Below are 45737 nucleotides of genomic sequence, written 5' to 3' on the forward strand. Positions count from 1 at the left end.
TCGAGCCATAACTGCCATGAAAATCGCTCTGACAATGCAAGACTGGTTAACTTAAAACTATTGACCTTAAGCATTTCATCAAGCTGCTTGAAAGCTCCCCAAGCTTCAAACTCACTGCCCTCAGGGCCATAAAGTTGTGGCAGCTCGTCACTGAGCTTCGCACTGCTAGCTTGAAACACTTCACCGCTTTGGTTAAGTAATAAATCACTGTTCCACACTGCGACGGCCTGATGCTCTACTACATACACTTGTAATGTATCTGGCCACTGCTTGCGTACCGATACAGTAGCCACCCATGGCAGCTCTTGAACCAAATGTTGAACATGTTTAACATCTAAATCAAAAAAACTCGATAAGTCAGCTTTTTTAATCGCGCCAATAATCGCTTTTTCGTCCGTATATTGAGGTTTCCCCAACACCGCTAAATGCTTTATCTGCGCATCTTTATTTTCCACCAACCACTGTCTAACGCCGCTGGTTATTTGTACTAAGCTAAAAACTACAATAAGGAAAAAGCTCACACCAAAGATTAACGACCAATTGAGTTGCTGTTTTAATTGTTGCGCTTTTTCCAAAAAGGGATGCATATTAAAGCGTTTGCTCCAAAATGCGAACAACTAATTGCTCAAAGCTTGCACCATTTGCTTTAGCAGCCATTGGCACTAACGATTTTTCAGTCATTCCTGGTACTGTGTTTACTTCTAACAAATAAAAGTTACCGTCTGCATCTTGCATTGCATCAACACGACCCCAACCACTGGCACCCACCAGATCAAATGCCGCTAAAGCCATTGCTTGTAAATGCGTGGTATCGCCAGCTGATAAGTCTGCTGGGCAATGATATTGCGTGGTATTTGACTGATACTTTGCTTGGTAATCATAAAAACCATTCGGGGTGGTCATTTCAATTACTGGCTGTACCTCATCGCCTAGTACAGTGATTGTAAATTCGCGCCCTGTTATCCACTGCTCAACCAGTACTTGGCTGTCAAACTTAAACGCTTCGGCTAAAGCAGCTTCAAGCTCTTGCGCATTATTTGCTTGCGCCATACCAATGCTAGAACCTTCGTGCGACGGTTTTACCATCACTTTTTTCAGTTCATTCATTATCGCTGTAGCATCAAAACCACGTTTGCTATCCACCACCGCATAAGGCGCAGTGCTCAAGCCCGCAGATTTAAATAAATGCTTACAACGTATTTTATCCATCGCCAATGCTGAGCCTAATACGTTACTGCCAGTGTATGGCAACCCCATAAACTCAAGTGCACCTTGAATAGTACCGTCTTCACCACCGCGACCATGCAGGGCGATAAATACTCGTTCAATGCCGAGTTCTTTTAATTGCCATAACGGTTGCTCTTTTGGATCAAAGCCAATGGCATCAACGCCCGCATTTTGTAATGCGTTCAATACCGCTTGGCCTGATTTTAGTGATACTTCGCGCTCAGCTGAGTGTCCACCAAACAACACTGCCACTTTGCCAAACTGTGTGTTTAATTGCGTCATACCTTTACCTGCTTAAGTTGCTCAATCGACAGCGATGTCGCCGCGAGTGTTTTTACTAATTGACCAATATTACCAGCACCTTGGGTTATAACTAAATCATTATCTTGTAACGTATCAGCTAATACTCCAGCTAGTTCAGAGCTACTTGCAACATGCAGTGGTTCTTTACCGCGTTGACGTAAGCTACGACATAAACTTTTACTGTCTGCGCCAATAATTGGCTCTTCACCAGCGCCGTATACATCAAGCAATAATAACTGATCAACATCGGCTAACACTTTTACAAAGTCTTCATATAAATCACGAGTACGAGTAAAGCGATGTGGTTGGTAAATCATTACTAAGCGTTTATCAGGCCAGCCTTGGCGAATTGCCGCTATAGTCGCTGCAACTTCTGAAGGGTGATGACCATAATCATCCACCAGCATTACTTTGCCACGTTCGTTTTCAAAATCGCCATAATGCTGAAAACGACGTCCGATACCTTCAAACTGTTGCAATGCTTCTAAAATCGCGTGATCAGCTATTTGTTGATCTTTTGCAACAGCAATCGCTGCAGTGGCGTTCAATGCATTATGTTTACCTGGCATATTTAAATGCACAGTTAATTCATCACCTTGCTTAGTGCGCACTTTAAACTGACTGGTATTTGCCGTTTGGCTAAAATCAGTCATGCGGTAATCGGCGTCGCTCGATTCACCATAAGTGATCACAGGACGGCCAAATCGCGGAATAAGCTCAGCTGCCACTTCTGAATCGATACACACCACAGCAAGGCCATAAAAAGGCAGGTTATGAATGAAATCCACATAAGTGTCTTTCATTTTTTCTAAGCTACCGCCGTAGGTATCCATGTGATCTTCTTCAATATTAGTGATCACCGATACCATAGGTTGCAAATGCAAGAATGACGCATCACTCTCATCAGCTTCAGCAATTAAAAAATCACTTTTACCGACTTTTGCGTTACTACCCGCACTATTAAGTAAGCCACCAATAATAAAGGTTGGATCCAGCCCAGCTTGAGCATAAATACTCGCGATCAAACTAGTGGTGGTGGTTTTACCATGAGTGCCAGCGATAGCAATACCGTGGCGAAAGCGCATTAGCTCGGCCAACATTTCTGCACGGCGCACAACCGGAATACGTGCCGCCTTAGCTGCAATAATCTCAGGGTTAGTTTCATCAATTGCACTTGAAACCACCACTACATTGGCATCTTTAACATTACTTTGATGATGGCCAATAAACACTTCAGCGCCAGCTTGGATCAAACGTTCGGTCATTGCACTATGGGCAATATCAGAGCCAGTAATACGATATCCTTCAAATGCGAGTACTTCGGCAATACCGCCCATTCCTGCGCCACCAATACCAATAAAGTGGATAGTGCTAATTCGGCGCATTGCCGGGCGAGTGCTCTTGTGTGTTGACATTTGTTTCACTTAATTATCTCTTTTTTCTGTTACTTGCAGCGCTGACAAGGGGACACCTGCGGCATCCATACAATGCCATGCGACATTGGCAGTAGCTTCTAGTGTCGCCAATTGCTTAGCATTGCCTGCAAGTTCACTGATTAATGCTGGTTTGGCTAAATACGGGCGTAATAGTTCAACAATACTGTGTTGATTGAACTGCCCCTGTGGCATTAATAATGCCGCATTGCCATCAACTAAAAATTTTGCATTCGCAGTTTGATGATCGTCAACCGCGTGCGGAAACGGCACAAACACGGCCATTTTTCCTGCAGCAGCAATCTCACTTACGGTTAACGCCCCCGCGCGGCAAATTACAATATCTGCCCAGCTATAAGCGGTATCCATATCATCAATAAACTCAGCCACCTTAGCTTGTTCAGCACTAAAACCTTGCTGCTGATATGACTGTGTTACTGAGCCTAAATGACCTTTACCGGTTTGATGCCATGTATTGATCTGAAACTCTTCACTGAGCTGTTTAAATGCTGCTGGCAAAGTTTGGTTTAGCACCTGCGCACCTAACGAGCCACCAACGACCAATACGTTAACCGGGCTTGATACTTCCCGCATTGCCACATTTGCTACGCTGGCTCGTACCGGATTACCAACCACGTCACTGTATCCAGAAGCAAATGCTTGCGGAAATGCAGCCAACACTTTATTGGCAAACTTGGCTAGGTACTTATTACTCATACCCGCAACCGCATTTTGCTCATGGATCACCAGTGGTATACCTAAGCTTTTTGCGGCAATGCCAGTCGGCCCAGTAACATAGCCGCCCATTGCTAGCACAACATCAGGTTGTTGTTTTTTCAATACTTTGCGTGCTTGTAATATGGCATTAATCACCATAAAAGGGGCTTTTACTAAACGTGCAAGGCCATTGCCACGTACACCTTTAACATTAATAAAATCAATCTCAATATTATGCTTTGGTACAACCTGCGCTTCCATTCGATCAGCAGTGCCAATCCAACTCACTTGCCAACCTTGTTGCCTTAAGTGATCAGCCACAGCTATGCCGGGAAAAATATGCCCGCCAGTACCACCAGCAACAACGACTAATTTTTTATTCATCGCTTACCTCCACCGGATGTTGCTTGTTTAGTGGCCATTTTGGTTTCAAAATCCACGCGTAATAAAATACCTGCCGCAATAGTCATGATAAGTAAACTTGAGCCACCATAAGATACAAACGGCAAGGTTAAACCTTTGGTTGGCAAAATACCGGCACTCGCCCCCACATTAACCATGGTTTGAAATGCAAACCAAATACCTATTGCGAATGCAAAGTAACCTTCATATTCTTTGCCACATTTAAGTGCTTGCTGACCAATTAACAGTGCTCTAAACACCAAAGTACCAAACACCATTAAAATACTGACGATACCGATAAAACCTAACTCTTCGCCAATCACCGCAAAAATAAAGTCATTATGGGCTTCAGGTAAATATTGCAATTTTTGCACACTATTACCTAAACCTTGGCCAAACCAACCACCTTGGCTATATGCCATCAGCGATTGTACTAACTGGTAGCCTTTACCAAATGGGTCATCCCATGGCTCTAGAAAACCGACCACCCGCGCCATCCGATATGGCTCAACAATAATGAGCAATACGACTAAGCCTACGCCTGTTAATATCAAGGCAAAAAACTGCCATAACTTAGCCCCAGCTAAGAACAATAAGCCTACGGTAGTTACAAACATCACCACCACAGTGCCTAAATCGGGCTGTAATAAAATCAACAATGCGTAAACTGCAAACACCGCGATTGGCTTAGCAAAGCCTTTGATGTTTTCTTGAACTTCCTCGCGTTTACGCACTAAGTAACCGGCGATATAACTGAAAAAGAATAATTTAGCCGCTTCAGCAACCTGAAAGCCCACCGGACCTACTGGGATCCAACGTTTTGCGCCATTCACTTCACGCCCAACGATTAACACCACTATCAGTAGCGCCATGCCAAACAGTAATAAGTAAGGATTCGAGCGTTTCCACCAAGTCATTGGTACACAGCAGGTGATCCAAAACAGCACAAAGCCCATCGCCAAAAACATGCTGTGGCGAATAATAATATGATAGGGATTGTTAAATAAGCGATCAGCGGTCGGCATCGACGCACTCGTCACCATCACAAACCCCAAGCCAATTAGCATGATCACACAATATAACAGTGGCACATCGTATAACTGCGCCGAAGGCTTAGGAGTCAGGGTGTCACGAATATTAGCTAAAGCAATCATACTGCCTCCGCTAATACGCATTGACTAAAGTGCTCACCACGTTGCATATAATTGTTATACATATCTATACTGGCACATGCAGGTGCAAGCAACACAATATCGCCCGCAGTGGCAAGTTGCTTGGCAAGCATCACCGCTTGCTGCATATTTTCTGTTAAGTGGCCTTTGTCAGTCAACGCAACCAGTGCTTTGGCATCTTTACCAAAACAAATAAGCGCTTTAACTTGCTGTTGTAAATACGGCTTTAAGCTATCGAGATCGGCGCCTTTGGCATCGCCTCCGGCAATCACCACTAGTTGCTTGGCCTGATCGGCTAAACTTTCTATCGCCGCAATGGTGGCCCCGACATTCGTAGCTTTAGAGTCATTAAAATATTTAACCCCCGCTTGCTCGGCAACAAACTGACAACGATGCGCCAAGCCAGTAAATTGGCTAAAAGCTTGTGCAAACTGACTAGCACTTATATCAAATGGGCTCAATAATGCCATAACCGCTAACGCATTTAGCTGATTATGACGACCAACTACGGCCAAGCTACTAACAGGCAATAGAGCTTTGCCTTGATAACTAAAGTAACTGTCACCTTGATACGTCATTAAACAATAATCCGCATTTTCTAAGCCAAAGCTTAATTGCGGCATTGTTTGTGTATACGTTGCTGGGTCAGTCTTATTTACTACAGCCAGCGCGGCATTAGCATAAATCGTTTGTTTTGAATCAATATAGGCTTGGTAGCTCGGGTAACGGTCTAAATGATCTTCCGACACATTAAGTACCGTAGCGCTAACCGGTTTTAAGCTGTGCATCGTATCGAGCTGAAAACTCGATAGCTCTAATACGTAAACATCAAAATCATCAGCTAATAAATCCAGTGCGGCAGTACCAATATTTCCGCCAAGTCCGACTTTATAGCCAGCCGTTTTCAATACTTCATAAGCCAACGTAACGACAGTCGATTTACCGTTAGAGCCTGTTACAGCCACCACCGGCTTGTCTGTTAAACGAGCAAATAACTCAATATCACCAATCACTTCAACACCCGCTTGCATTGCTTGTGCAACTGCTGGAAGTGTTAAACTTAAACCGGGGCTGATGATGATCATATCAGCGCTTTCAAGCTGTGCAGTTGCCAAATTACCAAACTGCGTCGTTAAATTTAGCGCATGTTGTTGTAACCAATCACAACCGGGCGGTGATTGGCGACTATCAACTACATTAGGCGTTAAACCTTGAGATAATAAAAAACGCACAATGCCCAGACCGGTTACACCGAGTCCGAGCACTGTAATATGTTTGTTTTTCATCTCGTTTAAATACGTCATTTACCTGATCTTTAATGTTACTAGGCCAGCTAACACTAGCACGATAGAAATTATCCAAAAACGCACGATAACTCGTGGCTCAGGCCAGCCTTTTAATTCGTAATGATGATGGATTGGTGCCATTCTAAAAATCCGTTGGCCACGTAATTTATAAGAGCCAACTTGCAAGATAACCGACAGTGCTTCCATCACAAATACACCGCCCATAATGATTAAAATTAACTCTTGGCGAACTAATACAGCAATAATACCCAATGCTCCACCAAGCGCTAATGAACCAACATCACCCATAAATACTTGTGCTGGGTAAGTGTTAAACCATAAAAAGCCTAATCCGGCACCAACAATGGCGGTACATACCACAACCAACTCACTGGCCAATGGTAAATGTGGAATATGCAAGTAAGCTGAGAAATTCACGTTACCTGTTAAGTAAGCGATAATAGCCAATGCTGCTGCCACTAAAATAGTCGGTACAATGGCCAGACCATCCAAGCCATCGGTCAGATTCACAGCATTTGACGTACCCACCACTACAAAGTAAGTCATAACTATGTAAAACAAACCTAGTTGCGGTAATACATCTTTAAAAAACGGCACTACTAATGATGTTTCGTTGGCATGATTAGCAGTAAAAAATAATGCGCAGGCAACCACTAAGGCAATCACTGACTGCCAAAAATACTTCCATTTAGCAATTAACCCTTTTGGATCTTTGCGGATCACTTTACGGTAATCATCAACAAAGCCAACAATTCCCAATGAGCCGATCACAAACAAGGTAGCCCATACATATTTATTCGCTAAATCAGCCCACAGTAAAGTACTGGTAAAAATAGACGCTAAAATTAACAAGCCTCCCATGGTTGGGGTGCCCTTTTTCGATAAATGCGACTCCGGGCCATCGTTACGAACTACTTGACCAATTTGCATTCTTTGCAAAGCACGGATCAACTTAGGCCCAAAATACAATGAAATTAATAATGCCGTTAAAATACCAAATACAGCGCGAACGGTTAAATACGAGAACACATTAAATGCACTGTAATATTGTGTTAAATACTCAGCCAGCCAAACTAACATTGAGATACTCCATTGCGGCCAGTTTGCTGGCTGTTAACTAAATCTTGTACTAATAATTCCATGCGAGAACTGCGTGATCCCTTCACGACTATGGTGGTTTTTTGTGCTGAGTCAGTTAACTGTGCTTGTAATTGTTGTAACAGTTCCTCGCGGCTTGAAAAATGCCGCTGTGGTTTAGCAAATTCATCACTGGCGTATTGACTCAATACACCTAAGCTATACAACTCATCAATACCTTGTTGTTTGGCATAGGCGCCAACTTGTTGGTGATAAAGCGCAGCTTCTTCACCAAGTTCTCCCATATCACCTAACGCTAAAATACGCTGACCTTGTATATCACTAAGTAAATCAATCGCGGCTTTAACCGATTGCACATTGGCATTATAAGTGTCATCAATCACGGTTAGTGTTTCATTGACTTGAATAATGTTTACTCGGCCTTTTACTTCAGCCATGGTTGCTAGTGCCGTTGCCACCGCCTCAAGACTAACGCCAAATTCACAGGTTAATGCAGCTGCTATAAGGGCGTTTGTAACATTGTGACGACCTGGTAATGCAAGCTTAACGGGTACTCGCTGCTGCTTGGTACAAATATAAAAAGACGCCTGAGCTTGTTCATCGAGACTGACTTCTTCTGCCCAAATATCTAGTTGTTCAGTGCTTGAAAAACGTTTTACACTGCGCCCTTGTAACTTAGTAAGCCAACCATCACTGAATTCGCTGTCACAGTTAACTAGCGCAATGCCATGCTCTTTCAAACCATCGTAAATTTCACTTTTAGCCGTTGCTACACCCGCAAGAGAGCCAAAACCCTCAATATGTGCAGCTGCCACATTACAAACAACGGCAACATCGGGCTTAGTCATCGCCGTGGTATAGGCAATTTCACCAATATGGTTAGCGCCAAGCTCAATGACCGCATATTTGTGCTGCGGTTCTAGGCGTAACAAGGTTAATGGCACGCCAATATCATTATTAAAATTACCTTTGGTAGACAGTACTTCACCGTGAGGAGCTAAAATAGCTGCGCACATTTCTTTTACTGTGGTTTTACCGACACTACCTGTAATTGCGATAGTTTTTGGTGCCACACTGGCCATTACCGCAGCACCAATTTCACCTAGCGCAATACGCGTATCAGTAACTAAAAACTGTGGAATATCAACGGCAACTTTTTGACTAACAATAGCGGCTATTGCGCCTTTGTCTTTCGCTTGTTGTAAAAACTGATGGCCATCAAAATTAGGGCCTTGTAGGGCTAAAAATACTTCTCCTTCGCATACGGTGCGAGTATCGGTATTAATATTTTTTACTGTTTGATTATCACCTTGATAATCAGTTGCTAACACATTTGCTAGCCAATCAAAATCCATTGGGATCATAACTGCGATCCTCTTATTTGTTGTTCTTGTGGGTCTAGCTTTTGCTTTTGTTGTAAGTGCTGCAGGACAAATTTACGATCGCAAAAATCTATCCGTTGCGTACCAATTATTTGATAATCTTCATGGCCTTTACCTGCAATAAGCACTACGTCATTGGCATTTGCGTTATCTATTGCAAAGGCAATAGCATGAGCACGGTCAGCTTCTAAGTGCGCACGGTCAGGCTGGCTTAAACCAGCAGCAACATCTTTAATGATCTGCCATGGATCTTCGCTACGCGGGTTATCACTGGTAATAATTACTTTATCAGCATTTTGCTCAGCCGCTTGGGCCATCATTGGTCGCTTGCCTTTATCACGGTCTCCGCCGCAACCAAATACACAACTTACGCCACCGGGCACATGTTGTTGCAATGCTTGCAATGCTAAAGCTAACGCATCTGGCGTGTGAGCATAATCAACAATACAGGTTGGTTGGTTTGGCGCGCTAAATGCTTGCATGCGTCCAGCAACTGGTTGCAAGCTTGCACAACCCGCTGCCAGTTGATCTAATGGGTAACCTAAACCAAGTAAAGTTGCGATTGCAGCCGCTAAATTATATAAATTAAATTCGCCAAACAGCGGACAGGTAATAGCAATATCACCCCAACTTGTAGCCAACTGTGCCGATATACCGGTTTTATGGTAAGAAACATCAGTGAAGTACACAAACTTAGCACCTTGTGGCTGCAAGTTTTTATGGCCATAACACACTAAGTTATTAAAATCGTATTGTTCTAACCATTGCTCTACTTGGTTATCATCTTGATTTAGTACCACCAGCTGCGCGTCAAAATCTCGCATTAGCATTAACTTTGCATCGGCATAACTGGCCATATCACCGTGGTAATCTAAATGATCGCGCGATAAATTGGTAAACACAGCAGCTTTAAAGTGCGTTTTCGCAACACGCTGCTGTACCAAACCATGTGATGACACTTCCATCGCCACCAGTTTGTTATTGTCAGTGGCAAGTTGCGCTAATATTCTTTGTAAATCAACACAAGACGGTGTGGTATTGATTAACTCAGTTAAACTTTCTGGTTGCCCATATCCAAGCGTACCGATAATCGCTGATTGGGTGTCGCAAAACTTAGCTAAATGAGCAATCATCGCAGTGGTAGTTGATTTACCATTGGTGCCAGTAACACCCACCACATCTAATTGTTTACTTGGTTGCTGATAAAAATGACTCGCTAATGCGGGCAATTTCTTATTCAAATCGGAAATTAAATAAAGCGGCTCAAAATCACATTCAAACTCACATAAACGATCAGCAATTACTGCGACAGCACCATTTGCAATCGCTTTATCTATAAATTGTCCGCCATCTAATTGATGACCTTTAATTGCTACAAAGACATCCCCAGGGGTTACATCTCGACTATCTAAACGTAAGTGCCTTACTAATAAGCTTGTTGCTGCTACTTCTATTTGTTGTAAAATTATTTTTAAATCACGCATCATCATCTATGCCCTTCACGTAGGCAACCGAGCCTTTGTCTGGTGCCACGTTTAAAATTCTTAACGCATTGGAGATTATTTCTGCAAACACTGGTCCTGCAGTTGCACCGCCATAATAAACATCTCCACCGGGCTCATTGATCATTACAACAACAGCTAAACGTGGATTACTCGCAGGTGCTATACCAGTAAAGTAACCTACATACTCATCACCATAACCACCTGCGGCAGCTTTTTTAGAGGTACCCGTTTTACCCGCAGCACGATAACCATCAACTTTTACGCGGCTCGCTGTACCACCTTCTTCAAAAACGCTTTCCATCATATGCACAACCGCTTCAACATCTTTTTGTTGAAAAACACGCTCGCCTTCAGGGATTGAATCTTGCTTGAGGATGGTCAATGGTCTATTGATCCCGCCGGCACCTAACATGGCATAAAAACGCGCCATTTGTGCGGTGCTTACAGCAACGTTATAACCAAAAGAAAGTGCTGCAATTTCATGGTCAGACCAACGTCGATTCGGATAAAACAAGCCACTACTTTCACCAACCATGCCGGTGCCTGTATCTGAACCAAAGCCAACCTTTTGGAACAAGCCAACAAAGTAATCCTTCGGTACATCTTGCGTTATTTTTGTCACCCCCATGTTACTGGAGTACTTTAAAATCTCACGTAAGGTCATTTCACCATGGTTACGCGAGTCTGTAACTAACGTACCACCAATGCGCATCCAGCCTGGGTAAGTATCAATTTTATCATCCGGTTGGATTGAGCCGTAGTCTAACCCAGCTAATATGGCTAGAGGCTTAACGGTTGAACCTGGTTCGAACAAATCCGTGATCGCTCGATTTCGGCGTTTATGCGGGGCTGCATCATTTAAATTATTTGGATTAAAAGACGGGCTGTTAACCATCGCTAACACTTCACCAGTTTTCACATCGACCACCATCGCAGAGCCAGACGTTGCTTTGTAGGTTAGAACTGCTGATTTTACTGCTTTATAAGCAATCGCTTGAATGCGTTGATCAATACTTAAATGAATACTTTCAGGCTCGATCCGTTCACGTTCATCAAGCACTTCAACTTCACGACCCTGTGCATCTTTGCGAATTGTGCGACGACCTTCAACGCCAGTTAATGCGTTTTCGTAAAGCTTCTCTATGCCTTCGATACCTTTGCCATCAATATTAGTAAAACCAAGCACATGTGCGGTAACTTCTCCGGCAGGATAATAGCGTTTTGATTCATCTAATAGATGAATACCAGGCAGACGTAAGTCGCCAATATAATTGGCAACGGCAGGGGTTACTTGGCGTTTTAAATAAACAAAGCGGCGACTGGCATCATCCCGCAAGCGACCATTGATTGTTTTCGGTTCAATACGCAGTACGTCGGCAAGTTCACGCCAACGCAAATCATTTTTGTAGTACAACGCAATACGCTGTTCAAGTAGCGCGGTATTTTCTGCAAGAGCATTCTCATCTTCGCCATTTTTACGCGCTTGCTTGAGCACTTTAGCACGCAATGATTTATGCAATGCTTTAGGATCCGCATACACGCTTACCACAGGCACACTAACTGCAAGTTCTTTACCATGACGGTCAAAAATCATCCCGCGTTGCACATGCAACTTTTCCACGCGCACAGTACGTTTATTACTTTCTGAACGGGCTTTATCAGGCTCGATAACTTGTAAATAAGCAGCACGAGAAACTAAAGTAACAAAAACCAGCAGCACCACAGAGCACACCAGCATAAAACGCCATGTGATCAAACTATTAACTGGTTTTTTCCCTCTACTTCTCATGGTAGTACTATCACCTGTTCGTCTTGGCTTGTGGACCGTTTCATCTGAAGTTGCTCGATAGCAATTTCTTCAATGCGTGCATGTTGCGAATAAAACTCTTCTTCAACTAATAGGTAACGCCATTCTAAATCGAGTTCATCTCGCTGTTGTAACAACTGATCTTGCTCAATCAGCTCTTGGCGAGCAAAGTGAGTGACCTGCACCACACTCAAACTTGATGCGAATATCACAACCAACAAGGCCGAGGTTAGCTTATTAGCTCCTAGGCCTTTGATTATTTCTAAAAATAAATTGGGTTGTCGATGATTCGCTTTAGGCTTCATCCCAACCTCTGTGCCACCCTAAGTACTGAACTGCGTGAACGTGGGTTGCGGTCAACTTCAGCTTGGCTTGGCTTAATAGCTTTACCCACTGCCTTTAACGTCAGATTTTTATTTATTTGTGCATCAGTTAAAGGCAGACCTCTGGGTAATGCCACTCCCTTACTCTGTTTTCTAATAAACTGTTTAACAATACGATCTTCTAGTGAATGAAACGAAATCACCACTAACCGACCACCGGGCTTTAGTACACCCAGCGCAGCTTGTAATGCCGTTTGAATCTCTTCCAATTCACTGTTGATATAAATACGAATAGCTTGGAAAGTACGCGTCGCAGGATGTTTGAATTTGTCTTTTACTGGCACTGCTTCGTCAACTAAATCAGCTAGTTGCTTAGTTGTTGTAATCGGCGTATGTGCTCGCACTTCAAGCACTTTATGTGCAATACGACGACCAAATTTTTCTTCGCCATAAGTTTTGATCACATGAACAATCTCCTCCAGCTCGGCTTCAGCTAACCACTGCGCAGCACTGCGGCCGCTGGTAGGATCCATGCGCATATCAAGCGGGCCATCTTTCATAAAGCTAAAACCACGCCCGGCATCATCTAGTTGTGGTGATGACACACCGATATCTAATAAAATGCCATCTACTTTTCCTAATAGATCGTTTTGCTCTGCCACTTCGTATAGATTAGAAAAGCGAGTATGGGCAATGGCAAAACGACTATCATCGGCAAACTTTTCGGCAGACTTGATCGCTTGTGGATCTTGGTCAATAGCTTGTAATCGACCATGTTCACCAAGGCGCGCCAAGATTTGTCCAGAATGTCCGCCTCGGCCAAATGTACCATCCATATAAATACCGTCTGGCTTAATTGCTAGACCTTCGATGGTTTCGTCCATTAGTACGGAAATATGTTCAAATTGCGCTGTCATTAGCTATTGTTTGCCTTTTTATTGTGTGATCAGAGCGAAAAATTATCTAAGTCTGGGGTCGATTCAAACTCACCGAGTCGTTCAATTTCGGTGTCTTGGCGCATTTGTTCATGCCAACGCTCTTCATCCCAGATCTCAAATTTATTCATCAAACCGACCAACATGATTTTTTTGCCTAAATCAGCATGAGACCGTAACGACGGTGCCAGCAATATTCGACCATTTTTATCTAATTGGTATTCTGTTGCATTACCTAACAACATCCTTTGCATGCGTCGAGCGCGTGGATTCATATTGGAAATTTTAGCTAAGCGATCTTCTATATCCTGCCATTGCGCCAATGGATATAACCACAAGCAAGGCTCGTTCAGTGCGACAGTACAGATCACCGTCCCCTGATCTTCAGACAACAACGAGTCTCGGTACTTAGTAGGTACCGCAAATCGTCCTTTATCATCCAAACTCAGTGAACTCGCACCACGGAACATAAAAAGCCTACTCTAAAAGTTTGTAATTAATCTGTTTTGATTAATTTGATCCAATTTGATCCACTAAATACCACTTTTTACCACAGTGCTCCAGTTTAGGGCTTGACAAGCTATTTTGTCAAGTCAGCAAAAACCTATAATGGCGTGTTAAAGCCAGAAAAAATAAGGCCTAGCGCAAAGCTACTGAATTACGTGGGAAAAAGTGGATAACTACAAAAAAAATATTTTATTCTGAGATAAAACAAAATAAACAGACTTAAATGATTAATGAATAATCAATGAACAGTTACAAAATATTAGTAGCGAATGACTGCTTAATAGATCTTGTAAAATTTACGCGATCTTTTTGCAATAGTTACTTAAAACGCTGTTATTTCAAACAAACCAATTCGGAAAATTAAAAGTAAAACATTGATTTATAAGTAATTAAATAAGATTGTAGAAGTGGTACGAAGGCTGCAACAAGTATTACACAATTTAGTTTTAATATTTAAGGAACGATTACTATGACTACTTCAACATCGAGTTCTAATTCAGCTGCAAAAACCAGTAAAAAAGTTGATGACATCGCTGCTCACACTGAATCGCCATTAACAGATAAAGCAACCTCAGCGGCTCATCTTGCTGTTGATTCGCTGTCTTCTAAGGCTGCAACAGCAGAGCAAAATATTCGTCATGGTGCTTCAAGCTCAGCTGAAACTCTGACTGAAAAGCAAAAAATTGCGCGTGAAAAACTGTCTGAATACAGTGGTAAAACTCGTCAATTAGCCGCTGAAAATCCGCTTGCTACAGCTGGTATTGCGTTTGCAGCCGGTATGCTAGTAACTGCACTATTTCGCCGTAGCAAGTAAGCGATTATGCAACCACATACCGATCCTAAAGATAAACAGCATCAAGCCGCTGATCCTGCACCGCAAAGTGCTGATCAGTGGCAAGATCATCTTGCTAAATTGTCTCAATACGGTGAACAGCTTTATCAGGACTATCGCCAACAGGCCGGTATTTGTAAAGAATTAGCGAGTGCCGAGTGGCGACTATCAACCCGCTCTTTGGCATTGACTATTATTTTACTGGTAAGTTTTGCCGGTGGCTTAGTATTGTTGTGGGCCGGTTTGCTGATCACACTTGGCTTTGCGATTTTTGCCTTTAGTCAATCAATATGGCTCAGTGCTGTGTGTCTAATTGGCTTACAATTGCTTTGTTTGATGTGGCTGTGGAAAAATATTGGTTATATCAGCAGTAAAATTGGCTTTGATAAAACTGCGCACAGCATTAAACAATTACTCAATATAAATAGGGGTGAATAATGCTAATTGATTATTTTATTAAGAAACCAAATCATAAAGTTCGTCACTTAAGTCAAAAAATGAATAGCATCAATGCGTTAAAACAGCAACATCATCAAGCTTTCAATTACCGACTTAAACGCTTTGCAGTATCGAATGTCGGTATTGCCAGTGCCTTTACGGCAGGTGCAGGCTTTCAAGCGCTAAATAGTCATAACCAAAATTCATCCAAAAAAATAAAGCTAAGTCAATTTAGCTGGTTATTACGTTTACTATAATAATGAGGTTTACGTAGCGCAATCATACTCTTTTGCGTAGTTGCTCTATTATTTATTAGAGAAAGTATAAATAACCTTTTATTATATATGGTTATTTTCAACTTAATTGGCTACAATTTTATGCCAAAGCCCAGTATGAAGAGTATTGTTATTTTTTCCTCATCGTTACAACACCGACTTTATCGTTTATTTATCTTACTGAGCTTACCAGGTATTTTGGTGATCTTATTTAGCCTTTGGCATGCCAAAGAAACGGCGCGCCAAGAGAGTCGGCTACAGGCTTTAACGGTTGCCGAACAGCTTATGGATCAGCAAACTGAGCTACTCAAAAAAATTAAAACATTTACTATTCAGCTTGCGGATTTAAAAGACTTTGCCGCGCCACTACAAACCGGCTGCCCTTATTACCTAGCTAAAATACAAGAACTTCAACCTGAAATTGCGAATATTGGCATCGTCAATATGCAAGGCGACGCAGTGTGTATATTACAAGGACGCAAAGAAAATATTAATATTGCCGATCGTGAATACTTTAAAAATGCTGTGGCAACTAAAAGTTTTGCCATTGGCTATTTTCAAAAAGATCGCAGTATCAATACCTTCAGTTTCAATTTTGCTTATCCACTTATTGATCAACAGCAACAAGTATATGGGGCGGTAGTAACGGTTGTCACATTAGATTGGTGGAGCCAGATACTTGCCAACTCTCATTTACCCGAAGATGCCATTGCTGTTATAACCGACAACAACGGTCGCATTATTGCAAATTACCCTAACGATCCATCGCTGTTTGGCGAAAATATTAACGCCTATGGATTTAGCTCTGAACTACCTATGCTCAATAGCACAATTGAATTGCAAGGTATTAATCACATTTTACACAGTAAAACCATGTATACCGATGAAACTAAAAATAGCCTAAACGTCTATGTTGTAATGCCATTTAATAACGCAATTCAAGCTGCCAACCAACTATTTTTTATCACATTAGCTGCATTCACATTGATGATTATTGGCCTGTCTATATTTGCTCATAACCAATTAAAGCGCAACGTATTAACGCCCATAGCGCAACTCACACTGACGATTAAAGAGCTTGCGCAAGGGTTATTACCAAAACAGTTTTCTTTAAATAGCCCAGAGCTGAATACTCTCTATCAACATTTTAAAGCGATGGCGCAAACACGTCTGACGGCAGAAGCGAGTGTCAAACGCCAACATGACGAACTAAGTAGTTTATTAAACGCCTTGCCTGATACCTATATTCGGATCAATGTTCACGGTGATGTACTGAACTTAGGCGGACAAATTTCACAGTTAAATTTACCTGTGTGTACGCGTTCAAAGTTACATCTTCGCGAGCTACTTGGTGAAGAAAAAAGTAAACAGTTACTTAGGAATTTACCCTGTAAAAATAAAACTAGTCAATTTGAGTTAATAATCAATAACAGCGAAGTCGAGCAAGTATTTGAAGCGCGGATCAGTGCCAAGCTTAATAGCAACGAGTACACCATCGTATTGCAAGATATTAGCCAGCGAAAGAACGCTGAAAAAGCCTCTCATCTGGCCTCATTGGTCTACTCAAATAGCAGTGAAGGAATGGCTATTACCGATCCAAACGGCGTTATCTTAGATGTTAACCCAGCTTTTTGTGAAGTAACTCAATACAGTAAAAAAGAAATACTGGGCAATACCACCGCTATCTTAGCTTCAGGCAAACACAGCAAAGCGTTTTATCATGAAATGTGGCTACAGTTACAAAAAACGGGTCGTTGGCAAGGTGAAATAATTAACCGTCGTAAAGATGGCGAGTTATTCACTGAATGGCTTACTATCGATACTGTATACAATGAACATTCTGAAGCGCAGCGCAGAGTCGCGATCTTTACCGATATTACTGCTAAAAAAGCAGCAGAAGATCTGATATGGCATCAAACTCACTATGATCATTTAACCAATCTACCTAATCGAATTGAGCTTAAAGAACGCTTAAATCAGCGCCTCAACAACAGCTTAAATCCTAATGAGCCACTGGTGATCATGCTACTTGATCTTGATCATTTCAAAGACATAAATGACACCTTAGGCCATTTTTATGGTGACGAATTACTTAAGTTGATCGCAATTCGTTTGCAACAAGAAATTGTTGATATTGAGTTTATTGCACGTATTGGTGGCGACGAATTTGTCATTGTGCATGCCAAGCTAGTCACTGAAGAACACATTAAAAAAGTAGCCAACGATATCCTCAATGCCATGACAAAAGCATTTATACTCGAAGGCGAAGAACTACACATAGCAACCAGCATCGGCATCGCTATTGCACCAATCGATGGCGATAGCTCAGAGCTGTTATTAAAAGCCGCCGACCAAGCCATGTATAAAGCCAAACAAAATGGTCGTAACTGTTTTGAGTTTTTCAATCACAACTTACGTGAGCAAGCACAAGCGCGTATGGATTTACTCAAAAACATGCGCTATGGCATTGAACAAAAACAATTTGATCTTTATTACCAAGCAATCGTTAACCTAGATTCTGGGCACATTCATAAAGCAGAAGCACTATTGCGCTGGCGCCACCCGACACGCGGCGTAATTAGTCCCGCAGAGTTTATACCTCTGGCCGAAGAGTCTAGATATATCAATCCATTAGGACAATTTGTATTTACTCGCGCATTACAAACGCTAACGATTTTACGAGCGCAGGTTGATGCCAACTTTCAACTTAGTATTAATGTCTCGCCGGTACAATTTAGCTGCCTTGATAGCGGTATTGATCTGTGGCCAGCCTTACTAAAAGCCGCCAATTTACCACCGAGTGCAATTGTTAGCGAGATCACCGAAGGGCTAATGATCGCACCAGAGCAACTCACTCAACAACGTCTGAAAGCGCTGGTAAAATCCGGTATGGAACTCGCTTTAGATGACTTTGGCACCGGCTATTCATCGCTTGCCTACTTGCAACAAATGGACGCAGATTATTTAAAAATTGATAAATGTTTTGTTGATAACATTCAAGCCGACAATCAAGATCTCGCGTTATGCAAAGCAATTATCACTATGGCACATCAATTTGGTTTAAAAGTGATTGCCGAAGGCATTGAAACACCAGAGCAGCAGCAATTATTGCTTGGTATAGGGTGTGATTATGGCCAAGGCTATTTGTTTGCAAAGCCATTACCCGAACAGGAATTTTTAGCACTGGTAAGCAACCAATCCATAACAGCTACCTAAATATTGCTGATCCAGCACAAACTATGCACTGAAAACTTAGCTAGCTATTGTTTAATAAATAACGAACTGATAGGTTACCAAACAGATTTTATTAAATTAACTGTTAGCCGTGATTTCAAAATTGCCTCGTTGGGTAGAATATGGATCGTTTTTACTTGCGCTTGTTGCTGGGCTTGTTAATTCGATAGGGTTACTAGGCTTCAAACATCAATCAATTTCACATCTATCAGGCACTGCAACACTCCTTGGCACAAGCCTTGTTACCTCCCACGTTACTGATGTATTACACCTAGCTCTTATCCTACTGAGTTTTTTAGCTGGTGCGGCGATCTCCGGCGCTTTTTTGCAAAGTGGTGCATTAAAACTTGGCCATAACTACAGCAGCTTGCTGTTATTTGAAGCCATTCTGTTAGCAAGCTCAGTGTATTTTTTATCGAATGACTCTGTAAACGGGCACTATTTAGCATCTGCAGCCTGCGGCTTACAAAATGCGTTAGCCACCACTTACAGCGGCGCAGTTATTCGCACCACCCATGTTACCGGTATCTTTACTGATCTAGGGCTAATGCTTGGCGCTAAATTAAGAGGCGAACCCTTTGATAAACGCAAAGCACTGTTGTTTTTACTGATCATCTCAGGATTCATTTGCGGTGGTACATTAGGTGCTTATGCATTCCAGTTTTATAAATTTAATGCACTCTTTATCCCCGCCACCATCTGTCTAGTATTAGCCGTTAGCTACTCAGTGTTTAAAGCGATTAATAGTAACAAGACTTAGCCCTTTGCACGGTTCACACCTCTTTTGCAGTACATCATTGCTACAAACCTACATTAACGTTCATCTTAAGAATCGACAGGTAATTTCACTAGGAATAATTCTTAGACATAGTAAATTGATTTAGATGTATAATTCCTGAAAATGGAGGGATTTATGCGGATTGGTATCATTGAAGATCATCAGTTAGTTCGAGATAGTTTTAAAAAACTACTTGAGCTCGAGTTAAACTGGCAAGTAACAATTGAAGCTTGCTCAGTGAACGAAGCAAAGTTAGCAGTAAATATTGACCAGCCAGATGTCTTTATCGTTGATATTTCAATGCACGAAGGTGAGACTGGCCTGACTTTTCTATCATACTTAAATGAGCATTACCCAGAAATAAAAACCATTGTAGCTTCTATGCACGACCATGAACCGTACGTCAGCAATGCAATACAACTTGGGGCGCTTGGTTATGTGTCAAAGCGCTCAGCTTCAGACGCTATGATTGATGCGGTAAAAACAGTAATGCGCGGCCATCGCTACATCAGTGAAGACGTTAACTTCAACTACACCTGTGTTTCTGATAAAAAAGACCTTTTAACAAATAGAGAAATAGAGGCTCTACCACTTTTTGCCAAAGGCTTAAATGCCAAACAGGTTGCTCAACAGCTCGGCATGATGCCGAAAACCGCTCACGTACATAAAACAAATATTTGTAATAAACTAAACGCAACAACTTCATTTGAACTATTAAAAGTTGCCATTGATATCGGGGTTATTCAACTTAATGAGTTGGCCTAGGCTTATCACTGCCACACCTTCCACTACAAACATAGTACTAGGGGCAGCTAAGCAATGCGCGGTTTGCGTTGCTTACTTAATCGCGCTGTGTGCCTCTACATGGGTTAGTAACCATCTAGAAACCGTCCCACAAAGTAGTGCTATATTTCTCCCTGCAGGTATTAAACTGGCTTTTGTTATTATGTTCCCAACACGCTATTGGCCAATAATATGGTTAGCATCACGACTCTATGCAGCGTATTTAGGTTCTTTTTATACCCAGCAATGGCATTTAAATTTATTGCATGGTGCGTGGCAAGAGGCTATCTATTTAGCCATTGTCTTCGCTTTTAAGCATAGCCGTTGGCCACCAACGATAAAAGATAGTAAAGGTGTGCTTTCGCTTATTTTACTAGCAAGCTTAGCGGCAGCATCAAAATGGTTTTTGTTTGCCAGCTCTTTTGAGTTCACAACTTGGTTAGAAGGTAAACAACTACTGCAATATCAGTTAAATATGACTTTAGGTGATTTAACTGGCAGCTTGTTTATCACACCTTTTATTATTTTGTGTGCTAACAGTTATCACCGAGCCTTTAGCCTAGAGGGCGGAGTTAAACTAATTATCACAGTCACTGTTTTTACCCTATTAATGCTGTCGATTTATCTGCTGCGCCCTGATATCTACTCACTATTACGCTTGGCTTCCCTACTACCAATTATTTGGTTTTCATATCACTTTGGTATTACAGGCGCTATATTTGGCGCAGCAGCAGCAAATGGCTTAATAATATTAGAAGCAAGCATCACACAAGATGCAACTAATACTTATATTAGCCAATTGTTTATTCTGACCAATGCCGCAACGAGTTTATTACTCGGTGCGGCAGCAGCAGAGCTGCGACAAAAAAATAATATGCTAACACTGACAAACATTGAACTTAGGGCGCAATTAGAAAAAAACCAACAACTGGCTATCAAAATGGTGAATGTACAAGAAAGTGAGAGGAAGCATTTATCACAAGAGCTTCATGATGAATTAGGGCAAAACCTGACTGCATTTAAAACCGATCTTGCCGTTTTAACCAGTATGACGGATCAAAGCGTCAGCGCGATTGTGACTACGTTAAAACAAAATGCTAATTCAATGTATGATTCAGTCTATCACCTGATGCATTATCTGCGTCCGCGTGAGCTTGATGAATTAGGCTTAGCAAAAGCACTTTCACAAGGGAAGTTTAAAAGCTTGATGCATAAAGAAAAAGTTAGGTATATAACACATTTATGCATAAACGAAGCAATTAGAGATGAACATCAAATTGCGATCTATCGAATTTGCCAAGAAGCAATCACCAATTGCATCAAGCACAGCTGTGCATCTGAGTTGGTAATTAGTTTAGATTCCAACTCGGATCTGATCACGTTAATTATTCAGGATAATGGCAATGTCGCGACAACCGCCTCACACTCGGGTGGTTATGGTCTCGCTTTCATTGATGAACGCGTGACTGCTCTTGGCGGCCAATGCTCATTCTCAAACGAGCAAGGCTTCACCATTAATGCAACATTCCCCATATCAGCTGATGAACAAGTCCGCTAGCGAATATAAACTTGCTTGGAATAAAACTTTTTCCTTACCTGTATCGCCTCATTATCGTTAGCAGGTACTTGCACTTCAGCTTGATTACCGACTAACTGTAATAGCAATCCTTGAGCAATTTCCTTATCCCCGACTTTTGATTTTATAACCACTTTTTTGCCAATAGCACCTTGCAGCCGAGGCTTAGGAAAAGTGACTTTATTGATTGGCTTTAAGCCTTCATAATTAGTGAAAAGATTAACGCAGTGCTGTTTTGCTGCAAGTATCAAATCGTCTTTAGACTTCACAATATCGACATTATTCAAAAAGTGAATAAGTGCACTATTACGCCGATCAAACTCACTGGACACATCCTGTATATTAAGCGCTGATGCCCATTTACGGAGCACTAAATATTTTCCTAGTTTGATCCGCGTCAAGCTGGTTGATGCCCCAGTCATCTTGCTATACCACTCGATGCGGTAGCATGATGAACCTAAGCTATGTAATAGCACCGTTGTATTGCCAAACTCCCTTGTACTGCCCTCGATCACGCTCATTCTAATTCCCTAAACTAGCAATAAAGCAATAGGTTAGGCGCTAATGAAAGAGGTTAATATCATCGTTTTTCTTATTACGACTAAGAAAATGGCTTATAGCATTTGTGAAATGCTTTGAACGCTTTTTAATAGTGAAATAACAACTGTTCCTACCAAATTGCTTAATCAAATTCAGTGTTCTAGTACGACTACCTTTCTCTTTGCATAACCACTAACTTATCAGCCATTAAAGCAGATAGTACTGCATTACGAATATTGATAATTGAAGCTGGTATAGTAAATTGACCTAATGTAACTTTTCAGTTCTAAGTGACTTACCTTTTAAGCTTGGTTCTATATGCGAGAGCTTGAGTACATTAAACTTTTCGAGTTCATGCTGCTCAATTAAATTCATTAAAAAATGGTCTTAGCTATGGCTCTAATGACTGAAAGGTAAGTTGAATGATTATGGCTGATTTATTATTGAGTACTAAGCTTTGTTTAAGCGTAGAAAGTTACTCAAAGCTTAGCTTGTGAAGTGGTAATGCAACTAGCTTCTCACTCAATAATAAAATGTTTTTAACACTTTTAAGCAGTGAAACAACAGCCTTTCGGCCTGTTGGTGCTAAGTTATTTAAGTAGCATTTTGTAGGTGTGTAATTAGACATAATAGATACCTTTTATATGTAAACATATAATCGATGTACATGACTAACTACTTAACACCAGTGCTGTTTTTGACTGATAAGACATAGTTACCTTCGCATTTTACGACTAAAAAAGTTCCTGACTATAGCACTAGGTAATTAGCGCTTCACATTTAACAAAGCACTTTGTATTATCTATTAAATTGTAAGGAATAATAAATGGAATTTATGGACAGTATCTATCATGTAATTTTTAGAGGGAAATTGGTCGAGGGTACTAACAAAAATAAAGCTTCAATAACCTTATCAAAAATTTTGAAAATTCCGCAAAGCCAAGATAATGAATTTTTATCCGGTAAAACATTCGTAATAAAAAAGAATATTACTAATGAACAGGTTCTAATCATATCTAAAAAATTTTTAACGTATGGAATTGTTGTTGAGTTTATTAAATCAAAAGAACAAGTTCGCAAAAGTAATGAAACCACAGCCCATGAAACTGATGTTCAGCCATCAGAATCTGAAAAGAAATCTACTGTTGACATTTGGTATGCAATAAAATCAACCGTATACCCCCACTTTTATTTATCTGTGATACTTTGGTTTTTTCCAGCAATTCTGGCGGGGGCTGGTTTACAATGGCTATTTATTGTTAATATTTTGACTCTCGGTTATTCCATCCCTGTTTGGCTCGCCACCTCTCAAGGCTATATTATCGATATCGATAATAACGAATTTACTTTTCCTGCCAGTGATGTTGAAAATAATTTCATCGAAATTATCACACTAAAAAAATTAAGAAATATGATGCATCGACATAGTATCAAAATCACTGAAATAAGAGCATTAAATAATGAAAAAGGACGTCGGCAAAGTAGAGTAAACTTTGATGCAAAACGTAAAACACCGCCCATGAGAGATCAATGGCTATTGAATGTATCAGGTGAATTTGGCTCTCAACAATTTGAGTTTGATTCGAAACAAAAGCGAGATGAATGTCGTTCTATGATCTTTACTGCATGCTCAAGAAAAGGTAATAGACTAAGAGGGGCTAGTGATTTCAACTTAGATTTATAGTTAGCTTTACAAACAGGTTCTGAGACTCTTTTAGACCCGCTGAGACTGAATGATTAAAAGTAAAAAACGACAATTTTTCAAAATATTAAAAAATAAAATAGAACTCTGCTACGATAAAAATGATAGGGACAAAGTATATGGTAAAGTGTGATGTTATCTACAGAGGTATAAGCAATAAAAATAATATTGCTAATCTTGCAGGGATAATTAAGCGTTGTTTTCCCAAAGCGTCTAAAGGAGATATCGTAGTTTATTTAAAACAAAACGATCTAATTCTTTTTAGTGATTTGGACGAAGAAAAAGCAAATAAGATTAAACAAGCAATTATCAAAAATGGGGGAAAAGTTGAGCTTCAATTTAAGAGTAATAATGAAGACCTTTTCAATCTTGAGGAAGTTGAAGAAGTAGATGAAATAGCCGCAGACGAGGATATTGAAACTGTTGCAGTAGTTGAAGATATTTCTACAATAAACACCGATACTGTTCATGAATCAATAAATCAGAGCCAAACTATAGAAGTAGATAGCTTTTTAATAGCAAAACCATGGAAAAGAGTAGCAGCACTTTGTATTGACCAACTTATAACAATAGCATTTACTTTTATAATTACGTATTTAATCATGACTTTCTTATCACCCCCTCTTGAGAGCTTAAAGTATCTTGGGTTTGTATTAAGCCTCATTTATTTTACAGTTATGACTGGAAATATTTCAAAAGGAAAAACAGTAGGGGCAAGACTTTTAAAGATCAAAGTAATAGATGAGAACTCTACGCCTTTAAGTTTACTTAACTCATTCATAAGATCATTTTCATTCTTAGTTGGCCTAGCACTATTCTTTATATCGGCCATAAGTATTTTCTTTAACCCTAAACGTAGAGGACTCCATGATTTAATGTCAGGGGCTTATGTCGTCGAAGAGGAAGCGAGTAGCTTTCTGAACTCTAATGCATTTACTATAAAAGCACAAAAAGTAGCATTTGAGCAACTAAAACGAGCCCAGACAATTGGAATGATAAAGTTACAAGAATCAGTAATACAAATAAATTCATCAATACCCTACCTTGAAAATGCAGGATACGTTATTGCAGATCTTGAAATGGAAGTCGGTGTATCGCCAAAGGTAATTGTTATTATTAAAATGAACAACGAAACGACGCTATCAATGGAAGAACTTGAAGACAAAGTTAAAGATAAACCTGTAGTTACAATGCTCGTGCGTGCAATCAAAATGAGCGCTGACTTGCAGAAAAAAGTTAACATCAGGAGTATGAAAAGCGTAGGTATGGAGATTAGTCTAGCTGTCACACCATCGGTAAAACTGTTATTTACGAGGTAGAACCATGGCTAATTCATATAGACTCATTTTTAAAGGTGATATTGTGCCTGATAAAAACCTAGAAGAAGCTATCAGTGAGTTTGCATTACTCTTTAACATATCAAAAGTTAATGCAGAAAAATATTTTAATGGTAGAAGCTACATATTAAAAAAAAACCTCAGCAAAGAAAAGTCTAAATACATGTATGACAAGGTTTTAGAGGCTGGTGTTATCTGCTACGTAATAAATAATGAGAGTGCTAGTAGTAGCCCTTTAGCAAAAGGAAATGTAACAACAAATCATACTTCAATCCAAAGCCGATCGACATTGAGTCAGCATGTGACATCATTTGCAGGAACTAAAGATTTAGCCGATTTTAATATAAAGCTACTTTTCTCTGATGTTTTTAAGAAAAGGAATGATGAAGAGCTTGAAGAGTATTACTCAGTAGGAACAACTACAACTACACCTGATATCAAAGAAATAACATCTGAGTTTCCAAGGCCTTGGTTATTTATTCGGCTTTTTGGTCTGATGATCTTGACTTATATAGGGTTCATCTACTCTTTTGAATATTGGAATAATATTAAACTTTTACCCGGCTTAATCTTTGTTGGTACTTTTGCAATGCCTTTAAGTGTACTCGTTTTCTTTTTCGAGACAAATGTACCTAGAAATGTATCGTTGATAAAAGTATTTAAACTAGTTCTTCAAGGCGGAATTCTCTCATTAATTTTTTCATTATTAATGTTTGAATTAACTTCTACCTTAAACTGGTTGGGCCCACCTGTTGCTGGCTTAGCTGAAGAGCCAGGAAAATTAATCGCGCTTTTATTAGTAGCTAATGCAATCAGGTACCCATATATTTTAAACGGATTACTATTCGGGGCGGCTGTTGGTTGTGGGTTTGGCTCATTTGAAAGTGCAGGGTATGCTTTTGAAATTCTTTTAAATCAAAACTATACCTCCATGATAGATAATATAAATTTAAGAGGTGTTTTATCACCATTTGGGCATATAATTTGGACAGGCATGATTGGCGCTGCATTATGGAAGGTTAAACAAGGCAGGCCGTTTATGATAAGCATGCTGCTCGAGTATACTTTTATAAGAGCTTTCTTAATAGCAACACTCTCACATATGCTATGGAATAGCGGGGACTGGCTCCTACCTTGGATCATTAAAGCCCCTTTTATTTCAGTAGTTGGCTGGATAGTTATTTTTTCTTACATTAACGAAGGTATATTAGAACTTAAACAATTAAAAAATAATATTCCAGCAGAGCCCCCCCTATAACTATAGGGATCCCCACTCAACAGAGATGACTCGACAACTGAAGAGGTTTATTTTTTATAGTATCTATAGACCCACTCTAGATACGACAGCAACAAATATTGAACCAACTAACGTTAATATGTATTAACGTTAGTTGGTTATGCAAGCTTCTATAGCCACTCTAAAGGTATTAGCTTTACCCCATTCCTCCACTCTTCAGCTAAGTGACCATTTTCTAAATCAGTAGCAAGCGATGAAGGTGCGTGATCTAAAACTATAATTTGTAGATTGTTCTTTGTTTTCTCGATTGCACGACTGAATACCTTAAATACTTTTTGAACTTGTTCAAGATCTTCATCTTCATCATAGAAAGACAACCCCTCTGACTCAGGGTTACTTTTTATAGAGCTGATTTTACTAGGAAAATAAACCTGACTAGGTTGATCATAAATAATATAGTTTGGGACAATAGAATTCTCAAGCTTAGAGAAATGTTGATGTAAGCCTAAAGTGATTGCCACATGATATGATAACCAATTAGCCCCACTCCCAATTTCCCAAAGATAATCTTCTCGACCGTTGTTGATGACTTTTAGCGTTAATTCCTTTTCTGATAACTCCACTGGTAAGTCAGGGTGCTCAGTATCTAAGTAAGGAAGCCAATCTGTAGCAAATTTATTAACTTTCTTTAATTCTAGCCCCACTTTATACGCCATATCCCTAACATCTACTAAAGATTTCAGCTTAGTGAGCTTTAATTTTAGTTCTTTATATTCTTTGTATAAATCAGCCTCTTCATCTGTTGCTTTCATTAATTTCAAAGCGGATTGAACTTCCCCCACAAAAAGACCTATTGAAAAAGCATCATACCCAAGATTTCGCTTATCAGTTTGCAAGATTCTAAGGTGCTCTTGGGACGTTTTTAAATCATTAGCTAAACGAGTTAATTCGCTTTCTAAAAAAACTTTTTCTCGACCTATCACATCGTTAAACTTTAAAGGTACTGTTAACTCAGACTCAAGATCATGGAAAGACTTTGATAACGGCTCTAATACTTTTTGATATATCTCATTTGGTTCATTAAACAATGACTCATACTTACCACTTTGATCTAAAAGCCAATTACTTAATGATAAACGATTCCGCTTTATAAGCGCATTTTCTGATTGGCTCTCTGCTAACTCTCTAAAAGATGATATGTTTTTTAATCTATTCTTGACCTTTCCTAACTCATTCGATAATTCTTTCACCCTAATACTAGCCAACTTTTCTTGAGTAGAAGCAAACTTAATATTTGCCGCAGAGGCAGATGAATCAACATTTTTTTCAGCTAAATTCTTTAATAGATTCAGTAATTCTTCAGGTTTGAGAGAATCGATATTGCTTTCAATACTTATTAATCCTAGCTCCATACCTTTGATAACATAAGCTCTTGCAGTCGATATCCAATCTTCATTTTGCTTTTTTATTTTATTATATTTTCTCTGGACTTTATTGAATTGCTCTTCCGCAATTTTGAAATTGTGTTGATTTTCTAAATCCTTATTACTCAGAGCACCGAGTACATATGGAAAAATCGTTATTAGTTTTGATTTATGTTCGAAAGAATCCGCCTTAAAAAATAGTGCATTAGGGTTTGCAACTATATTTTGTGGCTGATAATTGAAAGCAACTAAATCTCTAATGCTTGTTCGTTTTTTATTCATCGCACCAGTGTTATGCATATCAAAACTAATATTTGATACACCACTAATCTCATTTAGCCTATCTTTAACGTCATTTATATTTATATTGTGCTTATGAATAAATTCAGGAATTTCAATTTCATCTGACTCGATGAAAAAAGCATTAGTCGTTGACTGTTGACCACCGGGATCTTTTCTTACAATGAGAAGTCGTGAGTTTTCTGTTTTAACTTGAATACCATACCATTCAGTAGAATCCCTTATAGTATTAACAGGAATAGCGCACTTTGAAGAACCTAAACAATAATCAATTATTGGTATTAGTGATGACTTACCCGTTTTAGATGCACCTGTAATAAGGTTCACTTTATTAAGTTCAAACTTAATTATTCGTGGTTTATGTTCGGCTTTTTTAGACCATAAAATAACTTTTTCTATCTGGAAAAACATATTAAAAAACCACCTTTAAAACTCTAGCTAAATCTCTATTAGAAAGTACAGAAAACCAACCCCCTAACTTTTTGGCACATTTTTCAAGCTCTTTAATCGAGTCATTTGAACTACTTTGAGAGATTGGTTTAACTTGTAAATTAGGAGTAATCAATCCTGTTTCTGAGTCAAGAATAAGAATTCCAGAATCAAAAGCCAAAATTAATGCATCTAATGTTTTTGCTTTTTGCATAGTGATGCGATTATGAATTGATAGCGGTATATCTGATTTGCAAACTTGCGAGGATGAAAACTTTGATAGATAAGATTGTAGTCCACTTCTAGTTTTGGCTAAACTGACTCTTGTATCTGCATAATAAAGGAAGGGAAATATACAGAATAATTTACTTGGGTGAATTGGTCCATGAGACTTTTTAAACCCATCTACTGTAGCTAACCATAGTAGATAGCTACTAAGTGCAGGATTATTTATTTCCCAAGCTTCTCTTTCTAAACTACTTTTTGGCTGTATCATCATCATCTCCAAGTACTTCCTTGTATTCTGGGTGCCACCCTATACTTAATTCGTTAGCCATTACCTGAAGCGTCCCCGAGGTAAAAATATCTTCAACCTTTTTACCATCTAGCTCGACCGTTAGCAGATTAGTTAAACATTCTAGATATAAACTTGCCCCCTGTTCTTTACTGCAATGAGTGCTTTTTTTAAGTAATGATTTGTGTTTTTCAATCTTCCATTTTCTACTTAGTGATTCCTGATATTTTAGATAACTACTTTCTTGAACATCCCCGCTTAGTGTCCATGTAACAACTGCATCACTGGCTTCAAGCTTAGCGATTACGGCTTCTTCTATAAAGGCATCTAACTCAATTATCTCGAGCTGTTTTATATAAAGGGGTTTAGAATTGAGATCTGCTATCACATCATCACTTGAAGCGGTTCTATTTATAATAAAACTCAGGATCGATTTTTGACGATACTGACTTTCAATACTGGCTAACCTATTACCAAAAGCCTTTGTTGGTATGATAGTTAGCTCTTTTTTCTCTGCTGAAGTAGTTAGAAGCTCACTAACCCAGCCTAAAGTTTGATGTAGAATCTCATTAGCATACTCATCTAAAGCTCCTAAATGCTTCGTTAAGTATATATGTTTTAAATCCTCACAAGCAGAACCACTTCCATATATGTAATTAAAATTTTTAATTACTAGACTTGCGTGATCCTTTGACTTAAAAAAGTTGTCAACATAAACACTTATAGAATCCGATGGCTTCTTCATCTTTTTTAGAAGATCGTCATATACACTTTCAGCATCACTAAGCTCAACAGCTGCAATTAATGATTCCAATATTTCACTTGTGTATTTTTTATGGGTATAAAGTAGAAATGTTGTTTGAGAAGGTTCTATTTTACCTTGAGAAATAAGATCGACCCAATTACTCAAAGTTTTCCACAAATCTTTACTATTAGCACTTACTATATTTTTTTTAGTTGTAGTTATTTTATCTTGTTCTAAAACAACATTGGAGCCATTATGTTCTTCAATATCATCAAGTAATTCGAAGCCTAAATAACTCCCGTTGTCAGACTCAAATAACCTTTGTAATAGACGATATTCTTGAGTTTTATAACCCAACCAAGATGCTATAGCACTTGTATTTTTATTTGGCATTCAATCCCTTATTGCACAAGTTGTAAAAACAAACTATTAGATTAGCTAAAAGCAGTATAACAATTTACCACATCAGCCAACCTTTTCAAGCTAGCGCCACCATGTGTGTACTTATCAGTTACTCCACCTTTAGAAAGTTCATGACCAACAACTTGTTGTATCAATGAAAGATCAAACGAGTGGTTATTGCGTATGTTACTTATGAACGTATGTCTAAAGCTGTGATAACTTCGTAGTTCATCTAACTCATTCACACTTGGTATTTCAAGCTCCACAACCAAACGACCGAACCAATTAGTAATACTCTCAGCCGATGCTATGTTTACACTATCAAAGAAACTAAGACTTTATCAGAGGCAGATCATATTTCAGATATCTAATTTCTGATAACTAATTCCTGATTTCTATATCTCAACGCGCGGCTCTAAACTCGACGCCCGTAGCCCAAAAACACAGACACAAAAAAGCCCGCAGCGTTAACTGCGGGCTTTTTTATTGAATGAGTGAGTCAGCCGTATAAGCCGGGTTCTGTCCTTTCCGAAGAAAGTGATAATCATTCGTCTAGGCCATAAATCGCTCTATGGCTCAAGCAACCTACCCGGTTCCAACGTGGGCCACGCCATAAGGAACCCTATTTGGTCTTGCTCCGGGTGGAGTTTACCTTGCAACCAACTATTGCTAGTGGCCCGGTGCGCTCTTACCGCACCCTTTCACCCTTACCAATCCGAAGATTGGCGGTCTCCTCTCTGCTGCACTTGTCGTAGGCTCACGCCCCCCAGCCGTTAGCTGGCACCCTGCCCTATGGAGCCCGGACTTTCCTCCCCCTGCGCATTTTCGTTGCAGGCAGCGATCATCTTGGCTGACTCGGCGCGCAGTATACCTGAGCTGGATTGTATGTGCAGTAAAGATTTAGCCTTTTTCGTCAATAATTGTTTTATAAAGGGCATTTTTCTTCATGCCAAAATAATCGGCCACTATACCGCAGGCTTTTTTCATTGGCATTTCATTCTCAAGTAACGCCAACATTTTACGTGCTTCTGGCGGAATATCATCAACCTGCTTTGGATTACCAGGCAACATTAGCACTATTTCGCCGCGCTGTTTGGTTGGATCGTCGGTTAAAAACTGTTTAAGTTCACTTACTGTGCCATTAAAAAATGTTTCAAAAGTTTTGGTTAGCTCTTTGGCAAACACCACTTGTTGCTCACTACCAAGCGCTATCTCAAGATCATCTAAACTTGCCATGATGCGATGAGTACTTTCGTACATAATGCTGGTTATATTGGAATTAACCGCTTCAATAAAAAAGTCTTGGCGAGCTTTGCTTTTTGCAGGGGTAAAACCAATAAACTGAAAACGATCTGTTGGTAAACCTGAACAACATACCGCAGTAATTGCGGCGCAAGCCCCCGGTATAGGCGTGACATGTGCGCCTTGCTCTCGGCATAAATTAACAACCGCATAACCAGGGTCACTAATTAGCGGCGTGCCTGCATCCGAAACTAGTGCTATATTTAAACCTTGATTAAGTTGATCAATAATTTGTTGCGCTTTTTGCTTTTCATTATGGTCGTGCAAAGCAAAGGTTTTTGCCTTAATGCCAAAGTGACTTAGCAACTTACCGGTATGGCGCGTGTCTTCAGCAGCGATTAAGTCAACTTGCGATAAAGTCGCGATTGCACGCTGACTTAAGTCGTCATAATTGCCGATTGGGGTGGCTACAATGTAAAGAGTGCCGATTTTCTGTGAATTCTCCTCATTTAACATTGAGGTCTCCTGCGTCAGTCAGTAATATAAGCAAATCGCGTTAACGTATTGGGAAATCATTGTGCGACTTAAACTTGTTAGTCTATTAATCATATTGTCAGGGTTATCGGCCTGTAGTACAACCGAAAAACCGACTAAAACCAGTGAAAACCTCAGTTCAGCTAATAGCGCATCACAAATTCAAGCGACTGACGCACAATCTATGTACCAACTAGCCTTAAATCGCCTAGGCGCTGACAAAATCCAACTTCTTTATAGTGCGCGTGATGCTGCGATTGTAGAGCAACAATGGCCACTGTTAGAGCAAATTAGTACTGAATTAGAACGCACACCTAGCGTAGACCAAGTGCAAAATAAACTCTATACCGCTTTTGCGCAAATGCAACAAAACAAGAATACCCTCGCACTTGAGATGCTAGCCAGTTTAGACAGCCAATTGACTCAACCGGAGCATTTTGCTTGGCATCAATATTTAACCGCCAGCATTTACGCATCACAAAATTTACCAAAACAAGCGATGCCATATTTTTTTCGCGCTTCTGAAACCGCAAGTAAAAAGAACTTAACGATCCCACAATTAAATAGTGCGTTATGGCAGAACCTTCAGCAGCTTTCATCTTATGCCCTTGAACGCTTTAACCGCGGCTCAGTGATACAGCAAGGTTGGGTAAATTTAGCTTTATATCATAAAGTTTACTTAGGTGCCCCTGTAGAACTTGACCAAGCAATTAATAATTGGCAGCGCCGTTATTCAGGCCATCCGGCAATCGCGGTATTACCAAAAAAGGCTGCGGATCTAATTACTGCTGAGCCACTGAATATTGAACGTTTAGTTGTTTTATTACCCCAATCAGGTGCTAATGAACGCCTAGGTGATGCCTTAAAAGCTGGCGTGTTAGCAGCACTAGATAACTCATCTATTGATGAAACCATTTTTATTGATGAAATGCTTAGCTCTGCTGAGCTTTCTGCAAAATTACTCGAAATTAAACCAAACTTTATAATTGGGCCGTTACTCAAAGCGAACATTGATAAGCTAGTTGCAAGCAAAGCATTACAAGATTACCCAGTTTTGCACTTAAATACCTTTGATGGTGAGCGCCAGTCTCCACAGCATTACTTCTTTGCGCTTAATCCTGAACACGAAATACAGCAAGCACTTGAGCACTTTTTAACGGTTGGTTATCAAAAACCTATGCTGCTTGCGCCAAATAATAGTTCAGGCCAGCGCTTAGTGGATTTATTCAACCGACAATGGCAACGCTATAGTGAAACCACACCAGAAGTTGGTCTTTATAATGATAAAAAAGATATGCCAACCACCATTATTAACCTGTTAGAAGTTGATAAATCAAAAGAACGTATTGCGACCGTTAAGTCATTATTTAAACAAGAAGTAGAAAGCGAAACCCGCTCTCGTCGTGATATTGATGTTATTTATATTCTCGGTGATGCTATCGAAACTCGCTTGATTAAACCTTATTTAGATGTAAATGTGAGTACCTTTGCTGATCGCATTCCTCTGTATGCCAGCTCAAAAAGTCATAGCAAGCAAATCGATAGCACCGATAAAGGCGATCTCGATGGTTTGTATTTTACCGAGTTACCATGGATGCTCAGTGGACAAGTCAAAGATCATGCCTTGCGTCAGCAATATAACTCGCTGTGGCCAGAACAGGCTGATATAAGTCAGCGTTTATTTGCGATGGCCTATGATTCGGTTGCTATGTTAAGTAGTATCACACAATTGAGTATGCTTCCCGGTAAGCGGTTTAATGGCTTAACCGGTCAATTAAGCATTACCAGTGATGGGCAAATAAATCGCCAACTTAATTGGGCGCAATACAAAAATAGACAAATCCAGGCGGTGCAGCTAGCAACATCAGCACCGTTACCATTATTTATGCAATCAGCTACCAGCCGGTCAAACAGTGAGTAGCTAAAAGCAATATAAAACAAGGATGTTGTGATGTCGTGGTTTAAACAACTGTGGCAAAATAGCCGAGAGAAAGGCCAGTATTACGAGCTACAAGCGCAAAAATACTTAGTAACGCAAGGGCTGATCCCGTTAGAGCGAAACTATAACTGCCCCTACGGGGAGCTAGATGTAATAATGCGCGATGGCAACACGCTAGTGTTTGTGGAAGTGAAATTTCGCAGTAGCTATGTTAAGGGTGGAGCAATCCACGCTTTAGGTAAACAAAAGCAAGAACGTTTAAAGCGCTCTATTTACCATTATTTAGCAACCAAAAAGCTTAGTGATCAAGCAATAAGAATCGACTTTGTCGCAATAACAGGCGGCACATCGCAACAACTTAATTGGATAAAAAACGTATTTTAATATGCAAGATACTATAAAAGAGATTTTTACTGAAAGCATTCAGGTGCAAATAGCCGCCGGCGAAGTACTCCCAAGCGCCCTAGAAGCCGCTGCATTTACCATAGCGCAAAGCCTAATCAATGGTAATAAATTGATTTGTTGCGGTACTGCGAGCTGTCATATGCTTGCTCAGCATATGGCCGGTATATTGATCAACTACTACGAAACAGAACGTCCTTGTTTACCGGCAATCGCGCTGTCACAAGAACATATCAATCTTGGTCAAAGCACCCAAAGTGACGACCAAGAAACTTTTGCGCGGCAAATACGAGCGTTTGCTCAACAAGGCGATTTACTATTGGTCTTAGCAATTAATGGCAACGAAAAAAACATCATATCGGCAGTCGAAGCCGCACTCACCAAAGATATGAAAGTTATTGTTATGGTTGGTGATGATGGCGGTGAGCTAGTAGGTTTACTCGGCGCCAATGATGTCGAAATTCGTGTTCCGTCAAAACGTCCTAGCCGCATCATAGAATCTCACTTGGTTAATCTTCATTGTTTGAGTGAACTCGTCGACTTGACCCTATTCCCACAGGAAGAAAGCTAATGTTGAAACAATCTCTAATTGTTATTAGTACAGTACTATTATTACAAGGCTGCGCTGCTGCAGTTGTTGCAGGTACCGCTGGTGCCGTTACCGCAGCCAACGATCGTCGTACTCTTGGTTCGCAAATCGATGATAGTAATATCGAAATCAAAGCTGGGGTCGCAATAAACGATGTACCTCGCCTTGCTGATCATGCCAACATCAGCGTGATTAGCGTTAACGGCATTGTATTGTTAATAGGCCAGGTTGCAACTCAAGAAATGAAAGACGAGGCTCAGCGTACGATTGAGGGCTTACCTGCTATACGCAAAATACATAACCAAATTCGTATTGGCTCTAACATTAGCATGAGCACCCAGACCCATGATTCTTGGTTAACGTCGAAAGTAAAAACACAATTACTTACCACCGACAACATCAGTAGCAACAACATCAAAGTAGTAACTGAGAATGGCGAAGTATTTTTAATGGGCTTAGTATCAGATGCAGAAGCAAACACCGCTGTAAGCGTTGCACGTAATGTTTCGGGTGTAGAACGCGTTATTAAGGTATTTGAGTACTTATAAAGATAAAGAATTTTCAGCCGTGTTTGCCATTAGGTTAACACGGTCTCTCCATTTTAATCATCCGTAGCTGAAACTTAACTCAGCCTTCGTCACAAATAAATATCGTATAAAATCGCTAGCCCTTGGTTTTACTAAAAAAGCCCACAACGCGATGCCCTCTATTTAAGTCGCATTATTGCTACAATAAAATATTAAAATTGTATTTCTTCAAATATACATGGTTTACCAAACAGATAACCCTGATAGGCATTGCAGCCCATGCTCTGTAATAATAACCGTTGTGCTTCTGTTTCAACCCCTTCAGCTATTACTTCTAAATCCATTGAACTAGCTAGTGTTATAACAGCCTGAGCAATCGCTTTATCATTAAGACTATTAATAATATCACGGACAAAACTCTGATCTATTTTCAACTGATCCAAAGGCAGTTTCTTTAGGTAAGACAAAGACGAATAACCCGTACCAAAGTCATCAATTGAAAATGTAATCCCATGCTGCTTTAGCTCTCGCATCTTAGCTTTAACATCGGATATATTATTTGCTAAGAGAGATTCTGTGATTTCTAACTTTAGACGCCCTGGATTAGCTTTTGAGCTATTAAGTGCCTTGAGAACTACCTGAACAAAGTCTTTTTTACTAAACTGTACAACACTAATATTAACTGCAACGGTAAAACTAGCTTTAGCAGGAGTTTTTGCCCATTTTGCTAATGTTTCACATGCTTGTTGCAATACCCACTCACCTATAGGCACTATAAGCCCAGTATCCTCTGCCAATGGAATAAAGTCCGCAGGTGAAATAATGCCCTTTATAGGATGAACCCAACGCAATAGTGCTTCAACACCAACAACTTGTTGGTATTGGTTAATCTGCTTTTGGTAAAACAAAGTGAATTGCTGTTGATTTACCGCTTCGTGTAAGTCACCGATAAGAGTAAGTCTTGAGCTAACAGCAATCTGCATCTGAGGGTCAAAGAATTGCACCCCATTACGACCAGCATCTTTTGCCTTATACATAGCTAAGTCTGCTTGCTTGAGTAGCTCCTCTGTTGATGTGTTTGCTTTATTAAACATAGTTACACCAATACTTGCTGAACTATTATATGTTAAACCATCAAGATTAAACTCTTGCGCTAAGCGGGTCATAATTTTTTGAGCAATCGATTCAGCTTGATTAGCAGCCTCTTTTTCATCATCCCCCAGATCAGCAGCAATAATAACAAATTCATCACCACCGAGCCGAGACACAGTATCCCCATGGTTTATTGCTTTAACTAATCGATTAGCCACCTTACATAACAATAAATCCCCTTTATTATGTCCAGCACTGTCGTTTAAATTTTTAAAGTTGTCTAAATCTAAAAATAAGACTGCAGCGAAATTGCAGCTTCGAGCACAATGGGAAATAGTATTTTGCAATCTATCAAGTAACAAACGACGGTTTGGTAACATAGTAAGTGAATCATAAAACGCTAGCTTATGTATTTCCTGTTCACGTTTTTTACGTTGAGTAATGTCGCGAATAATACCAATAAAGTTGATCTCACCAGCATTTTTCACCTCGACAACACCTAGCTCAATAGGAAAGGTAGCGCCGTTTTTGTGCAATGCATCAAGCTCTCGAATGCGCCCAGTAATATCACTATTCCCATTGTTTATATTTTTTTTTAAATAGTGATTATGGTGCTCGCGGTGCGGTGAACCCATTAGCATGCTAATATTGTTACCTATAACTTCATTATCACTATAACCAAAAATTTCCTTTGCGGCTTGGTTAAATGTGAGCACTACCCCCATACTATCGATAGTAATAACACCATCAAGCATACTTTCTACGACGGCGACCATTTGTTTTGATTTTTCATCGAGAGAGCTTTCAGCTTTGATTTGATCATTAATATCAAAATGCGTACCTAGCAACCACTCTGCTTTACCATCATCAGTGCGAGAGGATATCTTTCCACGGGTATTGATCCAAATCCAATCACCATTTTTGTGCTTCATCCGCATGTTAGCTTCATAGCTCGGGAGCTGACCAGAAACATGTTTTTCAAGTTGAAATAAACAATAATGAAGGTCATCAGGATGAGTTAGCTTCTCCCAGCTAAAACGACTTAATGGAAGCAACTCAGCAAGCTTATAACCTAATAAATCAGCCCAATTGTCATTAATGAGTAACTCGCTAGTTTGAATATTTAAATGCCATGTACCAATCTTGTTTGCATCAATAACAGTTTTAAGTAAATTTTGACTGTTATGAATAACCTGTTCATCTAGCTTTTCTTTTGTTATGTCAGTCTGTATTGCAATATAACCTGAATGCCTGCCCTCATTATCTAACAGTGGATTACATGCTATTCTTATCCAATAAGGCTTTTTATTTTTGGAGTAATTTAGCACATCGACGTTAAACCCCTTGACTGCGCTAATAGCATGTCTCATTTCATTTATTGTCTCAGGATCTGTATCTAGCCCTTGCAACAACTCACCTGGTTTTTTTCCTGAGATATCATCTAATTTGAAACCCGAAATAGCAGTAAAAGCTTCATTTATCCAAACAACTAAACCACTTTTATCGGTGATTATAACTCCGTTTGTTGTTTGTCTGACAACCTCTGAAAGGCGTCGTAACTCTTCGCTTGCGAGTAATTGTTCTGTGATATTACGAATAACGAGTAATACCTCATTTTTATCAATCTTTTTGTAACGAACTTCAAACGACCTGTTTGACTTAGTAGTAAATGTATTATTTTGATGAATAGCATCATCTGCATTAAAAGCCTGTTCAACTTTGCTTATAAGTTGACAGCCTAGCTCATTAGGCATTAGATCATTAATAGTGTGGCCAATAATTTCATGCTGAGGTATCGGTAAATCAGGGTGTTCATTACATGATATAAAACGGTATTCTCGGTCAATCACAAACACCATATCTGGCAACGTAGCTAAAATTGATGCCTTTTTTTTCATAGTAGAATGTAATTGTTGCTTAAAAACCTCTTGGTCTAGCCGAGTAATTTCATGCTCCACCATATCAGCGAATTCACGTAGCATTTGCTTTTCATCACTTGAAAAATCACGGGGCACAACATCAATAATGCATAACGTACCTATTGGTTGCCCGCTGGACTCGCGTACTGGTGCGCCTGCATAAAAACGAATATGAGGTTCATGTGTTACTAGCTGATTTGTCGAAAAACGAGAATCTTTTATTGTATCTGTAACAACAAAAACATCCGGCTGTAAAATTGCATGCCCGCAAAAAGAAATTTCACGCCCAGTTTGACAAACATCCAATCCAACCTTTGATTTAAACCACTGCCTGTCACTATCGACCAAAGAAACTAAGCATATTTTTACATTAAAAAAATGTGCAGTTAATCGCGTGATACGATCAAATCGCTCCTCAGCAAGCGAATCAAGTAAACCTGTGTGTTTTAAAGCATTTAAGCGAGCAGATTCATCAGCGGGGTAATCAGGTGCGCTCATTTACTTCTCCAAGTTTTTTACTCATTAGTTTCATATCAATATCAACATACATAATTAAGAAATGGCTTTTGATAAATTTTTTACTTTATTGTTTGAAGCGAACAACGAGTTCATGCAGCTCATCAGCTATCTTATTAAGATAGATAATAGTTTCTGATAACTTATTGGAGCTTTCAGTACTCGTATCTGCAAGTGCAGAAATATTTACAATTTGACGATTGATATCTTCAGCAACATGGGATTGCTCTTCAACTGCTGCAGCCATTTGAGTAGACATAGAAGCAATTTGACCTACAGACTCGGTTACACCATTTAGCATTTTACTGCTCTCAATAACATGAGAAAGACCATCTTTTGCATCAATAGCCCCTGCATCAGCTATTTCTACCGCGTCACTTGCACGCTGCGTTAATTCGCTAACAATACCGTAGATTTCTTTAGTTGATTCTTGGGTACGCTGAGCTAGACTTCTAACTTCGTCTGCTACGACAGCAAAACCACGGCCTTGTTCACCCGCACGAGCGGCTTCAATTGCAGCATTCAAAGCTAGTAGGTTAGTTTGATCAGCAATTTGTTCAATTATTTGAGCCGCATTAGCTATTCGTGCTGTTTGTTCTGAAACACCTCGTACTGAACTACTAATTTGCTCAACCGTAAGCTGCAGTTTTTGAATAGAATTATGGGTAATATTGGCTATTTCAGAGCCTTTTAAAGTAAGCTCATTGGCTTTGTCAGCTTGTGATGCAGTATCACTCACATGTTTCGATACTTCAGCAATAGCGGTAGACATTTCATTCATTGCTGTAGCAACTTGCATAGTTTCTAACTGCTGACTTTCAATATCTCTTCTTGTTTTATCAGTCAGCTCAGCACCTTTCTCAGATTCCTTAGCAACAACCAGCGCAGAACTTTCGATACGAGTTATAATCGTCCCTAAATGAGCAAGTTGACTTAAAATAGCAACTTTAAGCTTTCCTAAATCACCAGCATCATCGGTATAGCTTTTGACTGCAAGAGGATCCGAAAATGAGTGAGAAAGCATATTATTAAGCGCATTGAGAGTTTTCTTTTTAACTATAGAAACCCAAATGGCAAAAATAACAACTGATGTAAACAAAATACCTTCGGACAATCTTGCATAACCAGCTAAAAATAATATTGCGCAAATAATAATTGAAAAAGTTAGCAATAAATTTTCTAAAGACACTGGTAAATGCATTTTCTGGCTTTTACCTTTGTTGATATCACGATAAAGCTGCGTAGCCCGAGCAACCGCCTGTCGTGATGGACAAGAACGAACTGACTCATAGCCAACAATCTTATTGTCTTGTGTTATGGGTGTAACATAAGCATCGACCCAATAATAATCGCCATTTTTACAGCGGTTTTTTACAAGCCCCATCCATGGTTTACCCAATTTTAGATAAGACCACATTGTTTTAAATGCTTCTGAAGGCATATCAGGATGCCTTACTATGTTATGAGGCTGACCTATTAACTCTGCTTTTTTAAACCCGCTGATTTCAATAAAAGCTTCATTACATTCAAGAATGTTGCCTTGAGTATCTGTTACTGTAATTAACTTAATATTATTATTGAATGTTTTTTCTTTAGTCGTAACAGGCAGGTTACTACGCATCGTATATACCTAATTATTAAAATTGTTGGAATTATAAAGAATTGTGAAAGATTACAAAGGATTGTGGAAGATTATGAAATTATCATAATATTATACTAATAAGAAAATAAGCACTAGGAAATAATGCTGAATTATAGAAAACACAAGAGCAAGCTGAATACTTAATCGGTACACTTTTAATTAAAGCTAGTTGTTGCATTTTTACTTTATAATTATTTTATATCGTGTGATGCCACTTAGGCTCAAGTTAGATAATGTATCAGTTCACAGTGCTGCTTGTTTTACAGCAGAACCTCATAAAAATATCTAATTAGGTGGTCAAATTAACGTTGCTAATACAAATTTAAACCACGTATTTGCTCCCTGCATACCATTAATATGCGTGCTTATTGCGCGCATAAAAAAACCGCTTAATCAGCGGTTTTTATCAAACAATTACATATTACTTAATAACACGTAAGTGTGAGCCTTTTTTCTTTTCAGGCTTAGAAGGAGCTGGCTCGTCAGGTAATAACTCATCTGCGATATCAACACTTTCTAACTCAGCTGCAAACTCGTCTTCATCTTCTAAAAACTCATCTGCAGTAAACACAGTGCCTTCACCGTTTTCGCGGGCATAGATCGCAAGCACGGCACCAATTGGCACGTATACTTGCATTGGCTGACCACCAAAGCGGGCACTAAAGCTTAACTGCTGATTATCCATTGAGAATTGTGTGACAGCTGATGGGCTAATATTCAACACAATTTGTCCATCTTGAACAAACTGTGTTGGTATTTGCACGGCTGGAAAATCAGCATTAACCACTAAATGCGGTGTACACTGATTATCAACAATCCAATCAAAGAAAGCACGAAGTAAATAAGGACGATTAGGCGTCATTACAAACGGATCTCGCGCTCAGTTTCAGTAAGAGAAGCTTGGAATGATTCACGCTCAAATAAACGGATCATATATTCTTTCATCTCTTTAGAACCTGCACCAGTTAGCTCAATACCAAGCTCTGGTAAACGCCATAGTAATGGTGCTAAGTAACAATCAACTAAACTAAACTCTTCACTCATAAAGTAAGGAGCTTCAGTAAAGATTGCTGAAACAGCAAGTAAAGCTTCTGTTAGTTCTTTACGCGCTTGTGCAGACTCTGCACCATTAGCATAAATTTTAGCAGCAAGGCTGTACCAATCTGTGTCGATGCGATGCATCATTAAACGGCTGCGGCCACGCATTACCGGATAAACAGGCATTAGTGGAGGGTGAGGAAAACGTTCATCAAGGTATTCCATGATGATGTTTGCCTGATATAAACCAAGCTCACGGTCAATCAGTGTTGGCACTGTACCGTAAGGGTTAATTTCATGAAGTGCTTCTGGCAGGTTATCCTTTTCAGCCAGATGAATATCTACACTTACGCCTTTTTCAGCAAGTACAATGCGTACTTGATGGCTATACATACAGTTAGCACCAGAAAAAAGGGTCATTACAGGGCGCTTATTGGCAGCTACGGCCATGCCTACCTCCATTAAATAACAAAAACAGCAAAAGGGGCTTAAGCCCCTATTGCAAAATTACCTTTAAATATGTTCAAAATTAATGAACATCTCTCCAGTATTCTTTCTTCAGCATGAATGCCAAGATAAATAGGATAACTAAGAATCCGATAACCTTGATACCTAACGCTTCTGATTCAAGACGTGAAGGTTCACCCACGTACTCAAGGAAGTTAGTTAAGTCACGAGCCGCTTGATCGTACTCGTCTACACTCATTTCGCCTGTTCCATCTGTTTCAGTACCAATAACTTTAGTCACAGTGTGACCATGTTCTTCGACTTCTTCAGTAATAGGTGTTGGTAAACCTTGTAGTTCTTGCAGAACGTGAGGCATACCTACCAGTGGGAAAACAATATTGTTTACCCCAAACGGACGAGATTCATCTTTATAAAATGACTTTAAGTACGTGTAAATATAATCCGGAGATTTTACACGTGCAATTAGAGTTAGATCCGGCGGAGCCGCACCAAACCATTTTGCTGCATCATCTTTAGTAATTGCGTTAGTGATATGGCTACCAACTTTTGAACCGTCAAAAATTAACTGCTCAAGGCCAACGGCTGTTGGAATACCGATATCACGGAAAGTACGCTCATAACGCTGATACTGCATTTGGTGACAACCAAGACAGTAGTTCATGAACAACTTTGCACCACGTTGCAACGAAGGCTGATCAGTTAGGTCATTACCGGCTTCCATTAATGGAACCGATGGACCTGCCGCCATTGCCGGCAATACGTTTATTGATAAAGCAAATAAACCGATAATAAGCTTTTTCATCATTTCGTTAACCTCTCAGGCAATGGCTTAGTTTTTTCATTCTTACTGTATACAAACAACAGTACGAAGAACATAAAGTAAGTCACAGTACAGATTTGCGAGACAATCGTTTTAAAGTCAGTTTGTGGAGTTGCACCCACCCAACCAAGTAGTACGAAAGTAACAACAAACCCTGCAATGTTCCATTTATGGAAGCCACAACGGTAGCGAACCGATTTAACCGTACCACGGTCAAGCCAAGGTAATAACGCCAGCACTACAATCGATGCACCCATCGCAGCAACACCAATTAGTTTATCTGGGATTGCACGTAAGATTGCATAGAATGGCGTAAAGTACCAAACTGGGAAAATATGTGCTGGTGTTTTAAGTGGATTTGCCGCTTCAAAGTTTGGTCCTTCAAGGAAGAAACCATTCATCGCAGGCATAAAGAACACCACCCAACAGAACAAGATTAAGAAACCAACCACACCCACAATATCTTTTACTGTGTAATAAGGGTGGAACGGAATCGCATCAACAATATCTTTCTTGTCAGTGTAATACTCATGGAATTTAAATTTAGGCTTATCTTCTTCAGCAACAGAGCCTTTCTTACGCTTGATCTCAACGCCGTCAGGGTTATTTGAACCCACTTCGTGCAGTGCCACAATGTGTAAGAATACTAAAATTACGATAACCAATGGTAAAGCAATAACATGTAATGCAAAGAAGCGGTTAAGCGTTGCACCTGATATTACATAATCACCACGGATCCAAAGTGTTAAGTCATCACCAATAACCGGAATAGCCCCGAATAGTGAAATGATTACCTGTGCACCCCAGAATGACATTTGACCCCATGGTAATAAGTACCCCATGAATGCTTCAGCCATTAACGCTAAGAAGATAAACATACCGAATAACCACAGTAATTCACGTGGTTTTTGGTAAGAACCGTAGATCATGCCACGGAACATATGCATATATACAACGATGAAAAACGCTGATGCACCTGTTGAGTGCAAATAACGTAGTAACCAGCCGTATTCTACATCACGCATGATGTATTCTACTGAAGCGAATGCGCCCTCAGAAGACGGAACAAAGTTCATCGTTAACCAAATTCCGGTAAGAATTTGGTTTACTAGTACTAACATGGCCAATGAGCCAAAGAAATACCAGAAGTTAAAGTTTTTCGGTGCTGGATACTGTGCAATATGCATGTTCCAAACACGTGTCATTGGGATACGGTCGTCTATCCAACCAATAATTTTACCGAACATTAGGCTACCCCTTTTTCTTCGCCCACTAAAATAGTGGTTTCATCAAGAAATGTGTAAGGTGGTATTTCTAAGTTTAACGGGGCAGGTACCGATTTAAATACACGGCCAGCCATATCAAATTTAGAACCGTGACATGGACAGTAGAAACCATCATCTGTGCCCTCAACCTTTTCACCAAAATTACCTTGGAAAAAGCCAGGTGAACACCCTAAATGCGTACAAATACCTACCGCGAGAAATATCTCAGGGCGTAATGAACGGTAATCATTTGTTGATGATTCTAATTGTTGTGGCTCTTGCGATTGCGGATCACGAAGTTGACCTTCGTGTTCTTTCATCTGCTCAAGCATTTTAGGGGTCCGTGATACAACCCATACAGGTTTACCACGCCACTCGACACGTATTAATTGTCCCGGCTCAAGTTTGCTGATATCTACTTCTACAGGCGCACCCGCAGATTTAGCTCGCTCACTTGGATTCCAAGACGCAATAAAAGGAACAGCAGCCCCAGCCGCACCAACACCACCTACAACAGAGGTAGCTATGGTTAAAAAGCGACGTCGGCCATTGTCTACAGGCGCATTGCTCATCCACTTATCTCCACTATGATTCTCAACACTTGCTATATTGAGAACATCAGTTACAGCAGGTTAATTTTTCGAAATTTTAAAATAGAAGCGATCATAATTAAAACCCTTGATTAAAACAAGGTTATTAACAGCCTCATGCTCGAATAATCCCGACTTTATCAACTAATTGACTAAGTTAGCTCGAGCATAGAGCCGTTTTATGATATGACTTTTACAAAAACAATATACTGACCAAGATCAACCTCACTAAAAGGAAGCAGATTAACTGCACATGGTGCTGTTGAACTCACTCACATTACTTGCCAGACAATTGTAGCAAAAAAATTCATCAATTAACTGACGGATTTACACTTATTACGATAATTATTGAACTTTTTTTAAAGTTATACGCAACAAAGGCAGTAGCAGGTTAATTATTAGCCGCATATTTGATACGAGTTTGCTTATGTCTGATAAAAAGTGCGAGTTCGCTTATGTCTGATAAAAAGTGCGAGTTTGCTTATCTCTG

Annotated in this window: 39 protein-coding genes and 1 other RNA gene (1 of these 40 only partly in view); 14 read left to right on the forward strand and 26 right to left on the reverse strand. The window is 39.8% G+C overall.

Translation table 11 applies throughout. The features are described 5' to 3' along the window. The 13 genes in view from H5183_RS10385 to mraZ are tightly spaced (at most 29 nt apart) and all read right to left on the reverse strand, a layout consistent with a single transcriptional unit that may run on beyond the window. On the reverse strand, positions 1-587 hold the 5' portion of the coding sequence (locus H5183_RS10385) for a cell division protein FtsQ/DivIB (protein ID WP_182731642.1). It extends 193 nt beyond the left edge of the window; 587 of the gene's 780 nt are visible here — the first part of the coding sequence; its start codon is at positions 585-587; the stop codon falls past the left edge of the window. Position 588: 1 nt separating this feature from the next. Next, positions 589-1509, reverse strand: coding sequence for a D-alanine--D-alanine ligase (locus H5183_RS10390; RefSeq protein WP_149980616.1), 921 nt, complete (start codon positions 1507-1509; stop codon positions 589-591). Continuing rightward, positions 1506-2945: a UDP-N-acetylmuramate--L-alanine ligase gene (gene murC, locus H5183_RS10395; RefSeq protein WP_259397186.1), complete on the reverse strand. Its 1440-nt coding sequence runs from the start codon at positions 2943-2945 to the stop codon at positions 1506-1508. Before murC ends, H5183_RS10390 begins: the two co-directional genes overlap by 4 nt. A gap of 9 nt (positions 2946-2954) precedes the next feature. After that, entirely contained in the window at positions 2955-4064 is a 1110-nt protein-coding gene (gene murG, locus H5183_RS10400; protein WP_182731643.1) for an undecaprenyldiphospho-muramoylpentapeptide beta-N-acetylglucosaminyltransferase, read from the reverse strand. Beyond that, positions 4061-5236, reverse strand: coding sequence for a cell division protein FtsW (gene ftsW / locus H5183_RS10405; RefSeq protein ID WP_182718050.1), 1176 nt, complete (start codon positions 5234-5236; stop codon positions 4061-4063). Before ftsW ends, murG begins: the two co-directional genes overlap by 4 nt. After that, positions 5233-6558: a UDP-N-acetylmuramoyl-L-alanine--D-glutamate ligase gene (murD, locus tag H5183_RS10410; RefSeq protein WP_182731644.1), complete on the reverse strand. Its 1326-nt coding sequence runs from the start codon at positions 6556-6558 to the stop codon at positions 5233-5235. Before murD ends, ftsW begins: the two co-directional genes overlap by 4 nt. Then, positions 6559-7641, reverse strand: coding sequence for a phospho-N-acetylmuramoyl-pentapeptide-transferase (mraY, locus tag H5183_RS10415; protein WP_145236872.1), 1083 nt, complete (start codon positions 7639-7641; stop codon positions 6559-6561). After that, positions 7635-9023 carry a UDP-N-acetylmuramoyl-tripeptide--D-alanyl-D-alanine ligase gene (gene murF, locus H5183_RS10420; RefSeq protein WP_182731645.1) on the reverse strand — a complete coding sequence of 463 codons (1389 nt, stop codon included), beginning with the start codon at positions 9021-9023 and terminating at the stop codon, positions 7635-7637. Before murF ends, mraY begins: the two co-directional genes overlap by 7 nt. Then, a complete protein-coding gene (murE, locus tag H5183_RS10425) occupies positions 9020-10525 on the reverse strand; it encodes a UDP-N-acetylmuramoyl-L-alanyl-D-glutamate--2,6-diaminopimelate ligase (RefSeq protein ID WP_182731663.1) in 1506 nt (501 codons plus the stop codon). Before murE ends, murF begins: the two co-directional genes overlap by 4 nt. Next, entirely contained in the window at positions 10518-12335 is a 1818-nt protein-coding gene (locus H5183_RS10430; protein WP_182731646.1) for a penicillin-binding transpeptidase domain-containing protein, read from the reverse strand. The genes murE and H5183_RS10430 overlap by 8 nt, the downstream gene beginning before the upstream one ends. Then, a complete protein-coding gene (gene ftsL / locus H5183_RS10435) occupies positions 12332-12658 on the reverse strand; it encodes a cell division protein FtsL (protein ID WP_145236863.1) in 327 nt (108 codons plus the stop codon). The genes H5183_RS10430 and ftsL overlap by 4 nt, the downstream gene beginning before the upstream one ends. Further along, the gene (gene rsmH, locus H5183_RS10440) at positions 12655-13593 is read right to left on the reverse strand and encodes a 16S rRNA (cytosine(1402)-N(4))-methyltransferase RsmH (protein WP_182731647.1); all 939 of its coding nucleotides are present in this window, start codon (positions 13591-13593) and stop codon (positions 12655-12657) included. The genes ftsL and rsmH overlap by 4 nt, the downstream gene beginning before the upstream one ends. 29 nt (positions 13594-13622) lie before the next feature. After that, positions 13623-14081, reverse strand: a complete 459-nt coding sequence (mraZ, locus tag H5183_RS10445) for a division/cell wall cluster transcriptional repressor MraZ (RefSeq protein ID WP_145236856.1) — start codon at positions 14079-14081, stop codon at positions 13623-13625. Between the two features lie 506 nt (positions 14082-14587). Between mraZ and H5183_RS10450 the strand changes: the two genes are divergently transcribed. From H5183_RS10450 to H5183_RS10480, 7 genes are all read left to right on the forward strand, one after another. Continuing rightward, positions 14588-14932 carry a DUF883 domain-containing protein gene (locus H5183_RS10450; RefSeq protein ID WP_182731648.1) on the forward strand — a complete coding sequence of 115 codons (345 nt, stop codon included), beginning with the start codon at positions 14588-14590 and terminating at the stop codon, positions 14930-14932. Positions 14933-14938: 6 nt separating this feature from the next. Then, the gene (locus H5183_RS10455) at positions 14939-15388 is read left to right on the forward strand and encodes a hypothetical protein (RefSeq protein WP_182731649.1); all 450 of its coding nucleotides are present in this window, start codon (positions 14939-14941) and stop codon (positions 15386-15388) included. Further along, the gene (locus H5183_RS10460; protein WP_182731650.1) at positions 15388-15645 is read left to right on the forward strand and encodes a hypothetical protein; all 258 of its coding nucleotides are present in this window, start codon (positions 15388-15390) and stop codon (positions 15643-15645) included. Before H5183_RS10455 ends, H5183_RS10460 begins: the two co-directional genes overlap by 1 nt. 135 nt (positions 15646-15780) lie before the next feature. Continuing rightward, the gene (locus tag H5183_RS10465; RefSeq protein WP_182731651.1) at positions 15781-18879 is read left to right on the forward strand and encodes an EAL domain-containing protein; all 3099 of its coding nucleotides are present in this window, start codon (positions 15781-15783) and stop codon (positions 18877-18879) included. A gap of 109 nt (positions 18880-18988) precedes the next feature. Next, complete coding sequence (locus tag H5183_RS10470) at positions 18989-19657, forward strand: YoaK family protein (RefSeq protein ID WP_182731652.1); 669 nt, start codon at positions 18989-18991, stop codon at positions 19655-19657. A 153-nt stretch (positions 19658-19810) separates the two neighbouring features. Further along, on the forward strand, positions 19811-20440 hold the full coding sequence (locus H5183_RS10475; protein WP_149980610.1) for a response regulator transcription factor: 630 nt from the start codon (positions 19811-19813) through the stop codon (positions 20438-20440). Continuing rightward, complete coding sequence (locus H5183_RS10480) at positions 20427-22016, forward strand: MASE1 domain-containing protein (RefSeq protein WP_182731653.1); 1590 nt, start codon at positions 20427-20429, stop codon at positions 22014-22016. Before H5183_RS10475 ends, H5183_RS10480 begins: the two co-directional genes overlap by 14 nt. Here the strand turns inward: H5183_RS10480 and H5183_RS10485 are convergent. Beyond that, positions 22013-22555, reverse strand: a complete 543-nt coding sequence (locus tag H5183_RS10485; RefSeq protein ID WP_182731654.1) for a hypothetical protein — start codon at positions 22553-22555, stop codon at positions 22013-22015. The genes H5183_RS10480 and H5183_RS10485 overlap by 4 nt on opposite strands. A gap of 845 nt (positions 22556-23400) precedes the next feature. Between H5183_RS10485 and H5183_RS10490 the strand changes: the two genes are divergently transcribed. The 3 genes from H5183_RS10490 (at position 23401) to H5183_RS10500 (ending at position 26871) form a co-directional block, all read left to right on the forward strand. After that, positions 23401-24258: a hypothetical protein gene (locus H5183_RS10490; RefSeq protein ID WP_182731655.1), complete on the forward strand. Its 858-nt coding sequence runs from the start codon at positions 23401-23403 to the stop codon at positions 24256-24258. 137 nt (positions 24259-24395) lie between these two features. Next, positions 24396-25595 carry an RDD family protein gene (locus H5183_RS10495; protein WP_182731656.1) on the forward strand — a complete coding sequence of 400 codons (1200 nt, stop codon included), beginning with the start codon at positions 24396-24398 and terminating at the stop codon, positions 25593-25595. A 4-nt stretch (positions 25596-25599) separates the two neighbouring features. Then, on the forward strand, positions 25600-26871 hold the full coding sequence (locus H5183_RS10500; RefSeq protein ID WP_182731657.1) for a PrsW family intramembrane metalloprotease: 1272 nt from the start codon (positions 25600-25602) through the stop codon (positions 26869-26871). A gap of 149 nt (positions 26872-27020) precedes the next feature. Here the strand turns inward: H5183_RS10500 and H5183_RS10505 are convergent, their stop codons facing one another. The 5 genes from H5183_RS10505 to rsmI all read right to left on the reverse strand — a co-directional run bounded on the left by H5183_RS10505 (position 27021) and on the right by rsmI (position 32422). Next, on the reverse strand, positions 27021-28985 hold the full coding sequence (locus H5183_RS10505; RefSeq protein WP_182731658.1) for a DUF3732 domain-containing protein: 1965 nt from the start codon (positions 28983-28985) through the stop codon (positions 27021-27023). Between the two features lies 1 nt (position 28986). Next, on the reverse strand, positions 28987-29505 hold the full coding sequence (locus H5183_RS10510) for a three component ABC system middle component (protein WP_220496313.1): 519 nt from the start codon (positions 29503-29505) through the stop codon (positions 28987-28989). Further along, on the reverse strand, positions 29480-30655 hold the full coding sequence (locus H5183_RS10515) for an ABC-three component system protein (RefSeq protein WP_182731659.1): 1176 nt from the start codon (positions 30653-30655) through the stop codon (positions 29480-29482). Before H5183_RS10515 ends, H5183_RS10510 begins: the two co-directional genes overlap by 26 nt. A gap of 501 nt (positions 30656-31156) precedes the next feature. After that, an RNA gene (rnpB, locus tag H5183_RS10520) (RNase P RNA component class A) lies at positions 31157-31521 on the reverse strand. Positions 31522-31564: 43 nt separating this feature from the next. Continuing rightward, positions 31565-32422, reverse strand: a complete 858-nt coding sequence (rsmI, locus tag H5183_RS10525) for a 16S rRNA (cytidine(1402)-2'-O)-methyltransferase (protein WP_149980608.1) — start codon at positions 32420-32422, stop codon at positions 31565-31567. Between the two features lie 61 nt (positions 32423-32483). Here rsmI and H5183_RS10530 point away from each other — a divergent pair, with 61 nt between their 5' ends. From H5183_RS10530 to dolP, 4 genes are read left to right on the forward strand one after another with little or no spacing between them, the layout of a single operon-like run. After that, the gene (locus H5183_RS10530; protein WP_182731660.1) at positions 32484-34361 is read left to right on the forward strand and encodes a penicillin-binding protein activator; all 1878 of its coding nucleotides are present in this window, start codon (positions 32484-32486) and stop codon (positions 34359-34361) included. Between the two features lie 30 nt (positions 34362-34391). Next, entirely contained in the window at positions 34392-34763 is a 372-nt protein-coding gene (locus H5183_RS10535; RefSeq protein ID WP_145236829.1) for a YraN family protein, read from the forward strand. Position 34764: 1 nt separating this feature from the next. After that, the gene (locus H5183_RS10540; RefSeq protein ID WP_145236825.1) at positions 34765-35352 is read left to right on the forward strand and encodes an SIS domain-containing protein; all 588 of its coding nucleotides are present in this window, start codon (positions 34765-34767) and stop codon (positions 35350-35352) included. After that, on the forward strand, positions 35352-35918 hold the full coding sequence (gene dolP, locus H5183_RS10545; RefSeq protein ID WP_145236822.1) for a division/outer membrane stress-associated lipid-binding lipoprotein: 567 nt from the start codon (positions 35352-35354) through the stop codon (positions 35916-35918). Before H5183_RS10540 ends, dolP begins: the two co-directional genes overlap by 1 nt. Before the next feature lie 191 nt (positions 35919-36109). On the opposite strand, the gene H5183_RS10550 is transcribed toward dolP, so the two are convergent. From H5183_RS10550 to petA, 7 genes are all read right to left on the reverse strand, one after another. After that, on the reverse strand, positions 36110-39406 hold the full coding sequence (locus H5183_RS10550; RefSeq protein WP_182731661.1) for an EAL domain-containing protein: 3297 nt from the start codon (positions 39404-39406) through the stop codon (positions 36110-36112). Between the two features lie 85 nt (positions 39407-39491). Beyond that, positions 39492-41045: a PAS domain-containing methyl-accepting chemotaxis protein gene (locus tag H5183_RS10555; RefSeq protein ID WP_145236816.1), complete on the reverse strand. Its 1554-nt coding sequence runs from the start codon at positions 41043-41045 to the stop codon at positions 39492-39494. Between the two features lie 442 nt (positions 41046-41487). Further along, entirely contained in the window at positions 41488-41928 is a 441-nt protein-coding gene (locus H5183_RS10560) for a ClpXP protease specificity-enhancing factor (RefSeq protein ID WP_145236812.1), read from the reverse strand. Further along, entirely contained in the window at positions 41928-42554 is a 627-nt protein-coding gene (gene sspA / locus H5183_RS10565; protein WP_064667929.1) for a stringent starvation protein SspA, read from the reverse strand. Before sspA ends, H5183_RS10560 begins: the two co-directional genes overlap by 1 nt. 79 nt (positions 42555-42633) lie before the next feature. Beyond that, positions 42634-43377, reverse strand: coding sequence for a cytochrome c1 (locus H5183_RS10570; RefSeq protein ID WP_145236807.1), 744 nt, complete (start codon positions 43375-43377; stop codon positions 42634-42636). Then, on the reverse strand, positions 43374-44639 hold the full coding sequence (locus H5183_RS10575) for a cytochrome b N-terminal domain-containing protein (RefSeq protein WP_145236803.1): 1266 nt from the start codon (positions 44637-44639) through the stop codon (positions 43374-43376). Before H5183_RS10575 ends, H5183_RS10570 begins: the two co-directional genes overlap by 4 nt. Next, a complete protein-coding gene (petA, locus tag H5183_RS10580) occupies positions 44639-45229 on the reverse strand; it encodes a ubiquinol-cytochrome c reductase iron-sulfur subunit (protein WP_145236799.1) in 591 nt (196 codons plus the stop codon). Before petA ends, H5183_RS10575 begins: the two co-directional genes overlap by 1 nt. Positions 45230-45737: the final 508 nt, after the last annotated feature.

Source organism: Pseudoalteromonas sp. SR44-8, assembly GCF_014163635.1.
Lineage (GTDB): Bacteria > Pseudomonadota > Gammaproteobacteria > Enterobacterales > Alteromonadaceae > Pseudoalteromonas > Pseudoalteromonas rhizosphaerae.

Bases quoted from the DNA above. Each gene is read 5' to 3' on its own strand.
- ftsL (WP_145236863.1), bottom strand. From the start codon at position 12,658: ATGAAGCCTAAAGCGAATCATCGACAACCCAATTTATTTTTAGAAATA.
- H5183_RS10555 (WP_145236816.1), bottom strand. From the start codon at position 41,045: ATGCGTAGTAACCTGCCTGTTACGACTAAAGAAAAAACATTCAATAAT.
- ftsW (WP_182718050.1), bottom strand. From the start codon at position 5,236: ATGATTGCTTTAGCTAATATTCGTGACACCCTGACTCCTAAGCCTTCG.
- H5183_RS10560 (WP_145236812.1), bottom strand. From the start codon at position 41,928: ATGACGCCTAATCGTCCTTATTTACTTCGTGCTTTCTTTGATTGGATT.
- H5183_RS10450 (WP_182731648.1), top strand. From the start codon at position 14,588: ATGACTACTTCAACATCGAGTTCTAATTCAGCTGCAAAAACCAGTAAA.
- mraY (WP_145236872.1), bottom strand. From the start codon at position 7,641: ATGTTAGTTTGGCTGGCTGAGTATTTAACACAATATTACAGTGCATTT.
- sspA (WP_064667929.1), bottom strand. From the start codon at position 42,554: ATGGCCGTAGCTGCCAATAAGCGCCCTGTAATGACCCTTTTTTCTGGT.
- H5183_RS10475 (WP_149980610.1), top strand. From the start codon at position 19,811: ATGCGGATTGGTATCATTGAAGATCATCAGTTAGTTCGAGATAGTTTT.
- H5183_RS10430 (WP_182731646.1), bottom strand. From the start codon at position 12,335: ATGAGAAGTAGAGGGAAAAAACCAGTTAATAGTTTGATCACATGGCGT.
- H5183_RS10505 (WP_182731658.1), bottom strand. From the start codon at position 28,985: ATGTTTTTCCAGATAGAAAAAGTTATTTTATGGTCTAAAAAAGCCGAA.
- H5183_RS10540 (WP_145236825.1), top strand. From the start codon at position 34,765: ATGCAAGATACTATAAAAGAGATTTTTACTGAAAGCATTCAGGTGCAA.
- H5183_RS10575 (WP_145236803.1), bottom strand. From the start codon at position 44,639: ATGTTCGGTAAAATTATTGGTTGGATAGACGACCGTATCCCAATGACA.
- H5183_RS10500 (WP_182731657.1), top strand. From the start codon at position 25,600: ATGGCTAATTCATATAGACTCATTTTTAAAGGTGATATTGTGCCTGAT.
- H5183_RS10455 (WP_182731649.1), top strand. From the start codon at position 14,939: ATGCAACCACATACCGATCCTAAAGATAAACAGCATCAAGCCGCTGAT.
- H5183_RS10515 (WP_182731659.1), bottom strand. From the start codon at position 30,655: ATGCCAAATAAAAATACAAGTGCTATAGCATCTTGGTTGGGTTATAAA.
- H5183_RS10510 (WP_220496313.1), bottom strand. From the start codon at position 29,505: ATGATGATGATACAGCCAAAAAGTAGTTTAGAAAGAGAAGCTTGGGAA.
- H5183_RS10550 (WP_182731661.1), bottom strand. From the start codon at position 39,406: ATGAGCGCACCTGATTACCCCGCTGATGAATCTGCTCGCTTAAATGCT.
- petA (WP_145236799.1), bottom strand. From the start codon at position 45,229: ATGAGCAATGCGCCTGTAGACAATGGCCGACGTCGCTTTTTAACCATA.
- H5183_RS10490 (WP_182731655.1), top strand. From the start codon at position 23,401: ATGGAATTTATGGACAGTATCTATCATGTAATTTTTAGAGGGAAATTG.
- H5183_RS10390 (WP_149980616.1), bottom strand. From the start codon at position 1,509: ATGACGCAATTAAACACACAGTTTGGCAAAGTGGCAGTGTTGTTTGGT.
- H5183_RS10465 (WP_182731651.1), top strand. From the start codon at position 15,781: ATGAAGAGTATTGTTATTTTTTCCTCATCGTTACAACACCGACTTTAT.
- H5183_RS10495 (WP_182731656.1), top strand. From the start codon at position 24,396: ATGGTAAAGTGTGATGTTATCTACAGAGGTATAAGCAATAAAAATAAT.
- dolP (WP_145236822.1), top strand. From the start codon at position 35,352: ATGTTGAAACAATCTCTAATTGTTATTAGTACAGTACTATTATTACAA.
- H5183_RS10460 (WP_182731650.1), top strand. From the start codon at position 15,388: ATGCTAATTGATTATTTTATTAAGAAACCAAATCATAAAGTTCGTCAC.
- H5183_RS10485 (WP_182731654.1), bottom strand. From the start codon at position 22,555: ATGAGCGTGATCGAGGGCAGTACAAGGGAGTTTGGCAATACAACGGTG.
- murG (WP_182731643.1), bottom strand. From the start codon at position 4,064: ATGAATAAAAAATTAGTCGTTGTTGCTGGTGGTACTGGCGGGCATATT.
- rsmH (WP_182731647.1), bottom strand. From the start codon at position 13,593: ATGACAGCGCAATTTGAACATATTTCCGTACTAATGGACGAAACCATC.
- murC (WP_259397186.1), bottom strand. From the start codon at position 2,945: ATGTCAACACACAAGAGCACTCGCCCGGCAATGCGCCGAATTAGCACT.
- murE (WP_182731663.1), bottom strand. From the start codon at position 10,525: ATGCGTGATTTAAAAATAATTTTACAACAAATAGAAGTAGCAGCAACA.
- murD (WP_182731644.1), bottom strand. From the start codon at position 6,558: ATGACGTATTTAAACGAGATGAAAAACAAACATATTACAGTGCTCGGA.
- rsmI (WP_149980608.1), bottom strand. From the start codon at position 32,422: ATGTTAAATGAGGAGAATTCACAGAAAATCGGCACTCTTTACATTGTA.
- H5183_RS10535 (WP_145236829.1), top strand. From the start codon at position 34,392: ATGTCGTGGTTTAAACAACTGTGGCAAAATAGCCGAGAGAAAGGCCAG.
- mraZ (WP_145236856.1), bottom strand. From the start codon at position 14,081: ATGTTCCGTGGTGCGAGTTCACTGAGTTTGGATGATAAAGGACGATTT.
- murF (WP_182731645.1), bottom strand. From the start codon at position 9,023: ATGATCCCAATGGATTTTGATTGGCTAGCAAATGTGTTAGCAACTGAT.
- H5183_RS10480 (WP_182731653.1), top strand. From the start codon at position 20,427: ATGAGTTGGCCTAGGCTTATCACTGCCACACCTTCCACTACAAACATA.
- H5183_RS10570 (WP_145236807.1), bottom strand. From the start codon at position 43,377: ATGATGAAAAAGCTTATTATCGGTTTATTTGCTTTATCAATAAACGTA.